52 protein-coding genes (2 of these 52 cut by a window edge) are annotated in these 56,275 nt (G+C 70.8%); 18 read left to right on the top strand and 34 right to left on the bottom strand.

Annotation, left to right across the window (positions count from 1 at the left end):
* From AC5677_RS36340 to AC5677_RS36320, 5 genes are all read right to left on the bottom strand, one after another.
* Nucleotides 1-432 carry the 5' portion of a response regulator gene (locus tag AC5677_RS36340; protein ID WP_497196888.1) on the bottom strand. 240 nt of this gene lie to the left of the window's left edge, so only the first 432 of its 672 coding nucleotides appear in the window; the start codon lies at nt 430-432; the stop codon falls past the left edge of the window.
* Nucleotides 432-1,862: a sensor histidine kinase gene (locus AC5677_RS36335; RefSeq protein ID WP_497192147.1), complete on the bottom strand. Its 1,431-nt coding sequence runs from the start codon at nt 1,860-1,862 to the stop codon at nt 432-434. The genes AC5677_RS36340 and AC5677_RS36335 overlap by 1 nt, the downstream gene beginning before the upstream one ends.
* A gap of 56 nt (nt 1,863-1,918) precedes the next feature.
* On the bottom strand, nt 1,919-3,910 hold the full coding sequence (locus tag AC5677_RS36330) for a protein-arginine deiminase family protein (RefSeq protein WP_497192146.1): 1,992 nt from the start codon (nt 3,908-3,910) through the stop codon (nt 1,919-1,921).
* A gap of 313 nt (nt 3,911-4,223) precedes the next feature.
* Nucleotides 4,224-5,090: a GNAT family N-acetyltransferase gene (locus AC5677_RS36325; RefSeq protein WP_497192145.1), complete on the bottom strand. Its 867-nt coding sequence runs from the start codon at nt 5,088-5,090 to the stop codon at nt 4,224-4,226.
* A 102-nt stretch (nt 5,091-5,192) separates the two neighbouring features.
* Complete coding sequence (locus AC5677_RS36320) at nt 5,193-6,098, bottom strand: LysR family transcriptional regulator (RefSeq protein ID WP_497192144.1); 906 nt, start codon at nt 6,096-6,098, stop codon at nt 5,193-5,195.
* A gap of 103 nt (nt 6,099-6,201) precedes the next feature.
* Between AC5677_RS36320 and AC5677_RS36315 the strand changes: the two genes are divergently transcribed.
* Entirely contained in the window at nt 6,202-7,035 is an 834-nt protein-coding gene (locus AC5677_RS36315; RefSeq protein ID WP_497192143.1) for an oxidoreductase, read from the top strand.
* Nucleotides 7,036-7,264: 229 nt separating this feature from the next.
* Here the strand turns inward: AC5677_RS36315 and AC5677_RS36310 are convergent, their stop codons facing one another.
* The 3 genes from AC5677_RS36310 to AC5677_RS36300 all read right to left on the bottom strand — a co-directional run bounded on the left by AC5677_RS36310 (nt 7,265) and on the right by AC5677_RS36300 (nt 8,556).
* A complete protein-coding gene (locus tag AC5677_RS36310) occupies nt 7,265-7,738 on the bottom strand; it encodes an NUDIX hydrolase (protein WP_497192142.1) in 474 nt (157 codons plus the stop codon).
* Nucleotides 7,739-7,972: 234 nt separating this feature from the next.
* Nucleotides 7,973-8,131, bottom strand: a complete 159-nt coding sequence (locus AC5677_RS36305; RefSeq protein WP_497192141.1) for a hypothetical protein — start codon at nt 8,129-8,131, stop codon at nt 7,973-7,975.
* 203 nt (nt 8,132-8,334) lie between these two features.
* Nucleotides 8,335-8,556: a DUF7489 domain-containing protein gene (locus tag AC5677_RS36300; protein WP_497192140.1), complete on the bottom strand. Its 222-nt coding sequence runs from the start codon at nt 8,554-8,556 to the stop codon at nt 8,335-8,337.
* 327 nt (nt 8,557-8,883) lie between these two features.
* On the opposite strand from AC5677_RS36300, the gene AC5677_RS36295 reads away from it, so the two are divergent.
* The gene (locus AC5677_RS36295) at nt 8,884-9,807 is read left to right on the top strand and encodes an STM4015 family protein (protein WP_497192139.1); all 924 of its coding nucleotides are present in this window, start codon (nt 8,884-8,886) and stop codon (nt 9,805-9,807) included.
* A gap of 239 nt (nt 9,808-10,046) precedes the next feature.
* Here the strand turns inward: AC5677_RS36295 and AC5677_RS36290 are convergent, their stop codons facing one another.
* Both AC5677_RS36290 and AC5677_RS36285 read right to left on the bottom strand, forming a co-directional pair.
* The gene (locus tag AC5677_RS36290) at nt 10,047-10,895 is read right to left on the bottom strand and encodes an NmrA family NAD(P)-binding protein (protein ID WP_497192138.1); all 849 of its coding nucleotides are present in this window, start codon (nt 10,893-10,895) and stop codon (nt 10,047-10,049) included.
* Nucleotides 10,892-11,317, bottom strand: a complete 426-nt coding sequence (locus AC5677_RS36285; protein WP_497192137.1) for a nuclear transport factor 2 family protein — start codon at nt 11,315-11,317, stop codon at nt 10,892-10,894. The genes AC5677_RS36290 and AC5677_RS36285 overlap by 4 nt, the downstream gene beginning before the upstream one ends.
* Before the next feature lie 85 nt (nt 11,318-11,402).
* Between AC5677_RS36285 and AC5677_RS36280 the strand changes: the two genes are divergently transcribed.
* Together AC5677_RS36280 and AC5677_RS36275 are read left to right on the top strand one after the other, a co-directional pair.
* Nucleotides 11,403-12,008 (top strand): TetR/AcrR family transcriptional regulator, encoded by a 606-nt coding sequence (locus tag AC5677_RS36280; protein ID WP_497192136.1) that lies wholly within the window; start codon nt 11,403-11,405, stop codon nt 12,006-12,008.
* 457 nt (nt 12,009-12,465) lie between these two features.
* Complete coding sequence (locus AC5677_RS36275; RefSeq protein ID WP_497192135.1) at nt 12,466-12,750, top strand: hypothetical protein; 285 nt, start codon at nt 12,466-12,468, stop codon at nt 12,748-12,750.
* A 179-nt stretch (nt 12,751-12,929) separates the two neighbouring features.
* On the opposite strand, the gene AC5677_RS36270 is transcribed toward AC5677_RS36275, so the two are convergent.
* From AC5677_RS36270 to AC5677_RS36250, 5 genes are all read right to left on the bottom strand, one after another.
* Nucleotides 12,930-13,421 (bottom strand): nuclear transport factor 2 family protein, encoded by a 492-nt coding sequence (locus AC5677_RS36270; RefSeq protein ID WP_497192134.1) that lies wholly within the window; start codon nt 13,419-13,421, stop codon nt 12,930-12,932.
* A 277-nt stretch (nt 13,422-13,698) separates the two neighbouring features.
* Nucleotides 13,699-14,208, bottom strand: coding sequence for a DinB family protein (locus AC5677_RS36265; RefSeq protein WP_497192133.1), 510 nt, complete (start codon nt 14,206-14,208; stop codon nt 13,699-13,701).
* 301 nt (nt 14,209-14,509) lie between these two features.
* Entirely contained in the window at nt 14,510-15,079 is a 570-nt protein-coding gene (locus AC5677_RS36260; protein WP_497192132.1) for a carbonic anhydrase, read from the bottom strand.
* A 455-nt stretch (nt 15,080-15,534) separates the two neighbouring features.
* Nucleotides 15,535-16,113, bottom strand: coding sequence for a SigE family RNA polymerase sigma factor (locus tag AC5677_RS36255; RefSeq protein WP_497192131.1), 579 nt, complete (start codon nt 16,111-16,113; stop codon nt 15,535-15,537).
* Nucleotides 16,114-16,184: 71 nt separating this feature from the next.
* Entirely contained in the window at nt 16,185-17,270 is a 1,086-nt protein-coding gene (locus AC5677_RS36250; protein ID WP_497192130.1) for a helix-turn-helix domain-containing protein, read from the bottom strand.
* A gap of 922 nt (nt 17,271-18,192) precedes the next feature.
* Here AC5677_RS36250 and AC5677_RS36245 point away from each other — a divergent pair.
* On the top strand, nt 18,193-19,263 hold the full coding sequence (locus AC5677_RS36245; protein ID WP_497192129.1) for a phosphotransferase family protein: 1,071 nt from the start codon (nt 18,193-18,195) through the stop codon (nt 19,261-19,263).
* Nucleotides 19,264-19,425: 162 nt separating this feature from the next.
* On the opposite strand, the gene AC5677_RS36240 is transcribed toward AC5677_RS36245, so the two are convergent.
* The 4 genes from AC5677_RS36240 to AC5677_RS36225 form a co-directional block, all read right to left on the bottom strand.
* Complete coding sequence (locus AC5677_RS36240; protein WP_497192128.1) at nt 19,426-20,190, bottom strand: SDR family NAD(P)-dependent oxidoreductase; 765 nt, start codon at nt 20,188-20,190, stop codon at nt 19,426-19,428.
* 284 nt (nt 20,191-20,474) lie between these two features.
* Nucleotides 20,475-21,542: an alkene reductase gene (locus AC5677_RS36235; RefSeq protein ID WP_497192127.1), complete on the bottom strand. Its 1,068-nt coding sequence runs from the start codon at nt 21,540-21,542 to the stop codon at nt 20,475-20,477.
* 295 nt (nt 21,543-21,837) lie between these two features.
* Entirely contained in the window at nt 21,838-22,311 is a 474-nt protein-coding gene (locus tag AC5677_RS36230; protein ID WP_497192126.1) for a MarR family winged helix-turn-helix transcriptional regulator, read from the bottom strand.
* 721 nt (nt 22,312-23,032) lie between these two features.
* On the bottom strand, nt 23,033-23,407 hold the full coding sequence (locus tag AC5677_RS36225; protein ID WP_497192125.1) for a cupin domain-containing protein: 375 nt from the start codon (nt 23,405-23,407) through the stop codon (nt 23,033-23,035).
* A gap of 72 nt (nt 23,408-23,479) precedes the next feature.
* On the opposite strand from AC5677_RS36225, the gene AC5677_RS36220 reads away from it, so the two are divergent.
* Nucleotides 23,480-23,962 carry a MarR family winged helix-turn-helix transcriptional regulator gene (locus AC5677_RS36220; protein WP_497192124.1) on the top strand — a complete coding sequence of 161 codons (483 nt, stop codon included), beginning with the start codon at nt 23,480-23,482 and terminating at the stop codon, nt 23,960-23,962.
* Between the two features lie 114 nt (nt 23,963-24,076).
* Nucleotides 24,077-25,303, top strand: coding sequence for a cytochrome P450 (locus AC5677_RS36215; RefSeq protein ID WP_497192123.1), 1,227 nt, complete (start codon nt 24,077-24,079; stop codon nt 25,301-25,303).
* A gap of 208 nt (nt 25,304-25,511) precedes the next feature.
* Here AC5677_RS36215 and AC5677_RS36210 read toward each other — a convergent pair whose 3' ends face one another.
* The 6 genes from AC5677_RS36210 to AC5677_RS36185 all read right to left on the bottom strand — a co-directional run bounded on the left by AC5677_RS36210 (nt 25,512) and on the right by AC5677_RS36185 (nt 31,127).
* Nucleotides 25,512-26,432 carry an RNA polymerase sigma-70 factor gene (locus tag AC5677_RS36210; protein WP_497192122.1) on the bottom strand — a complete coding sequence of 307 codons (921 nt, stop codon included), beginning with the start codon at nt 26,430-26,432 and terminating at the stop codon, nt 25,512-25,514.
* Nucleotides 26,429-27,628 carry an NAD(P)/FAD-dependent oxidoreductase gene (locus tag AC5677_RS36205; RefSeq protein WP_497192121.1) on the bottom strand — a complete coding sequence of 400 codons (1,200 nt, stop codon included), beginning with the start codon at nt 27,626-27,628 and terminating at the stop codon, nt 26,429-26,431. The genes AC5677_RS36210 and AC5677_RS36205 overlap by 4 nt, the downstream gene beginning before the upstream one ends.
* A 192-nt stretch (nt 27,629-27,820) precedes the next feature.
* On the bottom strand, nt 27,821-28,699 hold the full coding sequence (locus AC5677_RS36200; RefSeq protein ID WP_497192120.1) for an alpha/beta fold hydrolase: 879 nt from the start codon (nt 28,697-28,699) through the stop codon (nt 27,821-27,823).
* 149 nt (nt 28,700-28,848) lie between these two features.
* The gene (locus AC5677_RS36195; protein ID WP_497192119.1) at nt 28,849-29,133 is read right to left on the bottom strand and encodes a DUF6333 family protein; all 285 of its coding nucleotides are present in this window, start codon (nt 29,131-29,133) and stop codon (nt 28,849-28,851) included.
* Between the two features lie 72 nt (nt 29,134-29,205).
* Entirely contained in the window at nt 29,206-29,604 is a 399-nt protein-coding gene (locus AC5677_RS36190; protein WP_497192118.1) for a DUF6234 family protein, read from the bottom strand.
* Nucleotides 29,605-30,128: 524 nt separating this feature from the next.
* Entirely contained in the window at nt 30,129-31,127 is a 999-nt protein-coding gene (locus AC5677_RS36185; RefSeq protein ID WP_497192117.1) for an NAD(P)H-dependent flavin oxidoreductase, read from the bottom strand.
* Between the two features lie 110 nt (nt 31,128-31,237).
* Between AC5677_RS36185 and AC5677_RS36180 the strand changes: the two genes are divergently transcribed.
* Nucleotides 31,238-31,618: a winged helix-turn-helix transcriptional regulator gene (locus tag AC5677_RS36180; RefSeq protein ID WP_497192116.1), complete on the top strand. Its 381-nt coding sequence runs from the start codon at nt 31,238-31,240 to the stop codon at nt 31,616-31,618.
* Between the two features lie 80 nt (nt 31,619-31,698).
* On the opposite strand, the gene tpg is transcribed toward AC5677_RS36180, so the two are convergent.
* From tpg to AC5677_RS36160, 4 genes are all read right to left on the bottom strand, one after another.
* The gene (tpg, locus tag AC5677_RS36175; RefSeq protein ID WP_497192115.1) at nt 31,699-32,256 is read right to left on the bottom strand and encodes a telomere-protecting terminal protein Tpg; all 558 of its coding nucleotides are present in this window, start codon (nt 32,254-32,256) and stop codon (nt 31,699-31,701) included.
* Nucleotides 32,257-32,259: 3 nt separating this feature from the next.
* Entirely contained in the window at nt 32,260-34,392 is a 2,133-nt protein-coding gene (gene tap / locus AC5677_RS36170) for a telomere-associated protein Tap (protein WP_497192114.1), read from the bottom strand.
* Between the two features lie 229 nt (nt 34,393-34,621).
* Complete coding sequence (locus AC5677_RS36165; RefSeq protein ID WP_497192113.1) at nt 34,622-36,094, bottom strand: MDR family MFS transporter; 1,473 nt, start codon at nt 36,092-36,094, stop codon at nt 34,622-34,624.
* Between the two features lie 279 nt (nt 36,095-36,373).
* Entirely contained in the window at nt 36,374-37,303 is a 930-nt protein-coding gene (locus AC5677_RS36160; RefSeq protein ID WP_497192112.1) for a LysR family transcriptional regulator, read from the bottom strand.
* Nucleotides 37,304-37,402: 99 nt separating this feature from the next.
* On the opposite strand from AC5677_RS36160, the gene AC5677_RS36155 reads away from it, so the two are divergent.
* From AC5677_RS36155 to AC5677_RS36135, 5 genes are all read left to right on the top strand, one after another.
* Nucleotides 37,403-38,677, top strand: coding sequence for an MFS transporter (locus AC5677_RS36155; protein ID WP_497192111.1), 1,275 nt, complete (start codon nt 37,403-37,405; stop codon nt 38,675-38,677).
* A 194-nt stretch (nt 38,678-38,871) separates the two neighbouring features.
* Nucleotides 38,872-40,386, top strand: coding sequence for a transferase (locus AC5677_RS36150; RefSeq protein ID WP_497192110.1), 1,515 nt, complete (start codon nt 38,872-38,874; stop codon nt 40,384-40,386).
* A gap of 226 nt (nt 40,387-40,612) precedes the next feature.
* Nucleotides 40,613-41,338 (top strand): DUF4328 domain-containing protein, encoded by a 726-nt coding sequence (locus AC5677_RS36145; RefSeq protein WP_497192109.1) that lies wholly within the window; start codon nt 40,613-40,615, stop codon nt 41,336-41,338.
* Nucleotides 41,339-41,651: 313 nt separating this feature from the next.
* Nucleotides 41,652-42,758 carry an epoxide hydrolase family protein gene (locus AC5677_RS36140; RefSeq protein WP_497196887.1) on the top strand — a complete coding sequence of 369 codons (1,107 nt, stop codon included), beginning with the start codon at nt 41,652-41,654 and terminating at the stop codon, nt 42,756-42,758.
* A gap of 131 nt (nt 42,759-42,889) precedes the next feature.
* Nucleotides 42,890-43,465: a hypothetical protein gene (locus tag AC5677_RS36135; protein WP_497192108.1), complete on the top strand. Its 576-nt coding sequence runs from the start codon at nt 42,890-42,892 to the stop codon at nt 43,463-43,465.
* A gap of 132 nt (nt 43,466-43,597) precedes the next feature.
* Here AC5677_RS36135 and AC5677_RS36130 read toward each other — a convergent pair whose 3' ends face one another.
* Nucleotides 43,598-43,972 carry a VOC family protein gene (locus tag AC5677_RS36130; RefSeq protein ID WP_497192107.1) on the bottom strand — a complete coding sequence of 125 codons (375 nt, stop codon included), beginning with the start codon at nt 43,970-43,972 and terminating at the stop codon, nt 43,598-43,600.
* On the opposite strand from AC5677_RS36130, the gene AC5677_RS36125 reads away from it, so the two are divergent.
* The gene (locus AC5677_RS36125) at nt 43,962-44,132 is read left to right on the top strand and encodes a hypothetical protein (protein WP_497192106.1); all 171 of its coding nucleotides are present in this window, start codon (nt 43,962-43,964) and stop codon (nt 44,130-44,132) included. The two genes, AC5677_RS36130 and AC5677_RS36125, sit on opposite strands and share 11 nt — an antisense overlap.
* A 144-nt stretch (nt 44,133-44,276) precedes the next feature.
* Here AC5677_RS36125 and AC5677_RS36120 read toward each other — a convergent pair whose 3' ends face one another.
* Nucleotides 44,277-45,848, bottom strand: coding sequence for an amino acid adenylation domain-containing protein (locus tag AC5677_RS36120; protein ID WP_497192105.1), 1,572 nt, complete (start codon nt 45,846-45,848; stop codon nt 44,277-44,279).
* Nucleotides 45,849-46,767: 919 nt separating this feature from the next.
* Between AC5677_RS36120 and AC5677_RS36115 the strand changes: the two genes are divergently transcribed.
* Entirely contained in the window at nt 46,768-49,089 is a 2,322-nt protein-coding gene (locus tag AC5677_RS36115; RefSeq protein ID WP_497192104.1) for a tetratricopeptide repeat protein, read from the top strand.
* Nucleotides 49,090-49,136: 47 nt separating this feature from the next.
* On the opposite strand, the gene AC5677_RS36110 is transcribed toward AC5677_RS36115, so the two are convergent.
* The gene (locus tag AC5677_RS36110; protein WP_497192103.1) at nt 49,137-49,808 is read right to left on the bottom strand and encodes a hypothetical protein; all 672 of its coding nucleotides are present in this window, start codon (nt 49,806-49,808) and stop codon (nt 49,137-49,139) included.
* 39 nt (nt 49,809-49,847) lie between these two features.
* Nucleotides 49,848-50,651 (bottom strand): class I SAM-dependent methyltransferase, encoded by an 804-nt coding sequence (locus tag AC5677_RS36105; RefSeq protein WP_497192102.1) that lies wholly within the window; start codon nt 50,649-50,651, stop codon nt 49,848-49,850.
* Between the two features lie 187 nt (nt 50,652-50,838).
* On the opposite strand from AC5677_RS36105, the gene AC5677_RS36100 reads away from it, so the two are divergent.
* Together AC5677_RS36100 and AC5677_RS36095 are read left to right on the top strand one after the other, a co-directional pair.
* Complete coding sequence (locus tag AC5677_RS36100; RefSeq protein ID WP_497192101.1) at nt 50,839-52,209, top strand: tetratricopeptide repeat protein; 1,371 nt, start codon at nt 50,839-50,841, stop codon at nt 52,207-52,209.
* Nucleotides 52,210-52,317: 108 nt separating this feature from the next.
* The gene (locus AC5677_RS36095; protein ID WP_497192100.1) at nt 52,318-54,153 is read left to right on the top strand and encodes a glycoside hydrolase family 15 protein; all 1,836 of its coding nucleotides are present in this window, start codon (nt 52,318-52,320) and stop codon (nt 54,151-54,153) included.
* Nucleotides 54,154-54,600: 447 nt separating this feature from the next.
* Here AC5677_RS36095 and AC5677_RS36090 read toward each other — a convergent pair whose 3' ends face one another.
* A complete protein-coding gene (locus AC5677_RS36090) occupies nt 54,601-55,332 on the bottom strand; it encodes a DUF7873 family protein (RefSeq protein ID WP_497192099.1) in 732 nt (243 codons plus the stop codon).
* A gap of 420 nt (nt 55,333-55,752) precedes the next feature.
* Between AC5677_RS36090 and AC5677_RS36085 the strand changes: the two genes are divergently transcribed.
* On the top strand, nt 55,753-56,275 hold the 5' end (the start) of the coding sequence (locus AC5677_RS36085; protein WP_497192098.1) for a cytochrome P450. The gene runs 734 nt beyond the window's last position; only the first 523 of its 1,257 coding nucleotides appear in the window; the start codon lies at nt 55,753-55,755; its stop codon lies off the right edge, out of view.

Raw genomic sequence — 56,275 nt, 5'->3', positions numbered from 1 at the left:
GGCGAGCCGGTGCAGCATGCGCGCGGTGATCTGCGGGCTGATGAGCGCGTCACCGGACATCGCCGCGCGCACCGCCTCGACCAGGAGCGTGGGACCGGAGCGTTTGAGCAGGAAGCCCGAGGCTCCATCGCGGAGGGCGGCGTGTACGTACGCGTCGAGGTCGAAGGTGGTGACCACGATGACCCGCAGGGGTGGGTCCGCATCGGCCCCGGCCAGCCTCCGGGTCAGCTCCAGGCCGTCGAGGTGCGGCATCCGGATGTCCGCGAGCACCACGTCGGGGCGCAGGCGCCGGGCGGTGTCGAGGGCGTTGACGCCGTCGGCCGCCTCGGCGATCACAGTCATGTCGGGCTGGGCGTCCAGGATGAGACGGAATCCGCTGCGGATGCTCGCCTGGTCGTCCGCCAGCAGGATCCGGATGGTGCCAGGAGTCATCATGCCGGCGTCCCCTCGGGTGCCGCGTACCGCGCGGGGCCCGTTCGCTCGTGCGGGTCCGTCGTCGGTGGCGCGCTGTCAGGCAGCGGAAGCGTGGCCGTGACCTGCCAGCCGGCGGTCCCGTGCGGCCCCGCGGCCAGCGAGCCGCCGAGGGCTTCGGCCCGTTCCGTGAGACCGGCCAGGCCCTCGCCCCCGCCCACGCGCCCCGGAAACGGTGAGGTTCGGGCGGCAGACGCGGCCCCGGTCGTGTCGGTGACGGTGAGGCGGAGCGCGGCACCGCCCCGGTACAGCACGCGGCCGGCGGCGATGTCGACGTCGGTGGCGGCGGGTGCGTGGCGACGCACATTGGTGAGCGATTCCACCACCATGCGGTAGCCGATGGCACTGACCTCCCGGGGCAGCTCGTCCAGCGCGCCGACGGCCACGTCGAGACGGGCAGGGACGGTCCCGGTTCGGGTGAACCGTGCGACCAGCTCGGGGAGTTCGGACAGATCCCGCCGCCGGTGGCGAGGGCGCTCAGGGAGATCGGGACGGGGTGGCCCCCCAGGGGGCGGGGCGGGCAGCCCGCCCGCCGGTGCCGCTTCGTCTGCCCGGCCCCGGTCCCCGACTCCGACTCCGCGTCCCGCCCCGCTCCCCTCTCCGTCGCCGTCGCCCTCTCCGTCGCCGCAACCGCCACCGCCACCGCCACCGTTGAGCGTCCGCACCGTGCGGTCCATCGCGGCCAGTGCCTGCATGCCCGCCTCCTCGATCCGCGGCAGCAACTCGACCGCCCGCGCGGGGTCTTCCCGGGCCAGAAGCTGTGCCGCCTGCACGAGGACCACCACCCCCATGACGTCGTGCGATGCGAAGTCGTGCAGATCGCGGGCGACTTCGAGACGTTGTTCACGGCGGTGTGCGGCGATGGCCCGGCGCCTTCTGGAGTCCACACCGCGCAGATAGCAGCCGGACGCGGCGGCGCCTGCCGCCAGCAAGGAGCAGAGCAGGCACAGCACCGTGGTCTCCGCCGGGTCCGCGGGCGGCGTCAGATGCGGGCCGATCCGCACCGGCAGTACCGCGATCGCGGCAACCTGCACGAAGGCGGACACCGCCGTCCTGCCCCTCCCCCTCGTTCGGCGGACCGTCGGCACCAGGAGCGCGAGCAGCGCGAGCGTCTCCAGCACCCACCACCAACCCGTGGCGTTGACGGCCGGGCCCCGATAGCAGGCCGTCACCGCCACGGAGGCCGTGGCGGCGGCGAGCCCCGTCCATCGGCGGGCCGACCGGCGCCGTGGCAGGCGGACCGCTGCCGCCAGTGCCGCACCGGTCGTCAGCAGTCCCACAGCGACGATGGCGATGCCCGCGGCGGGCGCGGTCACCCAGGCGGCGGCAGCCACGCCCAGGAGCAGTAATCCACCAAGGATGCGCATGCCGGACATGGATCGGTCGCTCATGAATGCCGACCCTATGAGACCCGGCAGCCAGGACCAGCGGCGGCCCGGGGCCGGGCTCAGTCCCGCTCCGTCCACCACGGCCTGGTTCCGGAGAGGCTGCGCAACGCGTTGGTCGCGCAGTGCACTTCTCCGCCGACCGTGCCGCGGTGGTGCGCGTAGTCCCAGTCCTCCACCCACGCGATCCGGGTGCCGCGCCGGCTCAGGGCCTTCTCGGCAGCCCGCTCGAAGACGTCGCGGCCGCCCGCTTGCGGGGCGTGCTGGCGCGGCGCCATATAGACCCCGGTGCCGGTACCGACGCCGTTGGCCACGCCGGGCAGGTAGTTGGCGACCACGTCATGCCGCGGATATCCGGCAGGCACATCGATCACGTTGAACAGGGCGGGGACGCGCACGATGTCGTGCTCCGTCAGTCCGGCGCGCGTGCGCAGAGTGCGCAGCGCGGCGTCGATGCCGTGCCGGGCGATCTCGGTGCCACGGGTCAGGGAGGGCTTGCGCAGCGCGCCGGCGATCGTCAGTCCCGGGTCCTCGGTGTCCTTGGGGGCGATACCGCGGACCAGCGGTCGGCCGCCCTGACCTTGTTTCGCGAGGTCGCTCAGCAGTTTCCGGCCGAGGCCGGGGTCGGCGACGACGGCCACCCAGCCACGGGCGTTCCGCGCCGGGACGAAGGACAGGAACTCGTCGATGTGGCCAACCCCCAGCCAACTGGTGTCCAGCGCTATCGGCCGCTGGTATCCCTGCGCGGCGAGCATCCGGAGGAAGGAGGGGTCGGGGGACTCCATGCCTCCGTTCCCGCCGTAGACGATCCGCCCGACCGGGTAGCGATGGCCACGCCAGGTGTAGGGCGGGAGGGTGCCGAAGTTCCCGGTGGAGCTGAAGGAGCCGTAGTACTGGCTGTCGTCGCTGCCGACGCGTCGGGGGTCGTACTGCTGGAGCACTCCCGTACCGGGGCCGCGGAGCAGTGGGAACGCGCTGCGCGAGGCGTCCCTGAGGGGGAAGGCACGGGTCGCCGTGCCCGGCATCACGTCCGCGGACCGCACGACGACGGTGACGCGGTGCTCCCGGCCTCCGGGGGCGGGAAGGGAAGCGTAGGCGGTCTTGAACAGGTCCTGCATCCAGACGTCGCCGCCCGTGGGGTAGTTGTACAGGGGGGCGGGCAGTCCGGCCCGGTCGAGGCCGCGTCGCAGGTCGCGGCGGAACGCGGCTTCCCCGGGCTGCGCGGGCGGTGGCTGTACGGAGGGGTCGTAGCGCTTGCCGCGCTCCACATCGACCGGCTTGGTGGTGTGATCGGCCATCATCATGCGCCGCAGCGGCATCAAGTCGTTCGCGAACACCAGCGGCGCGACCCGGAGCCGCACCCGGTCCTCGGTGGTCGCACCGCCGCGGTCGACCCTCAGGACAAGGTCGGCGAAGCCGTTCCACCGCTTCGGGTCGCGCACGAAGTCCCGTGCCTCGACACCCAGCCGGACACCGAGGCGCAGTTCACGGGTGGTCAGCCGGTCGCCGGGCTCCAGCCGGACCATCCGGCCGTGACGCTCGGCGAAGATCCCGACATGGTCCCGGGAGCCGGGGTCCGCGGCGACGGTGGCAGTGGTTCCGGTCTCGGCACCGGGGTCGGCGGTGATCCGCGCGGGGGCGAGGTCGGCCAGATCGGCTTTCCCGTTGACGACGGTGTCCGCGGCATCGCGGCAGGCGGCGAGGCGGTCGTCGGGCAGCCGCGCGCCCGCGCGGCCCACGGTGGGACAGCGCTGCTGGTCGTCGTCCACATTGGGCAGCATCAGCGCACCGCGGCCTCGGGTCCACGCGTACTTGCCGGGGTCGTCGGCCGGGGTGAGCCGACCGTCCCGGTCCGTGTCGACCCGGAGCGCCGGCCCGTCGGGCGCCGCGTGCGCCGCACGGGCCAGGAACGCCCCCGTCGCGGCCACGAGCAGGGCCGCCCCGAAAGCACCCGCTCTCGCCGCACGGGGACGGCGGCGCGCATGGCACGGGCTCTGTTCGGGGTGGGGGTCGGGGCGGGCGGGCGAGGTGGGCGGGGAGGCGTCGTGGTCCATGCCCCCACCCTCCGCGCCAGGAAGAGCGCCGGGCATCCACCGGACGGCGGGGTGCCGTCCGAAAGACGGCGGCCGCCTCATCCTTTCGGCGGTCGGTGAGCCCTCGCCCCGGCCGCGGGCAGCCACGGTTGACACAGTGGCTTGAGCCTGGGTGCGGTCGTTGGGGGTCCAAGCCGCGACCAGAAGGCCAGATGCTCAGCACGCTCCCGAGACGTGTCTCGGCCACTCCTCACGGCCCTGGACGGCGCGCCATGACACGGTCGCCGCGCACGCCCGACGCCGGCGTCCATCGAGGGCTGCCGAGGCAACGTCGCTAGGCGTCCCGGAATCGATCCCGGACCTCGGGGCGTTGCTGGAAGCCGGCCGACTTGTAGGTGGCGACGGCGCCGACATTGGCGCTCGGGGTGCAGACGATCGCGCTCGACGAGCCCAGCTCCTGGAGTGCGGCCGCCGCCGCGACGGTGATCGCCTCGCCGTAGCCGCGGCGGCGATGCGCCCGGTGTACGCCCATCGGTTCGAGCAACCCGGGCCTCCCCGGACCGGCCGACCACACCGTCACCGCCGCCACCGCGTTGCCCTGGTCGTCGTACGCGACCAGACACCGGGCGTCTGCGTACGGCAACCCGGCCGCCATCGCGTGCCAGCGCACGTCCGTGAACCTCGACCCGTCGAACGCCGCCCGTTGTACGGCGGTCCGCACGTGCGCCCGCTCCGGCCCGACCACCTCGATCCGCACGCCTGGATCCCGCACCGGCTCCGTGAGGTCGCGACGCAGCGGCGTCCACGGCTCGTCAACGTCCCAGCCGTCCTCGGACAGCAGATCGTGGACCAGTACACCCACCGGCGCATCGATGCTCGCCTTCCCCTCGGGCAGCACACCGCGGTCCCGTTCGGTCACGTCCTCAACCACCTGCCGCGCCAGCGCCTCGTCCCGCTGAGCGTCCGGCGCGATCGTCAGCCGCAACAGCTCGGGACTGTCCAGCAGTCCGACGGCGAGAATCCGTCCGCCCCGGCTCCACGTCCTGACCGCCGCGGCGGTCGCTTCCGCACCGAACCGCCAGAACCAGCCCAGGTCCCCCGGATGCAGTTGCATCGGCGCCCCGTCGTGCTGCCATTCCCGCAGCACGTCCACAACCTCGCTCAGCCCGTCGACGTCCGGCTCGCCCAACGCAATCGCCATACCCCCGATCACACACCACCGCACCGACGGTCCGCACCTGGTTTCCGACCGGCCGGTGTGGTGCCGGTTTGCGGACTCGGGAGGGCAGGCCGCCACGCCCCCTCAGTCCGTTGGCTCGGTCGCCAGCTCGCACGCGCGCACGTATGCGTGCACCAGCGGGCTGCGGTCGTCGGCGCGCCAGGCCAGCGCGAAGCGGCTGGGCGAAATGCCCCTCACCGCACGGGTGACGACTCCGCCGAGGGTGATCAGCGGGGCGTTCCCGGCCGCCAGCAGGACCACGCCGAGACCCGCGGCGAGCGCCTCGTACGTCTCCTCGGTGCTTGCCACCTCCGCGCCGATGAGTGCCGGCTTCCCGCCGCGGGCATCGGTGGCGAGCCAGTAGTCCCGCAGCGGCCCGGCGCTGTCGGGCAGCGCGAGGAACGGCTCGCCCAGCAGGTCGGTGAAGTCGATGATCTCCCGGTCGGCGAGCGGGTGCGTATCGGCCATCGCGACCAGACGGGGCTCCTCGGCGACCACCACCCACCGGTAGCGGCCCTGATCGGGCAGCGGCAGCCAGACGAACGCCGCGTCGCACGTGCCGTCGGCGAGCCCGGCGGTCGCGTCGCGCCAGGGGACCTGGTGAAGTCTGATGCGGGCATCGGGGCGCGCGGCGGTGAAGCGGGAGCGGATCGCCGGCAGTACGCCCCCGCGCCCCGGGCTGGTGCTCATCCCCACGACGAGGACGGTCGCCTGATCGGCCACGACCCGGGCGACTGCCTCCTGGGCCGCCTCCCACTCGGCGAGAATGCGCTGAGCATGTGGCAGCAGCGCTGCACCGACCGCGCTCAGCCGCACTTCGCGCCGATCGCGCGCGAACAACGTGGCCCCCACCTGCTTCTCCAGCATCCGGATCTGCTTGCTCAGCGCGGGCTGCGAGACGTACAGCCGCTCGGCTGCGCGCGTGAAGTGCAGCTCCTCGGCCACCGCGGCGAAGTACCTCAGGTCCCGTCCGTGAACATCCATAACCATCGGCTATCACAGCGGATCTTGGACGGGCAACCGGTCTGCCCCGCAAGGTAGTTCACACACGGACGGCCGAGAACGGCGGACCGCCTGGCAGAGGGAGAAGAGCATGAACAAGGTATGGCTGGTCACCGGGGCGAGCAGCGGGTTCGGCCGGGCGATCACCGAAGCGGCCGTGGCCGCGGGCGACATCGTGGTCGCCGCTGCCCGCCGCACTGCGCTGCTCGACGACCTGGTCGCCGCGCACCCGGACCAGGTCGAGGCGCTGCCGCTGGACGTCACCGACACCGCGGGCGTTCAAGCCGCGGTCGACGGCGTGGCGGCCCGGCACGGCCGGATCGACGTCCTGGTCAACAATGCCGGACGGGGCATGGTCGGTGCGGTGGAGGAGACCACCGACGCGGAACTGCGGGACCTGATGGACGTGCACTTCTTCGGCCCGGCCGCGCTCATCCGGGCTGCGCTGCCGCATATGCGCCGCCGGGGCTCGGGGGCCATCGTGCAGCTGACCAGCATGGGCGGCCGGTTCGCCTTCGCCGGAGTCGGCGCCTACTGCGCCACCAAGTTCGCCCTGGAGGGGCTCTCCGAGGCATTGGCCGCCGAGGTCGCCCCGCACGGGATCCGGGTGCTGATCGTCGAGCCCGGTGCGTTCCGTACCGGCTTTGCGGGTGCCGGAACCCTGCAGCAGTCCGCGGCCCTGGACGCCTACCAGGACACCGTGGGGCTGGTTCGCTCCGGGCTGCCGGACGGCAGTGGCCAGGAAGTCGGAGACCCGGCCAAGGCCGCAGCCGCCATTCTCACTGCTCTGGACTCCGACGAGCCCCCGCTGCGCCTGCCGCTCGGCAACGACGCCGCCGACGCGATCATCGACCACCTCGACCGCGCCCGCACCGAACTCCGCTCGTGGGAAAAGCTCACCCGCTCCACCGACTTCGACGACTGACACCTCCAGCCGCCTCCGCCCCTGCTACCGCCCACCGTCTCCACGCAGGCGCGGCGCGAGCCTCAGGCGGCGGGAGCGGCGGGCGACGCGGGCCACGCGGGCGACGCACCGGCCGTACAGGACATCGCGGTCGGGGACACGCAGCATCCGGCGGCGAAGGTCACGCACGCATGGGCGTGGTTGGTTGGTTGGTTGGTTGGTTGGTTGGTTGCTTGGTTGCTTGGTTGCCTCAGTGCTGGATCAGACCGCCGACCGCAACGGGCGCGACATGGCCGGTTGCTGGAAGGGTGCACGCCAAGGCAAGGCCGATGTCGACAAGCGATGACCGGCGCAGCCCGGCGATGTCGGGAATCGGAGTCCACACCGACTCGGCGATGTCGCCGTTCGGCTCCGGCCTGAGTTGGCCGCCGGTGATGCGTACCCGGTAGAAGATGCCGACATTCTGGTGCTCCGATCCGCCGGGAACGGCTCGTTCGGCTGCGGGGATGACTCTTGAGTCCACACCCAGCAGTCGTTCGACCACCGCCTCGCAGCCGGTTTCCTCGGCCACTTCCCGGATCACCGCATCAAACGGATCCTCCGCGTGCTCGACCCGGCCGCCCGGAAGTGTCCAATTGGCCTCACCGCTCGCAGGTACATGACGGGCGAGCAGCACCCGCCCGTTCACGATGCACACGGCGTACGCCGCCAGCCGAAAGCTCATAACCTGTCTCCCTCCCCTTCGGACGCTCTCCAACGTCCACGTTCCGCGCGTCGCTGACCTTGCTGCCCCGTCGGCTGGGACACGTCTCAGCAAGAGCGCACGTGGTGTCAGCGGTTCGTTGCGGGACGGGGCTGCCCGGTCTCGGGGGGGGCTTGTCCTCGACGGTCACTTGTCCAACGGCTGTCACCGTTCGCAGGCCAGTCTCTTCAAGGACTTCGCGGAGAACCCCCTCTGTCACCTCTTCCAGCTCTTCCAGCTCTTCGCCGGGGCCGACACCCCCGCAGGGATCTGGGTGCCGGCCCCGGAATCATCGACGTGGTCGAAGATCAGCAACTCGGACACATCGCGGTGTCGGATGACGTAGGCGGCGACGCGGACTCGTGGACGGATCATCCCGGCATTCTCCGATGGCTGCGGCCGGTCACGACGAAGCCGTCGTTCGGTCGCTCAGGCGAACGGGGCCGTGGCCACGAGACACGACAAACTCGCGGTCCGCTACGAGGCCACGGTCCTCGTAGCGGCGATCAACGAGTAGCCGTGATCCGCACCTTCGAAAGCCGCGGCAGGCCGCCCCGATGGAGATGCCTCGCGGGAGGCTACTCCTTGGCCGGGTCGGCGCCCGGCCGCTTGACGATCCGATCGCCGACCTCGATCGACTTCCATAGCCGGCGGTTGATCCGGACCTTCATGGATTCGTCGTCGGCAAGGCGGATCTCGACGAAGTGGTACATGTTCGAGCCGTCGAGCATGCCCCGCGACTTCTTGATGACGATGCCTTCCCAGGCGTCGTCTCGTCCGATTTTGTGAGATTTGAACATGCTGTGAGTCTAGGAGGATCGGCAGCCGACCCTGCAGAGCCGTGGGTCACCATCCTGGCGATGACATATGTCATGCCGGGCCGCTGGAACAGCTTCGAACAGCCTCGTTGCGCGACAGGCGGACAGACGGACAGACAGCCGCACTAGGAAATGAGCCCGTGAGCCCGTGGGCCCGTGAGCGGGCGAGCCGGTCGGAACATCACCATCCGCCGCATGGTCGGCAGACCCGTTCTCTCACCGCTGATGACGACAACAGCCGCACTCTCCCGGTCCTCACCTGTCCGAACACGACGTTACGGTGAACCTCACGACGAAGGGGGAGCATCGATGCACGGGAACCAGCGCACCACGGAGTTCCACGGCCTGCCGGTGGTGGCGTTCGATCCGGACAACGCCGCCGGTACCGATCCGCACGGACCGGCCTGGCATCTCAGCGCAGCGGTCTCCGGCCCGCCCGAATTCCCCGAGCTCTTCGAATGCTTCGCGCGGACCGTCGACACCACCCAGGTGACCACCCTGGTCCTGGGCTTCACGGGCTTCGACGGCCCGGCCGCCGCAGCGCATCTGATCGAGGCCGCCGAGCGGTTCCCTCGGCTGCAGGCGCTGTTCCTCGGCGACGAACAGGACTTCTCCTGCATCCACCAGACCGACCTCACTCCCGTCTTCGCACGCTTCCCGCTGCTGGAGCGACTGGACGTGCGAGGGAAGCAGGGCTGGGAGCTGAACCCCTTCCACCATGCCGAGCTGAAGATCCTCCGCTTCGAGTCCTGCTGTCTGCCGTCCGATGTCGCGCGGGCGGTGGCAGCCGGCGGCCTGCCCGCGCTGGAACGCCTGGACCTCTGGCTCGGCGTCGACGACGGCGAGGGAGAGGTTGCCGACGCGTTCGACCTGGCGCCGATCCTCAGCGGTGAACGGCTGCCCGCCCTGCGGTCCCTGGGCCTGGAGAACAGCGCGGTCCAGGACGAGATCGCCGAGGAGGTGGCGAAGGCCCCCGTGGTGGCGCGCCTGCAGTCGCTGAGCCTGGCCATGGGAACGCTCACCGACCGAGGCGCGGAATGCCTGCTCACCGGCCAGCCGCTGACCCACCTCAAACGACTCGACCTGCACCACCACTACCTGTCCGAGCCCATGATGGAACGGCTGCGTACCGCCCACCCCGATACCGAGGTCAACCTCGGCCAGGCCCAGGGCGCATACGACGGTCCCTTCGACGAGGCTCACAACATGGTCGCGGACGGGCGGGACTTCTGAGCGGAGCGGCCGACGTCGCCATGAAAGGCGGCGGGAAAACCTGGTGCGGGCACAGGCTTGACCTCACCAGTGCCACCTTCGACGACCGAGACTGCAATGGCGCGCGGTTCAACGGCGCCCCTGTCTCCTTCAAATTCAAAGACGCGGAGTTCGTCGTCGGCACGGTCTCGAGACTCGAGACTCGACCATGATGCCGACATCACCTGGGGCAACCCCAAACGGCTGATCGTCCCGAACCTTCAGCCACTACCCCGCACCTCCCTTTCCAGGAGGGCGCGGAAGGTGCCCGGGGGCCGACCGGTGAGGCGCTGGACGGTGTCGGTGATGCGGTCCTCCGACCCGTCGGCGATGGCGCGGTCCATGCCGGCCAGCAGGGCGGCGAACTCCGCCGGCATCAGCTCCGTGAGGCGATCGAGCAGCTGCTCGTAAGACAGACGGTGGTGGACCACGGGCCGACCGGTGACCTCGGTGACGATCGTGGCGATGTCGTCGTAGCCGAGTGCCTGTGCCCCGGTGAGGACGAGATCGGTGTTGGGCGCTTGCTCGTCGGTCAGAGCGTGGACGGCGACGGCGGCGATGTCCTCGGCGTCGACGAAGCCGACCCGGCCGTTCCCGGTGGCGGTCCAGATGGTGCCGTTCTCGCGGATGCTGCGGGCGTGCGCGTGCGTGCCGGTGAAGTTCTGCATGAACCACGAGGGCCGCAGCACGGCCCACTGTTCGAACAGGTCGGGCAGGACCTGGTGCACCGTTCCCACCGCCGGGCCGCCCATGGAGATGGCCGAGGAGCTCAGCAGCACCACGCGGTGGACGCCGCTGGTACGGGCCTGATGGAGGAACGGCAGCATGATCGCCGCCGGGTCGGAGTCTCCCAGGGGCGGTATGAGGTAGACGCGGTCGACTCCCGCGAGGGCGGCGGCATGGGTGGCGGGGTCGTACCAGTCGAAGCGGACCGGCTCGGCGCCGGGGAGCGGGGTGGCGTGACGGCTGCCGGCCTTGACGCGGTGACCGGCGGCCGTCAGCCGCGCGGTGATGCGGCTGCCGGTGGTACCGGTGGCGCCGATGACCAGAGTGGTGCCGATGGCGGTCATCGACGGCTCCCGGTGAAGTCGGCCCCGGGTTGGAGAACGGCGAGCGGGTTCCAGTAGTCGCGGTAGGAGGTGATGTGCCCGTTCTGGACGGTCACGACGGCGATGTAGGTCGCGTCGAAGGCAGCGCCGGTCTCCACCAGGCGGCCGACGCCGCGCATCTCCACCACGACGGTCTCCGGATCGGTGGTCTGGTGGATCCGCAGGTCGGGGACGTCGCGCAGATCGATGTGGTCGGGGTAGTGGCGCATATAGGCGGCGATGGCCTGCTTGCCCTCCAAACGCCGAGGCCAGCCCTCGGGCGCAAAGGGAAACTCCATCACGCCGTCCTCGGCCCACAGGCCGACCCAGCCGGCGATGTTCTTGTCCAGCAGCAACCGCAGACCGTGGCGGAAGAGATCCGCCGGAGAAGTCGGTTCGGACATGGGTATCCTCTCTCTTGCAGATGCGGACCTTGGGTCCGCTTTAAAGATACGGACCACGGGTCCGCTTTGTAAAGGGAGGAGCGGCATGCCCGAGCGCAAGTCCCGCAAGGACGCCGTCCGAAACCGGGAGGCCGTACTCGCGGCCGCCGACACCCTCTTCGCCCGCTGCGAGCGTCCCGAGGACGTCACCATGGCCGATATCGCAGCCGCGGCCGGCGTCGGCAAGGGCACGCTGTTCCGCGCCTTCAGCGATCGCACCGGACTGCTCCGCGCGCTGTACGAAGCGCGGCTCGAACCGATCCGTGAGGCCGTTGATGCCGGCCCGCCACCTCTGGGGCCTGACACCCCACCGCAGGAGCGCGTGCCCGCCCTGCTGGACGCCGTCCTGTGCTTCAAACTCGACAACCGGCGCCTTGCTCTGGCCCTGGAGGAAAGCGGGAGCGGCAGCCCGTACCAGGCCGAGCATTACGGGCGGTGGCACGGCCTGCTCCAAGCGTTGCTGGAGCAGATCCCCGCCCTGACCGACAGCGACTGCGCCTTCACCGCCCACGCCCTGCTCGCCGCCACCCGCGCCGACCTTGTCGAGCACCTGGCCGGGCAGGAGTGCGTACCGCGGGAAAGAATGCGGGCGCAGTTGGCGAACTTCGCCGCCAGGGTCCTGGCAACGCCCCCTGGCCCGCGGCAGGGCTGACCGCCGAGGACTGATCGAGGTCTTTTCGACGTCTTTTCGAGGACTGCGATCGAAGACTGTGCTCGAGGAAGTTTCGAGGACTGATCGTGGATCGGGCGAGTCCTCGATGGTCGGGGACTCTCACAACCGGGGGCGGTTCTGCGAGTGCCAGGGCCTTTGCCGGGGCTGCAAGAGCCGGATCGTGACGGGCCCCTCACACCCACGCCCACCGCACCCGCATCCAATTCGGACGGCCTCGAACGCTGCCCTTCCCCGCGTTGGTGAGCTGAGTACCCACGGCGACAGGCTCCTCGGGTCCGAACCGGACCCTCACCCTGGCAGTGCACCGACCGCGCCCGTTCGGATCGCCGAACACGGCCCTTCAGGTGATTGGCGGCCTCCTCACAAGCCAGGCAGCCGTCCGAGGGGTACGACGTCCCAGCAAAGCCCTACCCGGAACACCACGAGGAGATCGGCCATGTACGCAGCAGTTCGGCGGTATGAAGGGGTGACCGATCCGGTCGAGACGGGACGCCTCGTCAACGAGGGTTTCGTACCGCTCATGCGCCAGGTCCCCGGATTCGTGGCCTACTACTGGCTCGACGCCGGCGACGGAGTGATGATCTCGACCAGCGTCTTCCAGGACCGGGCCGGCGCCGAAGAATCAGTCTTGAGGGCCGCGGATTTCGTTCGGGACCGCCTCGCCTCACTGCTCCCCAACCCTCCCCAGGTCACGACCGGGGAGGTTGTGGCGTCCGCGTGACAGCGGAGCCCACCATGCGCAGAAGGCGCGAGGATTTTGCGAGGCGCGCAATGTGAAGCTCTGTCAGAACGGGCGGATGGCCGCCCTGATCCCGCTTCGCCACCACCCCGGCGGCACGTTCACGCGCGCCGCCGGACGCCCAACCGCGCCCAGCCCCACCGCTGTCCGGGCCGCGGGGGTTACGTGCATGCGCGGGGGGCGTTGGTGTCCGGGAGCCGCTCCGTGCCGGCGCCGCGGCCGAAGGGCAGGAAGACGGTGCGGGTGGCGAGATGCCAGATGCCGTCGATGTTGCGGAACGTGTCTTCGTAGTGGCCCACTTGGGTCGGGAGGCGGGGCTCGATCATCCCGCCGGTGTAGCCGTCGACCCGGTACGTCGTCAGATACGAAATGGCGCGGGCCATCGTGGGGGACTCCACCGTGACCAGGACGTTCGTCATGAGACGGCGCGAGAGTCTGTCCGCCGGGCGGGAGGCGAAGTAGGCGCGCAGGGCCTCACGGCCCTCGATTTGGCGGTCGCCGTCAGGCCAGTGCCAGACGCCATCAGGCGCGAACAGCTCGGCCACCGAACTCGGTTCGCCGAGGTCGAGGCGGTGGATGAAGTCCACGATGATCCGCTCGCAGGCGCGTTCCGCAAGCATCCGATCGACCGGGGCGATGATCTCGTCGTCCATGCCTCTGTCTATCAGCCGCACCACGTTGCCGGGTAACGCTTTGTGTCGGGCGACGGAAAGGCAGGAGGAGACGACGTTCTCCTCCGCCGGCCGTCTCCATCAAGCCTGTTCATCAACCCTCTCCATCGAGGACCGCACCGCCCAGGGGTTAATCGCTTCACGACTCGACCGGATCGTCGTTCGTGCCGAGCCGGCCCGTTTCGCCCCCGGCGGTAGCGGGCCCAACCGGTTCTGCGGCGGGGCCGGCCGCCGCGTGTATCCGTCGCAGGCGCTCCGGTCAGGCGCCGACCGTGCCGTCCGTCCCCTCGCGGAGGAAGTCCGCGTGGCCGTTGTGGCGGCCGTACTCCAGGATCATGTGGAGCATCACCATCCGCAGGGACACGTCCTCGCCCCAGCGCGGCTGGTGTCCGGCGAGGTCCAGGGACGGGGCCTCGCGCTCGATGCGGCGCGAGTGCTCGACCTCGGCCTCCCACTCCGCGAACGCCTCCTCGGCGCTCGCGCCCGTGGTGTCGTACGCGGCCTGGAAGTCGAACTCCTTCTCCGACCAGACCATCGGGGCGGCGTGGTCATCGAACACCCGGCGAAACCAGGCGCGTTCGACCTCGGCCATGTGGCGGACCAGGGCGAGCAGGGAGAGCGTCGACGGCGGGCTCGACCGCTGCTTGAGCTGATCCTCCGTCAGACCCTCGCACTTCATCGCCAGGGTCGCCCGGTGGAACTCCAGGAACGCCCGCAGCGTTTCGCGCTCCGTGCCGAAGAGGGGTGGGCCAATGCGTTCGACCGTCACGGTGGGTCCTCTCGGGGCGAGCTGGAGCGAGCCGGGGCGTCGAACGTATCCCGTTCCTCCGGCTGCCGGGGGCGAGGAAGGTATCCCGGATGGCTTTGTCCGCGGGAACGGACAGCATGTCGGTCGTGGTCCGGGCGGCGCTCGGCTGCCGCAGCCGGGCGGTAACGTTCACGGGTTTCGACAGCATCGCCGTGATTGCCCCGTCCCGTGATGCCGACGGCCAGGTCCCTGGGGCCTCGGGAAGGCGGTGCGGACGCCCGTCACCGACCCGACAAAGCCGTTCGGCTCTCGTCCGACCGGATCAGGACGGCGCGCCGGACAGGACTTGCACCTTGCCGGTGTCGAGCGAGTAGTAGGCGCCGACCACGGCCAGGGCTCCCTTGTGCACGAGTGGGGCGAGGTCCTGGTTGGAGCGCAGGTCGGTCGCGGTCAGCTTGACCTGGGCGCGGGTCATGGTCTCGACAGGGTCGGTGCCGCCTTCCCGCACTGCCTGCTCGTATGCCGGACGCAGAGCCCTGACGATCGCCTGCAGGTTGCCGGGCAGCGGTTTGCCGTCACGAAGGGACGTGTACGCCGCCTTGACCGCGCCGCACCGCTGGTGCCCGAGGACGACGATGAGCGGGGTGCCGCTGGTCATGGGCCCGTACTCGACGGACCCGGTGACCACCGGGCCGACCGCCTCCCCGCCCGTGCGCATCACGTACAGATCACCCAGCCCGGTGTCGAAGAGGAGTTCAGGCGGCACCCGGGAATCGATGCACGCGAGGATCGCCCCGAAAGGTTCCTGGTTCTGGGCCACGAGCTGACGCCGGTTCGGATCGCGGTCGGGGTGCTGCAGGTCTCCGCTCACCCAGCGCTTGTTGCCTTCCATCAGTCTCTCGAACGCCGCGGCAGGCGTGCTGGGGCGCGGGCTCGGCGAGGCACCGGCCGCCGCCGGGGCGGCCCTCATCGATGAGCACCCGGCGAGCGCGACGGTGACGCCCGCAACTCCGCCGACGAGCACCGCCCTACGGTCCAGACGCCCTCGACTGTCCACCGGTCGCACCCCTCAATGCCGCTCGGACCCATCCCTGCCTCGTGACCCGGGCAATTGTTCAGCGCGGGGTGGGCGACCTGGCCGCAGGCGCACGCGAGCACGGGGGACGTTGCCCTGGACGGCCCACAGATCGGCTCGCGCGGCGGCGGCGTGCGCCTCTGGCCGAGGCCCTGGCCTGGCCTGGCCTGGCCTGGCAGGCAAGCAGGCTGGCTGCAGCGCCTCAGCGTCACAGTGCCTCAACGCCACAGCGCCTCCAGGCGTCGCGGGAGGTCACCCCTTCAACACCCCATCTATCGGGAGGGCCGTCTCCCACCCGATCCCGATAAGGCCTGCGACATCCGGGGTCGCGCCAACGCCGTCCAGCAGGCCCGCAGCCTGGTGCCGGACGCGTCGTTGAGGCGGCGGTCGAAACAGTGCAGGAGCGAGGTGACCGCAGCGGGCTGGATGCCGAGCGTGTCGGCCGTGGATGCCACGCTGAGGCCCATGCAGTGGTGCAGGAGTACGACGTCGGCCTGGGCGGAGGGCACCAGGTGGAGGAGGACGCTCGCTGGAGTGCGGGGTGCTTTGTGGGCTGCGCGGTGAACGCGGCGGGTGAGCGCCGTCCAGGCTATGGCCGCGGTGTGGTGGCCGGCGAGCGCCTGTGTCCAGGACGTGGCGAGGTCTCCGAGGGCGTACTGGACGGCCCGGACCGCTGCCTCATGGTCGGCGACCAGGTGCCTGGCGTAGTGCTGATAGACGTGGTGGTGGAGCTGGCAGAACGCGGAGAAGTCGGCGGGCAGGACCACGGTGATGGCCGCCCCGCCGAGTTCCGGACGCACGGGAGTGGTGTGCGGCGTGGTGCCGACGGCGGCGGGTGGTGCAGACGGCATGTTTCCCCCGGGGAGGGTCGTCGGATGCGGGAGCGCGGTGGGCGGTCGCCCGAGCGGGGCGGCCGCGGACGTCAGCCGAAGGCGGCCGCGGGCGGACCGTGTCCCTCGTCGGGTGCGCCTGTGGCGGTGAGTTCTTCGATGCGGGCCCACAGCGGCCGGATGGCGTCAGCGTCGCCCTGCAGCGCGGTGGTGAGGGCCTCGACCACCGGCCACCGCAGGAAACCGGCAGGCGGAGCCTCGGCCGCCAGGAGGCTGGCGGCCGCACTGCCGGTCAGCGGCATCGGGCCACGGCGCACCAGGGCGGGTATCCCGGGCTGGGCGGCGGCCAGCCGCAGCCCGCGGAGGGCGGCCTGGAGTGCACGAACCGCTTGCGCACGGGTCTGACCGTCGGCCGGCGGCAGCGTGGACAGGCCCTGAGCGGCATTCCACAGGAACATCACGTCCTCGGGATCGGCACCGCACGCGTGGGCGAAGGCACGGGTGACGTCCCAGACGGGAGTGCGTTCTCCCGACATGATCCGGTAGATGTACGACGTGGACACGCCCGTGCTGAGCGCGAGACTGCGGATGTCCAGGTCCCCGTTTCGGCCCAGGTACGACAGGGCGCACGAGAGGGCGTACCCGGGCTGGCCGGGCAGCAGGCGGTTGGGACGCCGGCCGGGCGGATTCCGCGCATTCTGGGCGGTGACCGGCCGTTGCTGCTTGCGGGCGGGGCGGCGGTCCGCGCGGTGCGCCAGGATCTTGTCGGTCTTCTCCGCGGAGTAGTTGGCCTTGAGGGTGCTCTCCGCGGTGGTCATCACCCTGGATATCTGCGTCCAAGTGGCTCCGCTGGTGCGGGCCTGACGGACCGCGACGGCGGTGACGTCCTCGAGGTCGCGGCGCAGGGCGACACACCACTCGACGACCTCGAGAGGCAGCGCCGGCACCCGGTGGCGGGCGCTGTGGTCCAGGCCCTGTGCCCTGGTCAGCAGGCTGTGGCTGATGCGCACGACGTCGTCGTCGTAGTCGCGCAGTTCGGCCGGGGCGCCGGTGCGGGTGCGGTAGGAGGCACTGCGGCACTTCGAGGTGCAGTAGCGCGGCAGACGGCCGGTCGGCTTGGGGCGTTCGAAGGTACGGCGGCAGTGGCCGCAGATGATGAGCGGCTGGGTCTTCGTCATTGAAGGTTCCATGTCGGGCAATCAAAGGTGCGTGAACACCGCCGGGGCATCACACGCAGGAAGCTTTCATCGCGTCCGAGCGAGCGCTTTGGGCGCTTCGCGCGACGAAACCGAGGGGCACCTGCCCTCGCCGGGGCTGTGCAAGGGAGGCGGGTCCCGGCCTGCACGACCGCCTTGCGCGGGCGGCAGGCCGGGCCCCAGCGCTCAACTACCGCAGGCGGACCGCGCGATGGGCGAGGTGGACGCACTTCTCCACCAACGCAGGCGTGGACGCCGACGCGGCGGCGGGCACGGGCGCGGGACTGCAGACCAGGACGATGCCCGCAAAGGCCACGGCGAGGAATGCTCCGATGCCGGTGTTGACAGGCGTGTCGACAGCGCCGCATGTTTGCCAAACGACAACACAGGTCATGCTAACTTCGAGCCCGCCGGCCATCCGATGAGGACGGCTCGCAGGACGCGGACGAAAAGGCATCTGCACTCTCCTTTTTGTGCGTGATCACAGATGAACGGAAGGGCCCTGCGGGAAGGTTGGACGCCACCTCAGGGCCCTTTCGCATGCCCGACCCTAGCCCCTCGCTTACACAGAGAGCGACTGGATCGTCACGAAAGCGGAAAGACGGTTCAACGGCTGCACGAAAGCAACACCCGCACCACCGCGGCCCGCAGTCGGAATGCGGAGTATCCCGCACACAGCCTTCCATGCAAGGCGTTTTGCAATATGCATTCGCAAATATCTGAATGCTTGCAGGCTCCCCGCCGCCGACGGGACCGGCGGGACCGGCGCCTGCGCGGGAGCTGCACCTGTGCAACGTGGGGAGAGGGGTCGGGTCGGGATACAGGGGTACGCCTTGAGGGCCGCTCCGTCCGCCAACTGGCTTTGTCGGCGCAAGCCTTCACGTGCGTGGAAGGATGTGAGCCTATGTGGCCACGACTGGTGTTCGGGGAGAAGCTCAGGGCCGAACTGGGTTCGCCCCGGCGGGCCCGCAGGCTGGGCAGCAGTCCGCGGTCACGCGTATGGCGGGCCGAGCTGTCCGGCACACCTGTGGTGGTCAAGCAGCTGATCAGCGGGCCAGAAGCAGACGAGCGGTATGCCCGCGAGGTGGCTGCGTTGCGGCTCGCGGGCAGGGCCGACCCGCCCGTCGTACCGATGCTTCTCGGCACCGATCCGGGCGAACGGGTGCTGGTCCTGGAGCACTTGGAGCACCGAGCGCCGCGCGAGGACTGGATGGTCGACTACGCGGCGGCGCTGGCCCGGCTCCATGCGGCCTCCGGCGCCGGCGACGGCCCCGATGCCGACGCCCACGCCGACGCCGACGCCGAAGCCGCGGGCAGTCTTCCGGCCTGGTCCGGCCCGGCCCAGGAGGACATCGACTCGTTCCTCAGGCTTGCCCGGACGCTCGACGTGGCGATGCCGTCCGGCGTGCGACGCGAGCTGGACGGCCTTGTGGACCGTCTGGCCCGGACTCCGGGCCGGGCCCTGCTGCACGGCGATCCCTGTCCCGGCAACGACATGCACACCAGCAGCGGCGTGAGGTTCATCGACTTCGAACAGGCCGCGCTGGGCAACGGGCTCATGGAGCTCGCCTACCTCCGCATCGGCTTCCCGACCTGCTGGTGTGCCACCGCTCCGGCTCCGGCGCTGCTGGACGCGGCAGAGCGCGCCTACCGCACGGCGTGGCGCAATGCGACGGGCACCGAGGTCCACGGCGATCTCACCGACGCGTGCGCCGGCTGGTTGCTACGGGGCGACGCATTGGTGCAGCGGGCCCAGCGAGGGGCCGTCGACCACCTGGACAGAATTCCGCACCGCGACTGGAAATGGGGCACCGCCACCGCCCGACAGCGGCTGGTACACCGTCTCCGGGTCGTCGACCAGATGACCGCCGGGAGCGGTGAGCTGACGGACCTCGGACGGCTGGCCGCGGCCATGCGCAAGAGCATGCTCGCCCGTTGGCCCACGCTTCAACCGCTGCCCTCGCAACGGCCGTAGAGGCCCCGCAGGCCGTTCCCGAGACTGGTCCCGAGGCCTTTCCGGAGGCCGCCCGTCCGGGGGCTTCGGCGTCGGTCGGTTCCGTAGCTGCGTCGTCTGCACGATGCCGTCCTGGACGACGTGGAGCCGGCCCGGTGCCGAGGCAGCGCGTGTGAGGGTGCGTCAGAAGAAGCCGCCGTCGGCCTCCAGCGTGCGGCCGGTGATGTAGGAGGCGTCGTCGGAGACGAGGAAGGCGGTGACGGCGGCGATCTCCTCGGGGCGGGCGAGGCGGCCGAGGGCGCCGTGCATCTTCAGCATGTCGTCCAGCGATGCGTCGAGCAGCGGGTGCTTGTAGCTGAGCCCGTGGGCCTCGGCCATGTCGGTGACGGTGCCGCCGGGGGCGATGGCGTTGATGGTGATGCCGCGTTGGCCGAGTTCCGCGGCGAGGTTCAGGACCATGCTGTTGACCGCGCCCTTGCTTCCCGCGTAGAGGGTGTGGTGGAAGATGGCGCGGGTGGCGCTGACCGACGACGTCAGTACGATCCGTCCGCCTTCGGTGAGATGGCGGGCGGCGTGCTGTACGGCGAAGAGCTGGCCGCGGGTGTTGACGGCGAAGACCCGGTCGAAGTCCTCCGGTGTGATCGCGTCGAGGCGGCCGAAGTGCTCGATGCCGGCGTTGCTCACCAGGATGTCGAGCTTGCCGTAGTTCTCGACGACCCGGTCAACCAGGCGCCCGGTCTGCTCCGGGTCCGAGACGTCCGCCTGGAGGGCGATCGCGTCGGCGCCGGCCTCCTTGAGCCGGGCTACCAGCCGCTCGGCGGGGGCAGCGCTGCTGCGGTAGTTGACCGCGACGGTGGCTCCGTCCTGCGCGAGCCGTTCGGCGACCGCCTTGCCGATGCCGCGGCCGGCGCCCGTTACCAGGGCGACTTTGCCGTGAAGGTTTCCCATGATCGTTCCACTCCGTTCGACGTTCCGTCTGTCGGTCGTCGGTCATTCGGCGGCCGTTCGTCGGTCATTGGTGGGTCATTGGTGGGTGATTGGTCGGTCGTTCGTCCGTCATCCGTCGGAAATCCCTCCGCACGAGGGCGGGCGGGCGTTGTCACGGCCGCTCCGTCCGGGGCCCCGAGGCGAGCCGGCCATGTGTCCGGTCGTCCGCCTCGCCTCGGGGCCGGCTGTTTGCGTTCACCGCGCGTGCGGGTTCAGAAGCTGACTCTTCGAGCCCGGTACGAGGGCTAGGGCAGGGACGGGTAGTCGGTGTAGCCGCGCTCGTCGCCGCCGTAGAACGTGGCGGGGTCGGGGGTGTTGAACGGGCCGTCCTGCCGGAGCCGCGACGGCAGATCCGGGTTGGCGAGGAAGAGCGCACCGAAGGCCACCGCGTCGGCGGTGCCGTCCTCGACGAGCTTCAGTGACTCCGGGCCGGTGCTGGCGGGGTGGGTGAAGGGGTTGAGGAGGAAGGCCCCCGGCCACTGCTTGCGCAGCTGCAGCGTCAGGTCACGGTCCGGGCCTTCCAAGAGGTGCAGGTAGGCGAGGCCGAGCGGTGCGAGCGCCGTCAGCAGCTCTCCGTAGACGACGGCGAGGTCGGTCTCGACGATGTCGTTGTAGGGGTTGCCGGGCGATACGCGGAAGCCGACGCGTTCCGCACCGACGGCTTCGGCCACCGCCGTGGCCACCTCCACGCCGAAGCGGATGCGCCCCTGAGCCGTCCGGCCCCAGGCGTCGGCACGGCGGTTGGCGTTCTCCGAGAGGAACTGGTGGATCAGGTAGCCGTTGGCTCCGTGGATCTCCACCCCGTCGAAGCCCGCAGCCACGGCGTTGCGGGCGGCGGTGGCGAAGTCGGCGACGGTCTGCTCGATCTCGGCGGGCGTCAGCTCCTTCGGGGTGACGAAGTCCTGCGGACCCTGGTGGGTGAAGACCTGGCCCTTGGCCGCCACCGCCGACGGGCCCACCGGCACGAGACCGTCGGGCAGCAGGCTGGGGTGGCCGACCCGGCCGGTGTGCATCAGCTGGGCGAAGATCACGCCGCCGCGCTCGTGTACGGCCTCGGTCACCGGCCGCCAGGCGTCGACCTGGGCGGCGCTGTGCAGTCCGGGGGTGTCGGGGTAGCCCTGGCCTACGGCACTGGGCTGCACGCCTTCGGTGATGATCAGACCCGCCGCGGCCCGCTGGGCGTAGTAGGTGGCCATCGCTTCGGTCGGCGTACGGCCGGGACCGTAGGCGCGGCTGCGCGTCATCGGCGCCATCGCGATGCGGTTGTTCAGCGTCAGACCGGCGAGGGCGAGCGGATCGAATGCCGTGGCCACAGGGAGCTCCAAAGATTGGTCGGCCAAGTAATTGTCGCCAGCATAACTTGGTCGACCAAGTGAATATTCCCAGGGGTGGCGATCCAGTGGATACAGCAGAGGGAAATGCGGGGGTGGGCGTGCGCTCAGCGCGACGGGGAACGGCCGGGCGGCGGCTCGGCGGGGCCGCGGCGGGAAGCGGTGCCTGGGTCGCGAAGCGGTGCCTGAGTCGTGGGCGCGGTTCGATTCCCGACCGCCGGCACGGGCACCGGGGCGGGCGACGGCGCGGAGCCCCCCTCCCCCCGCACCGGTCCGCTTACGCCGTCAGATTCTCCGTGATCCGGCCGAGCAGACGCATGGCGAGCTCGCGCTCCTCGGGCGTCAGCCCCGCGGTGGTCACCTCCTCCAGCTCCCGCCACGCCTGCTCCACCCGCTCGCGCAGCGCCTGCCCCGCGCGGGTCGGGCGCACCACCACGGCCCGGCGGTCGGTCTCGGAAGGTGCCCGGGTGACGAATCCGGACTGCTCCAGGCGCTTGAGCATCTTCGTCACGGTCGACGGATCGAGGCCGAGGGTCTTGATCAGGTCCGCCTGGCGCTGCTCGCCCTTCTGCCACAGGCGCATCATCAGCAGTTCCTGACCCGGGTAGAGGCCGGTGTCACGGAGCAGATTGCCGGCGGTGATGCGGTGCACCCTGGCCGCGGAGAAGAGCGCCGCACTCATCGGAGCGCCCGCCGGTTCAAGCACCGGATCGTCGCTCGCTCCCGTCACGTCGGGCGTCGGCGTGCTCATCAGGTCTCCTCCAGGTGAAAGACGGGCCGCGATTCCACAGGGGCCGTGACATCCAGCCGACCAGTGTATTTGCCGGCCCCTAAAGCTGGATGAACTTCCCGACGCCGCGGGGCAGCATTCGCGCGGTCCGCCGCATCGGGAACGGCGACGCCTCCACCTCCGACCCGTGCGTGAAATCCGCGCGGGCGCCCGTGCGCCCGCCGCTCACAGATCCCCTCTCCTCCCCAGCTCGGACCAGGTGTGATGCATTGATGCAGCGATCGGGCGGGCCGGGTGCCCGGCACTGCGTCGCCCCCCTCCCCCGGTCATCCGCCAGCGGCAGGCAGGCCGCAGCGACTCCCGTCCCACGGTGCAGGCCCGCCCCGCGGAGCGTCGGGAATGCTCGCGGCATGACGTACGCTGAAGAAATTACCGGGTCGACCAAATAGTGGTGTGTGGCACACGAGCTCTCGCAAGGCCGGCCCGGGGCGCGACTCGGTGAGCCGATACGAGCCCGCCACCGCATCCCGCCGGAGACCCGCCGCCGGCCCCGAGGCAGACTCCCCGCCCTCGGCGCCGGCTGGCGGCGGCAGTACCGCCGCGCCCCTCTCCCCCCCCGTGCACCACATCCACCCCGCCCGCGCCATTCATCCCGTCAGACCGTCGCGGACCGGCCCATGACGCGCCACAGCGGTGATCCAGATGGCCGCGTCCTTGCGCTGGAGCCGTCGATAAGAGGTGGTCACTCCGCCCAGGGAAGCGCCCGCGGCTCGGGGCTTCCCGGCACGGAGGCCCGACCGCCGGCCGGCATCGCGACCAGCGCCTCGGCGGGCTCTGCGGCGGTGCGGAACTGGCGCATGGCGCCTGCCGGGAGGACAACGGCGTGACCCGAGGTCAACGTCTCGGTCCGGCCGGCGGATGTGACCTCGATCGATCCGCTGAGCAGCATCCACACCTGCTCCCGGTCGATTGCATGCTCCGGCCCGGTGGCGGCGGGCTCCATGCGGACCCGCCAGGTGCTGATCTCTGCGCTGCCCCTGCTCGGCGCCGCGAGGCCGGTCATGACAGCGGCGGGCGTGGCGGTGACGAGTTCGGGCGATGGCGCGATGACGTGCATGGTTCTGGCTCCCCTTTGAGTCAACCTGCTTTACTTGCATTGAGTAAAGCAGGTTGACTCGCTTGTGTCACCATGGATCCCGTGCGCAACGACGACCCGCTCCCCCGTGCCGAGTTGACCTACCTGCTCGGCATGGCCTTCCAGCTCCTCCTCACCGAGTTCAACGAGCGCGTGGCCGCAGCTGGTTATGCGGACCTGCGTCCCGTCCACGGCATGACGTTCCAGATCCTTCGCGGCCGGGGAGCCACCAGCACCGAGCTGGCCGAGCACCTCGGAGTCACGAAGCAAGCCGCGGGGCAGATCGTCGACGACCTGGAGAAACGCGGCTACGTACGACGGCAGCCGCACCCCGCGGGCGGACGCCGCAAGCTCGTTGTCCTCACCGACGCGGCGCGCGAACATCTGGCCGTGGCCGGCCGCATCCTGCACAGCCTGGAAGCGGAGATCTCCGAAGGGAGCGGCGGAGCCGACATCGATGTTCTGCGGAGCGAACTGGCCCGCCTCATCCGCGCGCTGAGCGGTGACCAACTGCCGCCCCTGCGTCCCGTGTGGTGAGAACCAGGCGGCGATCACGCCACCGACCACCTACCTCGGTGTCAGGGCCGTGTCAGTCATATGTCAGGCACGTTGGCGATCGTGGCCGTATCAGCCGCCACGAAAGGCATTCCGATGACGCAAACGGCTCCCATCCCGAACGGCCTCCCCATGGAGCGCGATGCGGGCCCCTTCGACCCGCCCAGCGAGATCACCCGGCTGCGCGAGGCTCGCCCGGTCAGCCCCATGGCCTTTCCCGACGGCCATGAGGGCTGGCTCGTCACCGGCTACGAGGCGGTCCGCCAGCTCCTGGCCGACACCCGGTTCAGCTCCCGCCAGGACATCGGTGTCCTGCACCTGCCGTACGAGGTCCCCGGCATGCCCGTCGTGACCGAGCCGTCCCCGCAAGTACCCGGCCTGTTCGTCGCCATGGACGCGCCGGACCACACCCGGCTGCGACGCAGACTCACCGGCGCCTTCACCGTCAAGCGCATGAAGCAGCTCGAGGAGCACATCAGCGACATCGTCGAACGGCAGCTGGACGAGATGGCGCGCCTCGCCGCGCCGGTCGACCTGGTCAAGGAGTTCGCGCTGCCGGTGCCCTCGTTGGTGATCTGCGAACTGCTCGGAGTCCCCTACGAGGACCGGGACACCTTCCAGGTCAACTCCGCCAAGTTCATGGTCAAGGACCTGCCGCTCGACGAGAAGATGGCCGCCTACGGGGCGATGACCACGTACCTCGCCGAACTGGTCACCCGCAAACGCGCCGCCCCCGGCGAGGACATACTCTCCGACCTGGCCCGCCATGACGACCTCACCATCGAGGAGCTGACCGGCGTCGCGTTCCTGCTGCTGCTCGCGGGCCACGAGACCACCGCCAACATGCTGGCACTGGGCACCTTCGCGCTCCTGGAGCACCCCGAGCAGCTGGCCGAACTGCGGGACAATCCGGATCTGCTGCCCGACGCCGTCGAAGAGCTCATGCGCTATCTGTCCGTCGCCGACATCTTCTACCGCTACGCCACGGAGGACCTCGAACTCGGCGGTGAAACCATCGGCAAGGGGTCGACCGTCGTCGTCTCACTGCTGGCCGCCAACCGCGACCCCCAGCGCTTCGACGACCCCGACGCCCTGGACATCCACCGCAAGGCCCGCGGCCACACGTCCTTCGGTCACGGCATCCACCAGTGCCTCGGCCAGCAGCTGTCCCGCATCGAGATGCGGGCCGGTTTCGCCGGTCTGCTGCGTCGCTTCCCGACCCTCGCGCTCGCCGTCCCCGCCGATGAAGTGAAACTCAGGACCGACATGAACATCTACGGCGTCCACGAACTGCCGGTCACCTGGACGGAGACGGACCGGTAGGACGGACCGGTAGGACGGCCCGGTCGGACGGCCGAGTCGGGCGGCCCGGTGAACGGCCTGGCGAAGCCGTCGGCGGGTGAAGTACGGGGGAAGTCAGGCGGTATCGCCCGCCGTACGGGCCCTCGAACCAAGGCCCCCGCCGGAGCCGGCTCCTGCCCCGGGCCCTGACCCGGCTCCGACACCGGCTCCGGCTCCGGCTCCGGCGCGCTTACCGCGTCCCGATGTCGTAGGTGGTGCCGTCGCCGATGGCCTGGAGTTTGTCCGGGTTGGCCACGTTGTAGATCGCGCTGATCCGACCGTCGGCGTCGAAGTCGAAGGCGACGGTGGCGATCACGCGTCCCGGCCCGCTGAACATGATGCCCGGCCCGCCGTTGATCTCGACGAGTTCGGCTTTCATGTCGGTGGGCTCGACGCCCTGGTAGGTGACGGTGCCGATGGCCGCGAACCAGGTGGCCACCGTGGCCGTGCCCACCACTGGGCGCAGGGCCTGGCGGACCTTGCCGCCGCCGTCGGTCCACAGGGTGACGTCCGGGGAGAGCAGCTCCATCAGGGCGTTGACGTCCCCGCCGGTGGCGGCGGCGAAGAACCGCTCGGTGGCTTCGCGCTGCCGCGACCGGTCGGCGGCGAAGCGCGGCCGACGGGCCCGCACATGCTCGCGGGCCCGGTGTGCGGCCTGCCGCACCGCGGCTTCGGACCGCTCCACCGACTCGGCGATCTCGGCGTGGCTGAAGTCGAAGACCTCCCTCAGCACGAACACCGCGCGTTCCAGCGGGCTGAGCGTCTCCAGCACCACCAGCATGGCCATCGACACCGACTCGGCGTCCGTGACGATCTCCGCGGCGTCCCCGCCGGTGAGGATGGGCTCCGGAAGCCACGGGCCCACATAGGTCTCACGCTTGTGCCGGGTGGAGCGCAGCCGTTCCAGCGCCAGGTTCGACACGATCCGCGTCAGGTACGCCTTGGGATCGGCCACCTGCGAGCGGTCCGCGGCGGACCACTTGATCCAGGCGTCCTGGACCGCGTCCTCGGCGTCGGCCGCGCTGCCTAGGACGCGATAGGCCACGGAGAACAGCAGGTTGCGGTGCTCGTGGAAGACGTGATGCTCGGGGTGGGCGGTCAGGTCGGTCACCGGGCCTCCCCGGCACGGGTGAAGCGGCCCCCGCGGGGCCAGAACGCGCCCGATGCGGGCATCTTCTTCATACGGCCGTAGGTCGGCCAGGGCGAGGCGGTCACGGTCTCCTTGTAGCGGACCGCCGTGCGGCCTGTCAGGCAGATCCGGCGCGGGCTGTCATCGGGGCGGGTGAACTGCACCACCGCGTCACCTCGGCCCAAGCTCACCGGCGTGTGGTAGTAGCCGAAGCGGAACGGCTTGGGCCGCTTGCCCCTGAGCACCCGGTCGATCGACAGCGCGGCGTGCACCCCGGTCGGCATGCCGCCCTGGCAGGTCCCGTGCATGACGCCGTAGCCCTGGCGGATCGCGGCCGCGTCGCCGATCGCGTACACGTCGGGGTGGGACACCGAGCGCAGCGCGGCGTCGGTGACGATGCGTCCGCGCTCGTCGACGGCCAGCCCGGCGGCGGCAGCGAGCGGCGACACCCGCGTACCGCTCGTCCACAGGACCGCGTCGGCGTCGATGCGCTCCCCGCCTGCCAGCTCGACCGCGTCGGGTTGCACCTTCACCACCTCGGCCCCGGTGCGCACCTGGACGCCCAGCCGGTCGAGCGCGGCGTGCACGTACGCCCTGGCCTTCGGGTTCATGGCCGCGCCGGGCTCGGTCCGGCCCAGCAGCACAACGTTCAACTCCGGGTGCCGCTCGGCGATCTCCGCGGCCGACTCGATGCCGGTCAGCCCGCTGCCGCCGACCACCACCGTGCCGAGCCGCCCCAGTCGGTCGGCCAGCAGCTCCGCGTCCTGGGCACTGCTCAGGGTGTACATGTGGTCCTCGGCGCCCGGCACCGCCGATGTGTCCGCCACGCTGCCCAAGCCGTACACCAGCGTGTCGTAGTGCAGGACCCTGTCGTCGTCGATCCGCACGGTCTTGGCGTCCGCGTCCACCGCCGTCACCCAACCGCACACGAACTGCGCCCCGGTGCCCTCCAGCATCTCGGGGATGCTCAGTTCGGCGAGCCGCTGGCCGGTCGCCGTCATGTGCAGCCGCATGCGCTCGGTGAACCGCTCCTGCGCATTGACCACGGTCACCTGCACGCCCCCGCGCCGCTTGGTTCGGGCCGCGAGCTGGATGGCGGCGCTCATGCCCGCGTACCCCGCCCCCAGAATCACCACACGGTGCGTGGCCGTCATGCCGGTCTCCTGCTGTGCGCTCATCGTTCCGTCCTCCTCCACTCGCTGACGACCACCAGATGGAAGCAGGCCTCCCATCCGTGACATGGGGTCGATGTGACGCGCGACACAGCCCGAATCGGGGTCCGTCGGCAGGCGGTGGGAAGGGCGGGCGACGTCCTCGCCGCGGACGTCGTCCGCTTCGCGCGGAGGGTCGGGATCGGCTCCTGGACTGCCTCAGGGGCGCGACAGGAAGCGGGCGATGTCCGCCGCCACGGCCTCGGGGATCACTGACGGTGCGAAGTGCATCTGGCCGGGGTACGTCGTGAGCGTGACCTGAGGCAGTGCGGCCGCGAGCCGGTCGAGGGTGTGCGGCATCGGCTGCCAGGTGTCGGCCCCCCGCATCAGCAGCGTCGGGACGGTGACGGCGGACCAGCGCGCCACGTCCGCCGTGTCGGCGGCCATCGATTCCAGGTCACGGCACCAGCCGGGCGCATCGGAGGGCTCGTCGTCGGCCGGCTCCCCCGCGTCCATGAGGTCCAGCAGGGCGGCCGGGACGCGGGCCACCTCCTCCCCCAGGAGCCGGTCGGCGCGCCTCCTGTCACCGTTCGCCGTCAGCTCCTCGTATCGGGCCAGGACGGGCGTCAGCTCCTGACCGGCCGCGTACAGCGGCGGCTCCCACAGCACGAGGGAGCGGACCGGGAGCCCGGCCGCCGCGGCGTGCAGGGCGACGGTGGCGCCGTAGGACATGCCGACCAGGTGCACAGGACCGTCGATCCTGTCGATCAGTGCCCTGAGATCCCCCACCTCGTCGGAGAAGCGCTTCGGCGATCGGCCCGGCCCGCTCGGGGCGTATCCGCGCCGAGCCGGTATCCACAGCTCGAACCGGTCGGCGAGTCGTTCGGCCACCGGCTGCCAGGAGTGCAGCCCGCCGCCGGAGCCGTGAACCATGACGACCGGCGGTCCGGAACCGATCCGTCGACAACCGATGGCGGTCCCATCGAAGGACTCGAAGGACTCGAAGGACTCGAAGGACTCGAAGGACTCGGAGGACTCGGAGGACTCGGAGGACTCGGAGGACTCGGAGGACTCGGAGGACTCGATCATGCTGGACATGCTGGGACCGTTCCATGATCCACCCGGGCCGGTCCACTGAATTTCCGCAGCCGACGCAGCCGCCCTCGGCCGGCCCCGGGCTGCCTCGCAGACGGCGCCGCCCTTGCCAGACTCGCGGTCCGCTCCCCCGCCCTGGCACACCGAGCCGCTCAGCCCGTATTGAGCCAGACCTCTTCCATCAAAGCGACGTGCTCCTCGGTGCGTTGGACCCAGAACACCGACAGCCGCTCCGCGGCCTCGACCTGCGGCGTCTCTTCCAAGGCCTGCTCGATCGTCACGAACTCTTCCGCGAACCGGCGGGCCCGCACTGCGACATGCGCCGGCCAGCCACCGGAGTGGTCAGGGAACCGCGGGAGGAACACGGTGACGGTGTACTCGCCGTGACCCATCACGTCCTGGTCAGCAGGCACATCCCAGTAACGGGTGTCATCCATCTCATGAACCCACCTCCGGTCCCGGAAGCGGCGTAGCGCTCGGCCCCGAAGCGCAGGACAGCCGACGCGGTCTCAGCAGTTCGCGCTGTAGCGGATGCATCCGGGTGGCGGGGTGTGGCTGTGGTCCCACTCGTGCTGCGCGGCCGTCAGCGATCCGCCTGCCAGGAGGGCCACCAACAGGTGTGCGATCACCGTCCAGCGGGCACGGAAGACTGCCGCGAGAACCGCCAGGACGAGTAGGGCGATCAGCAGCATCCGTATCCGCCCGATGTGCGCGAGGCCGGCCGCGTCGATCTGTGCTCGGTCGCCTTGCGCTGCCCATACCTCCAGGCCGTAGCCGTATATCCAGTCCAGCACGAGCCATCCGGTCTCCAACAGGAACAGCGGGATCGCGAGGGCGAGGTCCACGCCCAGGCGTGTCCGGCGCGACCAGGGACGTCGGCGTTCCGGGGCCGGAAGGGTGTCGGTCATGGGAGCAGGGTGCCGCGGCTGGTGGTGATGCGCATGAGTACCGGTACTCAGGTTTGGTCCGGTGGAGCGGCAGGTGATGGGGGTTTGCGATGGGGGCTCGTGATGGGGGCTTCGTCAACTGATCGTCTCGGAACGAGCTCCGTTATCAGGCTGGGCAGTTGGGCCGCATGGCGGCACAGTCTCGCGGGTGTCAGATGGTGATCGTCCACGTGCTGCGCAACGGCACCCGGTCTCCTCGACGGGGCACCGGCCAGGAAGCTCAGGGCGGTTGGGGGAACCGTCTGTGGAATGTCGGCGTGATCTGTCGCGCTGCATTCTTCGGCGTGGACAGGTCACTGAGGGCGGCGGGTGGAGCGGGTGCCCTGATCGCGGGCAGGTACGAACCGACCGAACTGCTCGGCCGCGGAGGCATGGGCGAGGTCTGGGCCGTCCGTGATCGCGAACTTCATCGCAACGTCGCAGGTCGGCGAACTCGCAGTGTGGCGCGCTGCGGTGGCGGCGTGGTGGGCACGGAGCCGAGAGTGTCAGGTGGTCCGTGTCCCCCGCATGAGGGCTGCGGCATCCGCGGCGATGTCGGCCACGATGCGGCCCGCCGGGGCGACGTCGTGGACGAGCCCGGCGCTCTGTCCCGCGTAGAGGGCGAGAGCCTCCAGGTCGCCCGACATACCGGGTACGGGGACCATGTCGTCGTAACGCAACCAGACCCGTCCGTCGGCGCTCCGGGCCACCACGGCGCCTTCCCCGGGGCGGTTCGGCACGGCGGGGCGGTCCGCGGCCTCCCAGGCGCGGAGCGTGGAGTTGCGCAGCGCACGGTGCGGGGCGTTGGACCAGCCGCCGTCGAAGCACCGCGTGTGCACCGCGTCCTGCGGCGCCGCCCGGATCACGGCCTGACGGTAGACCTCGTGCGTGGCCGCCTCGGATGCCGTCAGGAAACGGGTGCCGAGCCATCCGGCCTGGGCCCCGAGTGCCAGTGCGGCGGCGAGCCCGCGTCCGTCGGCGATGCCGCCGGCCGCGATGACGGGCACCGGGTGCACCGCGTCCACGACCGCGGGCACCAGCGCCATCGTGGTGACCTCCCCGCGGACGTGGCCGCCCGCTTCGCACCCTTGGGCCACGATCACGTCGACGCCCGCGGCAGCGGCGCGTTCGGCCTCGGCGACGGAACCGACCGTGTGGAGGTGCAGGGCATCGGCCGAGTGTGCACGTTCGGCGACGACCGAGGGATCGCCCCAGAACGTCGAGATGACCGGCACGCGTTCCGCCAGGCAGGCGTCGAGAAGCTCGTCGACCGGGAAGTCCAGCACCAGGTTCGCGGCGAAGGGCCTCGGCGTCGTCCGCCGAACCTGCCGGATCCGGCGCACCGCCTCCTCGGGTGTCACCCAGGTCAGCGCAAGGGTGCCGAGTCCGCCCGCGTTGGCCACCGCGGCCACCAGCTCCGTGGTGACCGCGGACCCGATGGGTGCCTGCACCACGGGTACGTCGATGCCCAGTTGCCGGCACAGAGGTGTGGTCAACGTCGTCATGCCGTGCTCCTCATGCCGGGTGTTTCGGTTTCCGAAACGCGCGGCGATGTTAGTGTTTCGAAATCCGAAACGCCAGGGGCGTGGGTCCGCAGGAGCGCAGGAGGAGCGCGATGGTCACACCGAAACCAGGACGGCCGGTGCGTGGCTCGACCACCGGAAGCCCCCTCATGGCCGCGCTCGATCTGTTCGGCCGGCGATGGAGCCTGCGCGTGGTGTGGGAACTGAACGATGGCGCCCTGGGCTTCCGTGAACTGCGCCGACGCTGCGGCGACATGTCCTCCAGCGTGCTGCGTCAACGCCTCGTCGAACTGATCGAGGCGCGCCTGGTGCACCAGACCCCCGACGGCCACTACGCCCTCACCGCGCTGGGGCGACAGGCCCACACAGCGCTCAGCCCCCTCATCGACTGGTCCGCCACCTGGGCCACCGAACTGGCCGAGCACTCCTCCGACGACGACACCGCTACCGTCGACGCGTCGGACATCCCCTGATCCTCTCGTCGGAGCGGCCTGCTGAGGCGCCGCCCGGCCAACCGGCGTGGCCCGTCAGAGGAATCAGTTCCCGGATCTTCTCAGAAGTCCAGGTCCAGGTAGTCGATGTCGTTGAGGGCGACATCCGAGAGTCCCATCGCGCGGGTTCCGCCGTCCTGGAAGTAGACCTCCTTGAATCCGTCGGCGACGATCTGACGCATCTGCTGGTCGCCGGCGCCTTGGTCGCGGGCGTCGAACAGGCGCTGCGCGTAGGCCGGCGGAAGGTGGACGGTCAGGCGGCGGAAGCGGCCGTCGTCGGTGGTGCCGATGGGAGCGGTGTAGCCGAACCGGGCGCGGGTTTCGACGGTGATGCCGGTGGTCGTGGCGGCCTGTTTGCGGCGGCGTTTGCGGACCTGGGGCTGCCAGCGGGAGCGGACCGCCGCGTCGATCCGGTCGGCGATGGGCTTGGGCGGGTGTTTGCGCTGACCGGTGCGGTAGCGCTCGACCGAGCGCTGGGTGACCCCGATTTCCTGGGCGACTGCCCTGGTCGTCTTGAGCTGCTTGAGCAGGAAATTGATACGGGCCTGGGTGGACTTGGGCGGCTCGCGGGTGAAACCCTCGCGGTCGGCGCGCTCGATCGCGTCGTCGATCTCTCGCACGGGCTACTCCCCCTCGTCCAGGACGGCGTCGCCGCCCTTGATGTGGCGGGCCGGGTTGAAGCCCCGCTCCATCAGGTCGACCGCCCAGGACATCTCCTGGACGCCCTCCAGCTTCGCCAGTCCCGGCGTGGACCCGAGGCGGAACGCTCCGGGCAGGGGCTTGCCGGAGGTGGTGTACGGCAGGAAGTCCAGCGGGCCGGGGCCCGGCGAGGGGTAGACCACGCAGTCCGACAGCACGGCGAGCGGGTAGAGCCCCGTCGCCTCGGCGGTCTTGAGGAGCTTGCGGTGCATGTTGACCCGCGCCTTGGAGATGACCGCGGCGCGGATGTCCGGCCGCCAGGTCGGGCGCTCCAGGGCCGGCCACCTGTCGCCTTCCTTGTAGCGCCGGCCTTGCGGGCGCTCGCGGAGCTTGCCGATACCGCCCTTGACGGTGGCCTTGATCGCGGCAAGGACGGCTGCCAGGCCCGGGTCGGCGTCCTTGTGACGCTCCATCGCCGCGAGGAACTCGGTGTCGGTGAGGTCCTTGGTGACGCCGAGGTCGGCGAGGGTGTCGCCGTAGGCGGTCTTGAGGCGGTCGTGCCAGGGGTCGAGGTAGGCGCCGGTCTCGCGGCGCAGGAAGGCCTCGATCGGGGCGACGTTGTAGCCGAGCTCCTGGGCGTAGGCGACGGTCTGCGTCTGATACCAGGCCGGGCCGTCCGGCCGTCGGCCGGACGGCGTGAACGGCGAGGGGAGGCGCGGGTCGAGTTCCACATGGGAGAGGTCCACCAGCCAGGAACCGGGGATCTTGGGGTTGAAGGCCGGGTGGTGGAAGTGGTCGGGGCCGGACAGGCCGACCATGAGCCGGGCGGCCGCGGCGAGGAACGCGGTGTTCAGGTCCAGGCCGACCGCGAACGGCAGCAGGCACTCCTCATCGCTCAGCAGGTCGACGTCGCGCACCCACTGGTAGGCCTCCTCGTCCAGGAAGCCGCCCGTCCAGCCGGAGCCCACCACGACGGGGTGCTCGGCGGTGGCTTCCGGTGGTGCCGGATCGACCGCCTCCGTACCGAGGGAGCCGGGGTTGTGGCCGGGTACCCACTGGCCGGTGGCCTTGTCCTGCACGGCGCGGGTCGGCGGGCGCAGTGCGGTCATCAGCTCCAGCCCCGAGACGGCGGTCGAGCCGCGGGGGGTGGTGACGCGCTGGGCGTAGACGCCCAGGACGCGGGCGATGTCGGCCGGTGCCATCTCCGCCACCCCCGGCCAGGAGCGGGGGTCAAGGGCGTCCCAGGACAGGACGGCGAGCTGTACGCACTGGCGCCGGCCGTCCTGCGCCGGGCGGTAGATCCGCGCCCACGGGCCGAACCCCCGCTGCGTCAGCTGCCACTTCGCCTTCTTCACCTGCTTGACCACCGGGTGGTCCTCGGGCAGGCGCAGCGAGCGGCGCTGCTCGGGCCCCTCCAGGCGCTCGGGCAGCCCGAGTTGCACGGCTGCGGATGCGGTGAGGACGATCAACGGGTCGGCGTCCTTGCCGTTGCGGTGCAGCTTCGGCGCCCCGAGACCGGACTCCGTCAGCGTCCACTCCACCAGCTCCGGGACGGAGGTCGCCGGGCAGTCCAGCACGATCCCGTCCACGCCGTAGGCGGAGCCGTCACCGTCCAGCACGGCGAGCGGACCGTGGGGGAAGCGCGGGTCGAGCGCGGGCCCGGCGGGCTTCTTGGCGCTCGGGCGGCGCGACGGCGTTGCCGGGCGGGCGCGGACGACGGGAGGCCGCGGTGCGCTCCGGACGGCCGCAGCCTGCGGCGGTCCCGGGGTTTCCGGCTCGGCGGCCGGGGCGGTGAACGCCTCCGGGGCCGGTTGAGCCGCGGCGGCAGGAGCGGGGGCAGAGGCGGACGCGGCGGCGGGGGTGTCGTGGGCGGGGTATTTCGCCGCCCAGCCGGTCAGCAGTCGCTGATAGGCCTCCAGGCGCGGCGACTTCGGCTCGGAGCGGCCGTTCTCCCAGTTCTTCACCGTCTGGGTCGTCGACTTCAGTGCCTGCGCCAGGCGAGCCTGGGTGATGCCGGCCGCGGCACGCAGTCGGGCACGCTCCGCAGGAGGCGGGAGCTGCGGCTCCTCCTCCAGCAACGCATCCACCGATGCGAACAGCTCTTCCTCGCTCGCCATAGCTACCTCCGCCCCGAACCCTAACAGCCATTACCCCGGCATTTAGCCCAGTTATTTAACCTTTTCGGCTTACCGGCTGGCCTGAGTCGGGGCGAAGTGAGGTGAGGCGAAGTCCGATGAAGTGAAGTGCGGTGAAGTGAAGTGCGGTGAAGTGAAGTGCGGTGAGAGCGGTCGGTCGGTTGATCCGGCCCCGGTCCGAATACGAACCGGGGCCGGATCGACCGCGACCTCAGGATGCGGCGGGCTGCTCCGCGGCGGTGCCGTGCTCCTGGGCGTCGGCGGCAGCCATCCGGCGGGGCAGTTTCGCGGCGACGACGACCGTCACCACGGTGAGCGCGGCGGCGATGGCGAAGGCCAGCTTCATCCCGCTCAGCGCTGCGGGCACGGCCGCGACGCCGTCGGCGACCAGATGGCTGCTGCGCGCGGACATCACCGTCACCACAAGCGCGGTCCCGAACGCCGCGGCGACCTGCTGCAACGTCCCGAGCATCGAGCTGCCGTGGGAGTACAGATGCGGCGGCAGCGCGCCCATGCCCAGCGTGAAGACGGGGGTGAACGTCGCGGCCAGGCTGACCATCAGCAGCGCGTGCAGTCCCAGCACCTGCCAGTACGGCATCGTCATCGAGACCTGGGTGAAACCGCCGAGGGCGAGGACCATGCCGATCGAGCCGGGCAGCACCAGCGGCCGGCTGCCGAACCGGTCGAACAACTTACCCACGGTCGGCCCCAGCAGCCCCATGGCCAGTCCGCCCGGCATGACCAGCAGGCCGGTCTCCAGCGGGGTGAGCCCGCGCATGTTCTGCAGATACAGCGGCAGCAGGATCATCGACCCGAGCATCGCCAGGAATCCGATGGAGATGAGGGCCAGGGAAAGGCCGTAGGTGCGGTGTCGGAGAGTGCGCAGATCCATCAGCGGCACACCGGTGCGTTGCAGCTTGAGCTGGCGGATGACGAAGACCGCGATTGCCGCGATCCCGGCGACGACGATGCCGATACCGAGCCCGACCTTGCCGCCGGTCTCACCCAGGAGGCTCAGGCCGTACACCAGGCCGCCGAAGCCGAGCGCCGCCATGGAGACGCTGAGCCAGTCGATGGAACTCACCTGCGGCTCGCCGATATTGTCCATCTTGCGCAGCCCGAACACGGTCACCAGACCCGCGATCGGCAGGACGACCACGAACAGCAGTCGCCAGGTGCCGGCCTGCAGGATCAGCCCGGACACCGCAGGTCCGAGCGCGGGGGCCACCGAGATCGCCAGGGTGACGTTCCCCATCACCCGGCCGCGGTCGTGCTCGGGCACCACGATCATCAACGTGGTCATCAGCAGGGGCATCATCACGGCCGTGCCCGCGGCCTGCACGATCCGGCCCAGCAGCAGCACCTCGAAGGACGGCGCGACGGCCGACAGGGCGGTCCCCGCGAGGAACACGCCCATCGCGATGGCGTACGCCTGACGGGTGGTGACCCGCTGCAGGAACCAGCCGGTGATCGGAATCACGGCGGCCATGGTCAGCATGAACGCGGTGGACACCCACTGCGCCGACTGCTCGGTGATGCGCAACGAGTCCATCAGCCGCGGGATGGCGTTGATCAAGATCGTCTCGTTCAGGATCACCACGAACGTGGCCAGCACCAGCAGGCGCACCACGGTCGGTATTCGGGCCGGCTGCACGGCCGGTCGTTCTTGGATCGCAGCTGTCATGGCAGCACCTCACTGGGGTTCCTGGTCACAGTCGCCTCGCAGCCAGGGGCTGTCGGCACGGACGTGGGCGGGGATACGGGATGGAGACCGGCACGCCTGGCAGAATTCATCGGTCGGCTCGAGTCTTTCGCATCGTCGCACCGATCTCACCCGAATTCTCACCTGTTCACGAAGGCGTCCGCCGGCGACGCCGCGGCCGACGGCCCGCGCCGCATCGACGCCCGCCAGGTCGCCGGGCACCTCCGCCAGGGAACCTCCCGCTTCCTGGACGACCGGGCTTCACGCCCGCCCCACCGGGCGCCATCCCTCCCCGCCCCGGGTCCCCATCTCGCGTGCCAGGGCCACGGTCAGCGCGCGGAAGAGGCGTACCTCGGGCGTGGTGTCGGTGGTGCGGGTGGCCAGGACGCTGTGGGCGCAGGGGGCGTCGAGCACCGGGACGTAGCAGGCCCCCGGCCAGGGGTAGTAGCGGGCGAAGGACATGAGTCCGGAGCCGGCGCCGCGGCCCGCCGCCACGCTGGTGAGGACGTCGTGCGGGGTGAGGGCGTAGTCGGGGGCGCGGTGTTCGCCGGTCTCGAAGTACAGGTAGTCGGCAAAGGTGCGGGGCGTGTGCGGGGGCAGCTGCAGATAGGGCAGGTCGATGACGTCCTTGACGTGGACGCCGGTCGCGGCGGCATCTGCCAGGGGGGAGCGGGCCGGGACCGCGACTATGCGCTGTTCCGCGGTGAGGATGTCCACGTCGATCCCCTCGGCCTCGAAGGCCGGCCGGACGAAGGCCACGTCCACACGGTCCTCGCGCAGCGCGCTGAGGTGTTCGGTGAAGGTCAGCTGGACCAGCTCCAGCGGCACGTCGGGCCGGGCCCGCCGGAAGGCGTTGACGGCTGCCGGGGTGACCTCGGCGGAGCCGTGCCCCATGATGCCCACCCGCAGGGGACGGGCGGCGGGCGGGGCGAGTGCGGCCTCCGTCACGTCCTCGACGGCCGCGTTCGCGGCGGCGAGCAGGGCGCGGGCGTGGGAGACGAGCCGCTGTCCGGCGACGGTCGGCGACACGGGGCCGTTGCCGCGGTCCAGGAGCCGGGTGCCGAGTTCTCGTTCCAGTTGCTGGACGTGCTGGGTGACGGCGGCCGGTGAGAGGAAGAGCCGGGAGGCGGCCCGTCCGTAGTGCTCCTCCTCGACCACCGCCAGGAACGAAGACAGCTTCCGCAGATCCATACCGGCCACGATACGGCTGCGATGCGGCCGGCCCCGACGGCGTTCAGGATTCCTGAACGGAGGCAGCGCAGGGCGCTGACCTGCCCGTACAACGTCGGTATGAGCAAGCACGCCGTACCTCTCGCTCCCCCCGTCACTCCCCTCCCCTGCCCGCCGCCGGACGAGACCGCGCTCGGGCCCCGGCACTGGCTCAGGGCGGGCTGGGTGATGACGGCCTCCGGATGGAGCGCCAACCAGTTCTCGGCCCTGCTGGGTGCCTACCGCAGCGATCTGGGCCTGACCACGGCCGGTACGAACGCGTTGTTCGGCGTCTATGTGCTCGGGCTCATTCCCGGTCTGCTGCTCGGCGGACCGCTTGCCGACCGGCGGGGCCGCCGCCCCGTCGTCTTCCTGGCGCTGGGCACCTCGGCGCTGGCCACCTGCCTGCTGATGACCGGCCCCGCCGCCCCCGCCTTCCTGTGGCCCGGCCGCTTCCTGACCGGGATCGGCGCGGGCGCCCTGCTGGCGGCGGGCGGCGCGTGGATCAAGGAGCTTTCCTCGCCTCCGCACGGCACCGCCCCCCATCCGGGGGTGGCGGCCCGTCGTTCGGGGCTGTTTCTGTCCGCAGGCTTCGCGACCGGCGGCCTGGTCGCCTCCCTCATCGCCCAGTGGGCCCCGCACCCGATGGTCATCGCCTACGTCCCGCACCTCGTCCTCTCCGCCGTTGCCGCGCTGAGCGCCGCACGGGTCCCCGAGTCCTCGCCGGCCCGCTCCCGCGCGGCGTCGTCGGGACCCGACCCTGTGGCACGGGAGGAGCTGCGCGCCTCGGCGGCCGATTTCCGCCGGTTGGTCGTGCCCGTGGCGCCGTGGGTGTTCCTCGCGCCGGCGGTGGCCTTCGCCACGCTGCCCGGCCTGGTCGACGGCGGCCTGAAGGGCTGGGAGACGGTGTACGCGGGTGTGATCACCGCCGTCACGCCCGGTGCCGGCATCATCGTGGCGCCGTTCGCACGGTCGCTCGCCGCCCGGCACCGCATCGCCACAGGTGTGAGCGGGCTGGCCGCGATCGCCCTCGGGTTGCTGATCTCCGCGCTGGCCGCGGCGCTGGCCCAGCCCGTGATCGCCCTGGTCGCTTCGGTGGTGCTCGGTGCCGGCTACGGCCTGTGCGTCGCCTACGGTCTGACCGAGGTCGCCGCCGTCGCGCCGGCACCTCAACTGGCCCGTCTGACCTCGTACTTCTGGACGGTGGCCTACCTGGGCTTCCTCGCCCCCTATGTGATCACCCTGTGCACCGGCGTCCTCTCGCCGCCCGCGATCCTCACCGCCGCCGCCGTACTGGCCGTGATCACGCTGGCGACCGTCGCCTATCGCGGCACGCGCCGGCCGCGCAGCGACTGATCCGCCCCGGTCGGCCGCTCGTTGTCCGGGGCCTCCCGGCCGAGCAGCGGGTGCCCGCGAGCACGCGCGGTGCCGCCCGGCCGGGGACCGCGGCCTGAACTGGCCGCGGCCGATGGACCGAGGCGGCGGTACAAATGTACGGACGCGTTCCTCGCTGGACGGCGGTGGCGGGGCGAAGTGAGGGGTGGGCCGAAATGTCCTCGCGGTTACGGGCGTTCGCCCGGTTGGTCACGGCGGTCGCGCTGGTCACTGCCTACGTCGCGCTGCACTTGGCGATCACCGCGGGCATGGACCTGCGGGCCCACGACCGCTTCCGCGGCGCGCCGGCGCGGGCCGCCGCGTTCACCGCCGCGCTGGACCGCTACGCCGACGGCGACGTGTCCGCCCGCGCGCAGATCCGTCAGGAAGACACGTGGTTCAAGGAGAACGCTTCGCCAGGGGGAAGCCGGTCCGCGGTCTCGGCCGCCGCCGGGGACGCCGAGAAGGGCAGGATCTCCCGGGCCCGCGAGCGTGCCGCCGGTCTGGCGGCGGAGGTCGGGCGGGAGCGGGCGCGGCTCGACGCGGAGTTCAGCGCGTCGAGGACGGCCGCGCTGTGCTGTGTGGCGCCTGCCGTGGCGCTGCTCGTACCGGTGCGGTGGCTGCGGCGGCGTCGCCGGTCGGGCGCGGCGGAGGTCGTCGACGTGGTCAGCCGGTTCGTGCCGCGTCAGCCGTGGTGGCAGCGGCCGGTGTTCCTGGTGGGCAGCGGCGTCGGGTACGCGCTGTTCGCGGTGGGTGCCTTCGCCGCCCAGGGCTCGCAGCAACAGGGCTACAAAATGTCGCTGGAGGACCAGGCGCTGTTGCTGGCCGGTGGCCTGGCCGCGCTGGGGGCCGGGGTCCTGATCCTGCGCCACACCCGCCCGCGCTCGGCGCGCGGCGCGGCCCAGGCCCTGCTGGCCGACGGCCGCAGGCCCGTGCTCTACCTGCGCAGCTTCGCCGACGACGACACCGCTGCCCAGGTCGACGACGGGGCGTTCGCCAATATCCACTCGCGGGAGGAACAGCTCGCCGGGGCGCTGGGCACCATCGGCCCGGTGATCGCGGTGGGCAGGCCCGGGGAGCCGCTGCCGCGGCTGGGGGCGGCGCGGTTCTACCTGCCGCGCGACGACTGGCAGCCCGCGGTGCTGCGACTGATGGAGCTGTCCCAACTCATCGTGCTACGCCTGGGATTGGGCGACGGGCTGTGGTGGGAGGTCGAGCGGGCCCGCGCCACCCAGCCCGCGCGCAAGCTGGTCCTGTTGGTGCCGGCCGGGCTGCCGGGCGTGGCCGAACGGTTGGACGAGCACCTGCCGGCGCCGTCCCGGCTGGGCGAGTTGGCCGGAAGCGATGCCTGGACCTCCGCCGTCATCGTCTTCGACCGCGAGGGAACGCCCCAAGTGCACCCGGTGGGGCCGGTGCCAGGTGCCACGGTCTCGCGGGCCGCACTCGTGCGCCGCTGGATCCGTGCCGTGAACGGCAGCCCGATCATGGCGGCCCCGCTCACGCCCATGCTCCACCTGGCCCGCGCCATGAAGGCCGCCCTGGCGTCCGTGGGGGTCCGCAAACGGACGATGGCCTGGCGGGCCGGCCTCGCCGCCCAGAAGTCGCTGGGGAAAGGCTCCCTGGTGGTCGGGGCCCTGGCCCTGCTGTCCTGGCTCGGGTTCCGGGCGCTGCAGCTGTTCGGCCTCCGGTAGCGCCGTTCGGTGGGGCGGTCCCGCACGCTGCCCGAAGAGCCGTGACTCGGCAGGAACTTGGCAGGCCATGGCAAAGAACAGGCCTGGCAGAGGCCGGAGTTGGCGGAGATGGCACCTGCCAGCGAACGGACTTGGCACTGACCGGCGACACAACAGGGCGGCGCCCATTACCATCCTCCCGACCCGAAGAATGTCCGGTGGTCGCACGAACTTCCCAGGGGGGATCGTGGACGGTCCACAGCAGGGCACGCCGATGGGTGCGGGCCCGGCCGGCGCGCAGCAACAGCAACAGCCCAGGAAGCTGACCGGCATCGCCGGCGCCGCCACGACACTGGTCTCGCTGGCGGTCGTGGGCGGCGCGCTGAGCACGGCGTCCGACTGGCGCAACTACATCGTCGTCCGCGACTTCGTAGCCGGGAAGGCGACGGTCGCGGACCTCGAGGCGGCCGACACCTTCTCGTCGTACGTGTCGATACCGGGGTTCGTGGTGTACCTCGCGAGCGGCGTGGTGTTCCTGGTCTGGTTGTGGCGGGCGCGGATCAACGCCGAGCTGTCGGGCGGCCCCGCCACGCAGCGCCGGTCCCGAGCCTGGGTGATCGCCGGCTGGATCACCCCGCCGGCCAGTCTGTGGTTCCCGTACCAGGTCGTGTCGGACATCTGGCGGGTCAGTGCGCCCCGGCAGTCGGCCCTTCGCGGTCTGGTCACCGTCTGGTGGCTGCTGTTCGTCGCCGACACGATGACCAGCCGGGCCCTCGTGAAGTTCTACCTGGCGAAGGAGATCACCCTGGAGGGGCTGCGCAGCACCGCGAACATGGCCACCCTGGGCACGGCGCTCGACGCGGCCGCCGGCGTGCTGATCATCGTCATCATCAACCGGATCACCACCTGGCAGACCTGGAGGCTCGCCCTGAACGCCCCCGGAGTCCTGGGCCGGACACCGGGCAACAAGTAACCCGCCGGGAGCCTTGAGGACTTCGCGGCTGCGGCCTCCTCGGGACGACGCGGGCAGATGAGCTATCGAGCCCCGTGCGGTCGGCGGGGGTGAGGGTGATGACGTTGCGGCGTCGGTCGGCGGGGTCGAGTTCGCCGCGGATGCATGCGGCGTCGGCGGGCTCTTTGAGGTCGGCAGCCGGGACGGGGCGGATTCAGGAGTCGGGCTCACGGGGGGGTCCTCCACCTCTTGCGTTAGTGGCACTAACAGCCTAATTTCATTAGCACCACTAACGTTAGTGTCACGAACGATGGATCCCTCTGGAGTGCAGACCATGATCAAGCCGTTCCGCATCGACATCCCCCAGGCCGACCTCGACGACCTGACCGACCGCCTCTCCCGCACCCGTTGGCCCAACGAGGTCGCCGATGCCGGGTGGGACTACGGCTTCCCGCTGGCGCGGCTGAGAGAGCTGGCCGAGTACTGGCGCACCGACTACGACTGGCGGGCACAGGAGACCAAGCTCAACGAGCTTCCGCACTTCACCACCGAGATCGACGGCCAGAACATCCACTTCGTCCACGTCCGGTCCGCGAAGCCGGACGCGCTCGCGCTGATCCTCACCCACGGCTGGCCCGGTTCGTTCCTGGAATTCCTCGACGTGATCGAGCCGCTGTCGCGCGACTTCCACCTGGTGATTCCGTCCATCCCGGGCTACGGCTTCTCAGGGCCGACCCACCAGCGCGGCTGGGACATCGTCCACATCGCGCGGGCCTGGGCCGAGCTGATGCACCGTCTCGGCTACGAGCGCTACGGCGCGCAGGGCGGCGACTTCGGCTCGGGCATCTCCACGGCGCTCGGCGCGGTGGCACCCGAGCAGGTCGTCGGAGTCCACGTCAACTACCTGCCGACCCGGCCGGACCCGGATGCGAACATCGAACTGTCCGCGACGGATGAAGCCCGGCTGGACAAGGTCCGGCAGCTGATGGCGAATCGCCCGCCGTACCAGGCCCTGCAGGCCACCACCCCGCAGACCATCGGCTACGCGCTGACCGACTCGCCGGTCGGCCAGCTGGCCTGGATCGCCGAGCGCTTCGCGCACTGGACCGACCCGCGCTCGGAGATCAGCGACGAGCGGATGCTCACCGACATCTCGCTGTACTGGCTGACCGCCACCGCGGCCTCCTCGGCGCGGCTGCACCGCGAGGCGCCGCGGCGGATCGAGCCGTGCCCGGTGCCGATGGGGGTGGCGGTGTTCGCGCACGACATCACGCAGTCGGTGCGACCGCTGGCCGAGCGACTGTACGACATCCGGCACTGGTCGGAGTTCGAGCGCGGCGGCCACTTCGCCGCGATGGAGGTGCCGGAGCTGTTCGCCCAGGACGTCCGGGACTTCTTCCTCACCCGCATCGAGCACGACCAGCAGGTCGCCATCGGCTGAGCGGCACGCATCGCGGGCCGCCCGACCGCGCCCGGGTCAGAGCGTAGCGAGTGCGCAGCGGCGTCGGCCGGACGCACCTGCTCCGCCGGAAACGCTGCGCGGGCTTCCGCGGCGGCTGACAGGATGCCCGCATGCCGAACGTTCAGCCGATTACCTATGTGCGGATAGCCGAAGTCCTCATCGAGCTCGGAATGATCACCCGGGAGAAGGCCCACAACGTCCTGGAGGAAGCCGCCAGTTACGCAACCGAGCCGATCAATCGGCGCCACGTGATTGCCGGCGCCCTCCCCGACTTCGGCCTGGCCGTGTCCCTCCACACCGATGATGTCGACTTCGCCGACGCGCACTACGAATGGCTCCTGAACGAGGCAGCCGCCCTCACCGGCGGCAAGGTCACCATCTCCCACTACCGCTTCGAGAAGGACAACCCGGACGACGAGGACTGCGGCCTGGGGACGATGCACTTCGAATGCAACGGCACGCCCCTCTCCTTCGGCATCCAGCAGGAGTCGAACGACTACCTGGACATGGGAGCAGCGCAGGACGCCATCGAAGCGCTCAGCCCTCCTGATGACCCCCGGGACTTCCGCTGCGTCGAGCGGGATGGCGCGTACCTCCACGACGACATCATGGTCCTGGCCACGGCCGAGCAGCGTGAAGGTCTTCTCCAGCACCTGGGCATCACCTTTCAACGCCCTTGGCGCTGAAGCCCCGACATCGGCGACAGGTGCCCGTGACCCCGGCCGGGCAGGCGAGCGGGCGAGCCACCGTGCGTTCCCGTCGACCGGTGGCCCGGCCGGGCACCGCGTTTCGGGTGCCCGGCCAGGCGCTGTCAACGGTTACAGGTACGGGCGGGTGATCAGCTCAATCGCATGACCGGCGGGGTCCTTGAAATACACCCCGCGGCCGCCGTGCTCGTTGTTGATCTCGCCGGGGCGTCGCATCTGCGGATCGGCCCAGTGCTCTATGTCGCCGTCGCAGAGTCGCTGGTACGCCCGGTCGAACAGCTCGTCGTCGATGAGGAACGCATAGTGCTGCATCTGGATGTCCACCGGCGGCTCGGCGAACTGCAGCAGCACGCCATCGGTGAGCTGGATGTTGATGAACGGGCCCCAGGACGGTGCTTCCGCAATTTCCAGCAGGTCTCGGAAGAACCGAGCCGACTCGTTGCGGTCCTTGGCGGCGATGATGGTGTGGTTGAACGTGACTGTCATATGGCTGGCCTCGCTGGTGTTCGACGCGGAAAAGGGATTCACCGTGCACAAGCACTGGGAGGTCCGCGTGCCGAACTGCGAGGGCGCCTACTGGGGTGCCTACTGCGCACCCGCGATGCGATCAGCCCTCCACCGGGAGGCCAATCCGTGTGTGGCGTAGCGCCGGTCCGGTGTTCACGTCGGGTGATGTTAGTGGATTGTTCTGTCCGCGGCCAGTGGTAAACGATCATCTGCCGACCGGATGTGGCGCAGCGTCATGTGCAGAGGGCCACGGCAGCGCGCCCGCCCCCAGCGGGTTCCGGTGTCACCCACGGGCCGCCCCCTCGTCCAGCCAGCGTCGCAGCGCGGTGCGGTCCACCTTGCCGTTCGCGTTCAGCGGCATGGCCCCGATGGCGCGTACCGACCTGGGCACCATGTAGGGCGGCAGGCTGTCCGCGGACGCCGCGGCCACGGCGGCCGGATCCGTCGCTCCGCACATCACGGCGGTGATCGTGGCCGGGTCCGGCCACATCAGGCACACGGCGTCCACCGCTCCGTGCCGGCGCAGCGCCGCTTCGATCTCGCCCAGTTCGATCCGGTAGCCGTCGACCTTGACCTGCTGGTCGTTGCGGCCGATGCAGACCAACTGGCCGTGATGCATCCGCACCAGATCGCCGGTGCGGAAGTACGTCCTGCCGTCGCGGACGAAGAAGCGCTCGGCGTTCGGCCCGGGCGCCTGCCAGTAGCCGGGCGTGGTCTGGGGGCCGGCCACGCACAGTTCGCCGGTGACGCCGTCCGCGACCGGCGTCAGGTCCTCGTCCACGATGAGCGTCTGCAGGCCGGGGTACGGCAGGCCGATCGGCAGGTTGTCGTGCACGCACAGCGCGGGGCTCTGCCGCGGGTCCCAGCGGTAGACCGTGCAGGCGATGGTCAGCTCGGTCGGACCGTAGAGGTTCTCCACGACCGACCCGGGCGCGGCGGCCTGCCAGGCCTCGGCGGTCGCCCTGGGCAGTGCCTCGCCGCAGAACAGGCTCCAGCGCAGGGTGGGCATCGATCCGGGCGTCAGAGCGCCCCGCTCGCGGAGTGCCGCGGCCACCGACGGCACCGAGAACCAAACGGTGATCCCGTTGCGCTCCAGGTAGGCGAAGGGTGCGGACAGCTCCCCGGGGTCCATCGCGCAGACCCGTGCGCCGTTCTCCCAGGCCATGAAGAGGTCGAAGACCGACAGGTCGAAGGTCTGATCACCGATCTGCGTGAGCCGGTCGTCGGGGGTGAGCCGGTAGCGGTCCTGGTTCGTGTCGAGGAAGGACCGGACGTTGGAGTGGGTGATGGGGACCTGTTTGGGCTCACCGGTGCTGCCCGAGGTGAAGAGCACATACGCCGGGTCGTCGGGGCCGGGGTCGGGCAGCTGCTCCAGCGGAGCGGCGGCCGCGAGATCGGCCGCGTCCAGGACCGGGCCGTCGCCGAGCGGCGGGATGTCCGTACGCAGGCTGTCGGGCAGCAGTACGGCGGGCTGCCGAGGCAGGCCGTGCAGCAGCTGTGGCAGTTGGGGCAGCGACGCCTCGTCGACGATCAGCGCGTCGAGGCCAGACCGCTCCAGCATGGTCCGGGTCCGCCGCGGGGGGAGCGCGCGGTTCAGCGGGACGAAGGCCGCTCCGGCGAACAGCGCGGCGGCCACCCCCAGGTAGGCGGCCTGGTTGCGGGAGGCCAGGACACCGACCCGCCGCGGCCGGGGTCCGGCCGCCTCGACGACCAGGGCCGCCCACTGCCGGGCGGTGTGGGCGACCTCCTGGTAGGTGTACTCGCGCCGGCCGATGGTCAGCGCGATGTGGTCGGGAAGGGTGTGGGCATGGTGCAGGAGTCCGACGCCCAGGCGTCGGTTCAGCGCCGTGACCATCTCAGTCCCGTGGAATCGAGGCGGCCCGGGACACGGTGGGGGCCTGGCGGCGGACGGGGACGGCGCAGCGGCGGGCACCTGGTGCCGGGGGCTGCGGCAGGACGCGGGGCGGGGGTGAGTCGCTCATGCCTCCACCCTGCCGACCAGCGGCGCTCCGCGCCTGTTGGCGGGCTGCGGTCAGGGGATGCCACCGGGTGCGCCATGGGGAGGAGCGCTGCGGGTGCGGGGGGTGCGCGTGCCTGCGTACGGCGGCGCTGCCGAGGGGGCCGGTCGGCGGAGGTGGGTGAACGGGTGGGTGAACGGGGCGACACGCCGCCGGGCCCGGCACCCTCCCGTCCGGCATCGGTGTCGGCGAACGGCCGGGGCGGACCGGTCGCGGCCGTCGGGCCTGACATGGCGGCAGGGGCAAGCCGTACGGGCGGGGACCGGCAGCGGCGTTCTGCGGTGCTGCCGGTCCCCCGGCATCACCACGCGGACGGGTCCGGTGAGAAGAAGGAAGACACGGAAGACTCCCGGTCGTTCGGACGACCGGGCCGCGGGCTGTCCGCACGGCCCGGACACGGGCAGGCTGATGAAGCGCCTGGCGGGCCATATTCATCAAGCTCCCTTCCGCAAAGGTCGCCACGCACCTCGCGTGTGGGAGGAACCCAAGAAAGGCGAGCCGGGCACTCCAGCGAATTCCCGTCGGCGGAGCGGCAGCCCACGCGGGGCGCCGCGCTCCCTCGGAGCGGGCTGGTCAGCCGGTGTTCTCAGGGGGGCGGTTGGCCTAGGGTGACGCTGTCGATGATGTGGGCTGGAGGGGGACGTCCGTGGGTGCACGGATCGCGGTGGCAGCGGATACGGCCGGGGCAACGGGGGCCGGCGGAAGCGGGGTTGGCCGAAGTGGCCGCGCGCTGCGTGTCGATGGGACGGCGGGGTCGTGAGCGAGGATCGTGCGCCGCATGCCGCGGCCTACGGACAGGGGCGGATCTTCCAGTCCGAGCGGGACATCCAGATCACCGAACACCACCACCACGGCGCGTCACAGGCCGCGCGGGCGGCAACCGGTCCCGCCTCGGTGCGGGTGCCGCTGTCGGCACCGCTGCGCACGGCGCTGCGCGACAGGGAGGAACTGCGCGAGGAGCTGGTGGCCGCGCTGAGCGCCGGCGGCGGAGTGCATGTGCTGCACGGTTTCGGCGGCTGCGGGAAGACCGCGGTGGCACGGTGGCTGTTCGACCAGGCGGCCCCGTCGGGGGTGGCGCTGTGGGTGGATGCCTCCACCGAGTCGCAGCTGCGCGCGGGCATGCTTGCCGTGGCGGCGGACCGGGGAGCGACGCCGGAGGAGGTCAGGGCCGCGCAGGAGGGGCGGCGGGCGGCGGCCGACCTGGTGTGGCAGCGGCTGGACGCGTCCGCGGAGCCGTGGCTCCTGGTGCTGGACAACGCCGACGACCCGCGGCCGCTGCGGGACGGCTGGCTGCGCGCCTCGCCGCGGGGGACGGTGCTGGTGACGTCCCGTCAGGCCATCGACCCGGCCTGGAGCGGGGTACGGGCGAGGATGCACCGGGTGGCCGAGCTGCCTGTGGTGGAGGCGGCGCAGCTGCTCCACGATCTGGCGCCCGGCGAGCACCAGCCGGAGGCGACGGTGCGGCTGGCGGAGCGGCTGGGGTGTCATCCGCTGGCGCTGACCCTGGCCGGAGGGTTTCTGTCGCAGCAGGTGCTGGAGAGCTGGACCGTCGAGGAGTACCTGGTACGGCTGGGCGAGGATCCCGTGGGCCTGCTCGATCGCGGGGCGGGCCTGGAGAGCGGGGCGCGGGAGCGGCTGAGCCGCACCTGGCAGCTGTCGCTGGATGCCCTGGCGCAGCGCGGTCTCCCCGAAGCCCTGGGCGTACTGCGGTTGTTGGCGTGCTGGGGGCACGCACCGGTGCCGGTGGGCCTGCTCGCCCCCTCCGCGGTGCTGGCGGTGGGCGTGCCCGGGGTCGCGGCGGAGCGGATCGAAGCCGGGCTGCAGGGTCTGTTGTCGGCATCGCTGGTGGATCTGATCGAGGTGCCCGGTGGAGCGGGCGGCCGGCCCGTACGGTGTCTGACGGCACATGGTCTGCTGCTGGAGACGGTCGCGGCGGGGGTGCCGCCCGAGCGGCGCGCGCCGTTGTACGAGGCGGCCGTCGCGCTCGTGGACAGGGCCGTGCCCGAGGGCGGTGACACGGGCATGGCGCGGCTGGTGGAGCCGCACGTCCTTGCGCTGCTGGAGAACGGCGCCACCGCCGACGCGGTGCTGGATGCGGCGCGCCGCCTGCGGGACGCACACGACGCGGCAGGCCGGTGGGCCGATGCGCTGGCCTTCGCCACGGGCATCGCGCGGGCCGGAAGGACGGCGGACGGCGCGTCGCAGGCGGCTTTCCGGGACGTCCGCGCGGTCGCCGACGCCATCGCCCTGGGGAAGGTCATCGACCTCGGCGGAGACCTGTCGGGCGCGGAGCCCGTGCTCAGGGAGGCGCTGGACGCCGCGAGGGCGTGGGCGGACGAGGAACCGCTGCTCCTCGCCGAAGCGTGCAAGCGTCTGTCGGGGCTCTACGGCAGGAGCCACCGGCTCGCCGAGGCCATCCAACTGGCCCGCGAATACGGTGAGATCACACAGCGCGTTCTGGGGCCGGCCCATGCCGAGACCGCCGAGGCGATCTATCTGGAGCTGGATCACCACTCCATGGGAGGTCGCTTCGGGATCGCGCTGCGGCTCGTCCGGCAGCTGGCGGATCTGCTGCCGGACCTTCACGGGGAGCGAAGCGAGGACATCGCCGTGCGTTCCGTCCTGATGGCGGCGGCCACGAGGCGGGTGGCGCTGGTGGCCGCGCAGAGCCCCGGAGCCACGGTGGTGGACGAGGTACACGAGCTCAGCTGGGACCGGATCGGGCGGGAGTCCCAGGAGGCCCTCCAGGCTCATATCGGCTACTACGGGCCCGATCACCCCCGTACGGCGGCAGCCCGGCACAACTTCGCGCTGACGTCCTGGGAATGCGGTGACCAGGAGACGGCGATCGCCTCGATCCGCCGGGCACTGGCCACGCGTCGGACGGAGCTGGGCGACGGCCATCCGTTCACCCTCGAGGCGATCGGTGACCTGGCCCGGATGCTGGCGCTCAAGGGCGACACCCAGGAGGCGGCCGGCCTCGCGGAGCGCGCCCATGCCGATGCGCTGCGCACGCTCGGTCCCGAACACCGGATCACGGTGATGTGTGCGGCGGCACGGGAGATCGCCGGGTCGTGAGCCGTGGCGGCAGGGGCAGACCTGCCGCCACGGCGCGTCAGGCCGTGTCAGCCCGTCAGATCGGCATCGGTGGGGTAGCCGATCCCGGTGGCCGCGGCTGCCACGGCCGTCAGGGACGCCGTGCCGTTCAGGGCGCGGACCGTCTGCCGGTTGAGCGGGCACAGGTCGTACACCCGGCGCAGTGGGTCGATGTCCACCGTCGTCTCGTAGTGGTCCTCGGCGAACTCCTTGAACGCTTCCGGGGTCGGGTGGGTCAGCAACCGGAACAACCGGTCGGCACCGTCCGGATCCTGATGGCCGCCGGGGAAGTCGATCTCTCCCGCCTGCCAGCGATCGCTGCCTGCCTCCCGCCACAGGCAGGCAGTCACCCTGGGGATGCCCTCGTCCGTGAATGCCGGCTCCACGACGTGTTCCTGGAATGCCCGGGGGACGGTGTCGACGACACCCGGCCACGGCGCGTCCTCGGCCCAGGGGCTCATCGGCGACTCGTGGTCGAACCCTCGGACATAGGCACCCGCCCCGGAGAAAATGACGTCGAACTCGTCGCCGGAACCGTTGCGCATCGACGCGATCTCCGCCGTCTCCGACCACGTCGGGCCGAACGAGTGGTACCGCTCACCATCCGGGTTCAGCACCGCTTCGGCCATGGCCATCGCCCGGCAGAGGTCCCGGAGGGCCGGAATGTCAGGAAGCGCTCGGGCCACATCATGAACAGTCATGACGGCATCCAAGCCGATGCCACTGACACTCTCCCGGGGCTACGGACGTCGTCCCCACGCCGAGATCATCGGGGCGGTGGCGAGGTCGAGCCGTCCGGTGGCGACGTTCGCCAGGTGCCGGTCGATCTCCTCGTCGGTGGCAAGCCCTTCCTTCACCAGACGGTCGCGGATCTGTCGCACCGTCGCGTCCTCGAGCACGGCACACGCCGGCGAGGTGATCGGGAAGTACGCGTCGGCCTGCACATCCTCCAGACCGGCGGCGCGCAGCACCCTGGGGAGGGTGCGCCCGTACGAGAGGTCCGCGCCGCGCGCCGCCATCAGAGCGCGGAAGCCGGAGCGCAACCGGTTGGCGAGCCGCTGTTCGGGGCCCGACTCGTCCGGGCACAGCAGCGGCTGCAGCATGGGGTCGGCGTCCTCCAGGAGCAGCCGGCCGCCGGGCCGCAGCGCCTGGACCATCGAGCGCAGTGCCTCGGCGCGGTCGGCGACGTGCACCAGGACCAGCCGGGCGTGCACGAGGTCGAAGCCGCCGGACGGTGGCGGCTCGGTCGCCACGTCGTGGCACAGCACCTCGATCGCGCCGCCGGTGATGTCCCGGGTCCAGGACACGTCGATGTCGGTGGCGATCACCGTGCCCGTCGGGCCGACCCGTTCGGCCAGCCCGAGGGGTACGGAGGGGCCGCCGGCGCCGACCTCCCAGCAGCGCATGCCGGTACCGATCCCGAGGCCGTCGACGTGCCGGAAGGTCACCGGGTCGAACAGCTCGGCGAGGGCGCCGAAGCGGATGCCCGCCTCCGACTGTTGGTTGTCCAGCAGATAGCCGCGGTCCGTGTCGTGCTCAGCCATGGGGCGATTGTGGCAGGCGGGGTCATCGGGGACCGGGCAACGGTGATCTGCGTCCGGCGACCGGAATTGCGCCGCGGCGTCCGAGTCGCTCTTTCCCCGGGCGCCGCCCACCGGCCACGATGGAGCGGCAGAAGGACGGCGACCACCCCGGGAGCAGCCAATGACAGCGGACCGTCACGGGCACCGCATGAGCGACACCGGCGCCGAGGCCGCCGCGCACTATGAACAGGCCCTCGATGACCTGCTGTTCTTCCGGCCCGAGGTCGTGGGGAGCGCGCAGGCGGCGCTCGCTTCCTCGCCGAGGTCGGTCATGGGACAGGCCCTGGGCGCGTACCTGGGAGTGCTGGCCACCGAGGAGAAGGACGCGGCCGTCGCACGGGAGGCGTTCACGCGCTTCCGCGCCGGCCTCGACGAGGATGCCGCCACGCGACGCGAGCGGATGCACCTGGCCGCCGTAACGGCCTGGCTGGACGGCGACATCCACGGCGCCGGCCGCCTCCTGGAAGACCTCACCGTCGCCTACCCCCGCGATGTGCTGGCGCTCTTCGTGGGGCATCAGATCGACTTCCTCACCGGCAATGCGCCGCGGCTGCGCGACCGCATCGGTGGCGCGCTGGGCGCCTGGAGCGACGACGACCGCCACCGCGGCCCGCTGCTGGGCATGTACGCGTTCGGCCTGGAGGAGACCGGGCACTACGAGCGCGCCGAGGATGCCGCTCTGGCGGCGCTCGCCCGGCATCCGCGCGACGTCTGGGGAATCCACGCCGCGGTGCACACCTACGAGATGCGGGACCGCTTCACGGACGGGATCCGCTTCCTCGACGCCCGGACCGACGACTGGGCGGCCGGCACCCTGCTCACCGTCCACAACTGGTGGCACTACGCCCTGTACGCCCTGGCGCAGGGCGACACCGCGCGGGTGCTGGAGATCTACGACCGCGCGATCCACCACGACGCCTCACCGGGTGCGGCGATGCAGCTGCTGGACGCCGCGGCCCTGCTGTGGCGGCTCCATCTGGCGGAGCACGATCAGAGCGCGCGGTGGGCACGGCTCGCCGACACCTGGGAGAGCCGCCAGGACGGCGCCCACTACGCCTTCAACGACGTGCACGCCGTGATGGCGTACGTGGGGGCGGGCCGTCTCGCCCAGGCCGAGCAGCTGGTGCGCGACCGTCAGCGGTGGGTGGCCGGTGCGGCACCCGGCGTGACCAATCTCGGTATGACCACCGACATCGGCCTGCCGGTCTGCCGCGCGCTGATCGCCTACGGCCGGCGGGACTGGGACCGGGCCGCCGATCTGCTGCTGCCGCTGCGGCACCGCCTGCACACCTTCGGCGGCAGTCACGCCCAGCGGGACGCTGTCCAGCGCACCCTCGTCGAGGCAACGCTCCGCGCCGGCCACGCCGACCTCGCGCGGACGCTGCTGAGCGAGCGCATCCAGCTTCGCCCGCTGTGCCCCTACAACTGGTCGGCCCAGGCCCGCCTCGAAGCGCACCTCGGCAACCACCCCGGTGCCGCGGACGCCCACGATCACGCCGGCGCGGGGACGGTCCGCTGACGCACGGCCCCTGAGGCCCCCCAGGGGCCCCGTTTCCGCTCGCCCCTCGCCGCCGCGCCCCCGGAGGTACCCTGAAGCCAGCGCTCCGCCCCCACGCCGGGAGGTCATATGACCGCCTGCGAAAGCCTCCGCCCCCGTAAGGCGGACGCTCTCCGCTACACCCCCATCGCCGAGCACGGCCTGATCGGGGACATGCGCACGGCCGCGCTGGTCGGCACGAACGGCACCATCGACTGGTACTGCTGCGCGCGCTTCGACGCGCCCAGTGTCTTCGCGGCCCTTCTCGACGCCGACCGCGGTGGCGCCTTCGCCCTGGCCCCGGACGTGCCCGCCCGCACCAAGCAGTTCTACTTCCCCGACACCAACATCCTGATCACCCGCTTCTTCGCCGACAACGGCGTGGGCGAGGTCCAGGACTTCATGCCGATCGTCGACGACTCGCGCGAGGCGGACCGGCACCGCCTGATCCGGCGGGTGCTGTGCGTCCGCGGATCGCTGCCGTTCACCGCGCACGTGGCGCCCCGCTTCGACTACGGCCGGCACGCCCACACGGTCAGCGTCGAGCAAGGGCAGACGCTCTTCCGCTCCCCCGATCTCTCCCTCGCGCTGACCTCCAGCGTCCCGGTCGACACCGACGGCACCGACGCTCGGGCCTCCTTCACGCTGGCGGAGGGCGAGTCGGCCGTCTTCGCGCTCGACCGGATCGGCGACGGCGTCCAGCCGCGTTCCTGCGCCGTGCTGGAGGCGGAAGAGCTGTTCGGCGCCACGGTGCGGTACTGGCGCACCTGGCTGTCGCAGTCGCGCTACCGGGGACGCTGGCGGGAGATGGTGCACCGCTCCGCGCTCACCCTCAAACTCCTCACCTACGCGCCGAGCGGCGCCATCGTGGCCGCTCCCACCACGAGCCTCCCCGAACAGATCGGCGGCGAACGCAACTGGGACTACCGCTACGTATGGGTGAGAGACGCCGCCTTCTGCATCTACGCGCTGCTCAGGCTCGGCTTCACCGACGAGGCAAAGGCGTTTGTGCATTTCCTGTCGGAGAAGATCTGCCTGAGTCACAGCAGCAGCGGCCCGCTACAGATCATGTACGGCATCGACGGCCGCAGCGAACTGCCCGAGGAAGAACTCCGCCACCTCGAAGGGCATCTCGGCTCCGCGCCCGTACGGATCGGCAACAACGCCGTCAATCAGCTGCAACTCGATATCTACGGCGCCCTGATCGACTCCCTCTATCTCTACGACAAATGGGGCGAGCCGCTCTCCAGCGATCACTGGGACACCATCGGAAGGCTCGTCGACTGGGTCTGCGCCAACTGGGACCAGCCCGACGAGGGAATCTGGGAAACCCGCGGCAAAATCCAGAACTTCCTGTACTCGCAGCTGATGTGCTGGGTGGCGATCGAGCGGGCGATCCGGATCGCCACGCACCGCGGTCTGCCGGCGGACATGCCCCGCTGGGCGGGGACCCGCGACGCGATCTACCGCCGGATCATGCAGCGCGGCTGGTCGCCCGAACGCCAGGCATTCGTCCAGCACGAAGGCGATAAAGTCCTGGACGCGTCCGTACTGATGATGCCGCTGGCCAAATTCATCTCCCCCACCGACCCGAAATGGCTCGCCACGCTGGAAGCGCTGGGCGAGGAGCTGGTCTCCGATTCGCTGGTCTACCGCTACGACCCCCGGAACAGCCCCGACGGACTGCGCGGCGAAGAAGGCACCTTCTCCATCTGCTCCTTCTGGTACGTGGAAGCCCTCTCCCGGGCCGGCCGCGTCGACGAAGCGCGGCTCGCCTTCGAGAAAATGCTCACCTACGCCAACCACCTCGGGCTCTTCGCCGAAGAAATCGGCCGCACCGGCGAGCAAATAGGCAACTTCCCGCAGGCGTTCACCCATCTCGCGCTCATCAGCGCCGCCTTCAATCTCGACCGCAAGCTGGGGTAGCGGCGGCAGCGGCCCGGGGCCGGAGGACCTGGAATGGAGCGGAAATGGAGCGGGCCCGGGGGCGTAGCCTGCCCCCGAGCCCTGTGATGCCACCGCATTGCGCACGCCGGAACGGTTGAGAGCGCGGGTCAGTCATCATGTCGTCGTGTTCTGCCTTTGAACTACCGCGCATCGAGGAAAGAGCTGCACGGGCCGGACTTGAACCGGCATCCGACGACCGGGCCCGGCCCGGTCGATCCGGCGATCGGTGGCGAATACTGAGACTGGAGCGAGAGTCTGAGATTGATTGCGGTCCGCCTCTGCCGAGTTGGGCTACCGCGGCCCGGAAAAGCCGCGGGGAGGGCTTGAACCTCCACTGGAAACCGCATTCGTCACGACAAACTTCAGTTTCAGTTTGCGCTCCTCGCGCACCCCGGCCGCAAGGAAGCGACCGGGGAGTTGTAGACGCTACCCGAACAGGTAGCCGAAGACGACCTCACCCACGCGTTCGTCGGTGACGTCGGCGCCATTCGCCTCTTCCCGGGCGAATTTCACCGCCTGCTGCAACTTCTCGACCCTGTCCAGCAGTTCGTTCACCCGCCGTGCGGGCAGTGCGCCGGAGAACTTCACGGTCGTCCAGTAACCGACCGGGACATCCTCGTAGTACACATCCACCTGCGCCGGATGCTTGTCGGTGGCCTCCGCCTTCACATGGTTACGGGGCACCTTCTTGGTCCGTACGGTCCTGACGGGCTCGGTCTTCCAGGCGTCCGTCGAGGGGTCCTGCACCCAGGATTCGGAAGCGTCCAGCACCGGCAGTTTCCGCAGAAATGCATTCACATCGGTGAGCTGCTTCTCGAGGAACAGCAGATACGACACCGGTACCTGACGCAGCAGCGTCCGCCCCTCCACCTGGACATCGGCGCGCGCCGCGCAGTTGGCCCAGTCCTTGGTGGCGGTCACATCAAACAGCCGGGTCAGCGTCGCGGCCGTATCGCGGAGCACGTCCTCGGCCTTCACCTGCACCCGCGTCGCCTCGGGCGGCAGTTGCTCGCCCTCTTCGTCCTTGGGCTGATAGGTGCGAGAGATGCCGGCCAGGAGCGCGGGCTTCTGCAAACCATGGTGAGCGGCCGTCAAATCCTGATGAGTCTTGGACTTGATGCCCTTCTCCACGGCAATGATCTGATTGAGTTTCGCCACTTCGGCAAGATATCAGCGCACGCCTCCGCGGACCGAATATTTCTTCGAGACGACGGGACCCTCTGAGGCGCGGCGCTTCCGGCGCCCCACAGATGACCGCGGCTGCGCGGGACGGGGACCTTCGACTCGTGTGACGCCCTCGATGACACCACGCGGCGCCGCCATGACGCCAACCTGGCCGCCCCGCGACGACCGCACGAAGTCGCAGTTCACAGCCGTGCCGTCAACTCTTTCCAGCACACCTGGCGTCACCACCGCACCATTAAGGCTTGCCATGGCGTCAAAGTGATGCCATCATTGCGCCATGGACCTCACGCAGCCGGGGCACCACGGCATCTGACTGCGGTCCGGCCGCACCTCCTGCTCACCACCCGCCCGACCAGCGGGAATTGACGCCTACATCAAGAGGACGAGACAGCCATGCCTGAATTCGACACACCCGATCCGATCGAGGCCCAGGAGGCGGCGGCACCGCTCGCCGAGCTGCCGACGGCCCGTCCGACGGGCTGTCCCTTCGACCCGCCCGCCGAGCTGGCACGGCTGCGCGAGGAGCGGCCGCTCCGCCGGATGCGCTTCCCCGACGGGCACTTGGGCTGGCTGGCCACCGGCCACTCCGCGGTCCGCACGATCCTGGGTGACTCCCGCTTCAGCTCCCGGTACGAGCTGATGCACCTCCCGATGGAGGGGGCGCCCGCACAGCTGCCCCCGGCCCCGGTCGGCGACATGACCGGGATCGACGCGCCCGAGCACACCCGCTACCGGCGGCTGCTCATGGGCAAGTTCACCGTCCGCCGGATGCGCGAACTGACCGCGCGCGTCGAGCAGATCAGCGCCGAGCACCTCGACGCCATGGAGCGCCGAGGAGGCCCGCTGGACCTGGTGGAGGCGTACGCACAGCCCGTTCCCGCGCTGATGATCTGCGAACTGCTGGGTGTGCCCGCCG

The organism is Streptomyces sp. JLSY215, from assembly GCF_059682825.1.
The sequence above is the reverse complement of the archived record's forward strand: the minus strand, read 5'-3'. Positions and strand labels throughout refer to the sequence as shown.

Bases quoted from the DNA above. Each gene is read 5' to 3' on its own strand.
- tap (WP_497192114.1), bottom strand. From the start codon at position 34,392: ATGGCGAGCGAGGAAGAGCTGTTCGCATCGGTGGATGCGTTGCTGGAG.
- AC5677_RS36215 (WP_497192123.1), top strand. From the start codon at position 24,077: ATGACGCAAACGGCTCCCATCCCGAACGGCCTCCCCATGGAGCGCGAT.
- AC5677_RS36285 (WP_497192137.1), bottom strand. From the start codon at position 11,317: ATGTCCGAACCGACTTCTCCGGCGGATCTCTTCCGCCACGGTCTGCGG.
- AC5677_RS36095 (WP_497192100.1), top strand. From the start codon at position 52,318: ATGACCGCCTGCGAAAGCCTCCGCCCCCGTAAGGCGGACGCTCTCCGC.
- AC5677_RS36160 (WP_497192112.1), bottom strand. From the start codon at position 37,303: ATGGATCTGCGGAAGCTGTCTTCGTTCCTGGCGGTGGTCGAGGAGGAG.
- AC5677_RS36250 (WP_497192130.1), bottom strand. From the start codon at position 17,270: ATGACGAAGACCCAGCCGCTCATCATCTGCGGCCACTGCCGCCGTACC.
- AC5677_RS36150 (WP_497192110.1), top strand. From the start codon at position 38,872: ATGTCCTCGCGGTTACGGGCGTTCGCCCGGTTGGTCACGGCGGTCGCG.
- AC5677_RS36110 (WP_497192103.1), bottom strand. From the start codon at position 49,808: ATGACTGTTCATGATGTGGCCCGAGCGCTTCCTGACATTCCGGCCCTC.
- AC5677_RS36200 (WP_497192120.1), bottom strand. From the start codon at position 28,699: ATGTCCAGCATGATCGAGTCCTCCGAGTCCTCCGAGTCCTCCGAGTCC.
- AC5677_RS36100 (WP_497192101.1), top strand. From the start codon at position 50,839: ATGAGCGACACCGGCGCCGAGGCCGCCGCGCACTATGAACAGGCCCTC.
- AC5677_RS36260 (WP_497192132.1), bottom strand. From the start codon at position 15,079: ATGGAAGGCAACAAGCGCTGGGTGAGCGGAGACCTGCAGCACCCCGAC.
- AC5677_RS36280 (WP_497192136.1), top strand. From the start codon at position 11,403: ATGCCCGAGCGCAAGTCCCGCAAGGACGCCGTCCGAAACCGGGAGGCC.
- AC5677_RS36105 (WP_497192102.1), bottom strand. From the start codon at position 50,651: ATGGCTGAGCACGACACGGACCGCGGCTATCTGCTGGACAACCAACAG.
- AC5677_RS36155 (WP_497192111.1), top strand. From the start codon at position 37,403: ATGAGCAAGCACGCCGTACCTCTCGCTCCCCCCGTCACTCCCCTCCCC.
- AC5677_RS36205 (WP_497192121.1), bottom strand. From the start codon at position 27,628: ATGAGCGCACAGCAGGAGACCGGCATGACGGCCACGCACCGTGTGGTG.
- AC5677_RS36140 (WP_497196887.1), top strand. From the start codon at position 41,652: ATGATCAAGCCGTTCCGCATCGACATCCCCCAGGCCGACCTCGACGAC.
- AC5677_RS36315 (WP_497192143.1), top strand. From the start codon at position 6,202: ATGAACAAGGTATGGCTGGTCACCGGGGCGAGCAGCGGGTTCGGCCGG.
- AC5677_RS36230 (WP_497192126.1), bottom strand. From the start codon at position 22,311: ATGAGCACGCCGACGCCCGACGTGACGGGAGCGAGCGACGATCCGGTG.
- AC5677_RS36220 (WP_497192124.1), top strand. From the start codon at position 23,480: ATGGATCCCGTGCGCAACGACGACCCGCTCCCCCGTGCCGAGTTGACC.
- AC5677_RS36195 (WP_497192119.1), bottom strand. From the start codon at position 29,133: ATGGATGACACCCGTTACTGGGATGTGCCTGCTGACCAGGACGTGATG.
- AC5677_RS36165 (WP_497192113.1), bottom strand. From the start codon at position 36,094: ATGACAGCTGCGATCCAAGAACGACCGGCCGTGCAGCCGGCCCGAATA.
- AC5677_RS36290 (WP_497192138.1), bottom strand. From the start codon at position 10,895: ATGACCGCCATCGGCACCACTCTGGTCATCGGCGCCACCGGTACCACC.
- AC5677_RS36240 (WP_497192128.1), bottom strand. From the start codon at position 20,190: ATGGGAAACCTTCACGGCAAAGTCGCCCTGGTAACGGGCGCCGGCCGC.
- AC5677_RS36330 (WP_497192146.1), bottom strand. From the start codon at position 3,910: ATGGACCACGACGCCTCCCCGCCCACCTCGCCCGCCCGCCCCGACCCC.
- AC5677_RS36130 (WP_497192107.1), bottom strand. From the start codon at position 43,972: ATGACAGTCACGTTCAACCACACCATCATCGCCGCCAAGGACCGCAAC.
- AC5677_RS36245 (WP_497192129.1), top strand. From the start codon at position 18,193: ATGTGGCCACGACTGGTGTTCGGGGAGAAGCTCAGGGCCGAACTGGGT.
- AC5677_RS36190 (WP_497192118.1), bottom strand. From the start codon at position 29,604: ATGACCGACACCCTTCCGGCCCCGGAACGCCGACGTCCCTGGTCGCGC.
- AC5677_RS36310 (WP_497192142.1), bottom strand. From the start codon at position 7,738: ATGAGCTTTCGGCTGGCGGCGTACGCCGTGTGCATCGTGAACGGGCGG.
- AC5677_RS36320 (WP_497192144.1), bottom strand. From the start codon at position 6,098: ATGGTTATGGATGTTCACGGACGGGACCTGAGGTACTTCGCCGCGGTG.
- AC5677_RS36335 (WP_497192147.1), bottom strand. From the start codon at position 1,862: ATGAGCGACCGATCCATGTCCGGCATGCGCATCCTTGGTGGATTACTG.
- AC5677_RS36180 (WP_497192116.1), top strand. From the start codon at position 31,238: ATGGTCACACCGAAACCAGGACGGCCGGTGCGTGGCTCGACCACCGGA.
- AC5677_RS36225 (WP_497192125.1), bottom strand. From the start codon at position 23,407: ATGCACGTCATCGCGCCATCGCCCGAACTCGTCACCGCCACGCCCGCC.
- AC5677_RS36295 (WP_497192139.1), top strand. From the start codon at position 8,884: ATGCACGGGAACCAGCGCACCACGGAGTTCCACGGCCTGCCGGTGGTG.
- AC5677_RS36135 (WP_497192108.1), top strand. From the start codon at position 42,890: ATGCCGAACGTTCAGCCGATTACCTATGTGCGGATAGCCGAAGTCCTC.
- AC5677_RS36275 (WP_497192135.1), top strand. From the start codon at position 12,466: ATGTACGCAGCAGTTCGGCGGTATGAAGGGGTGACCGATCCGGTCGAG.
- AC5677_RS36325 (WP_497192145.1), bottom strand. From the start codon at position 5,090: ATGGCGATTGCGTTGGGCGAGCCGGACGTCGACGGGCTGAGCGAGGTT.
- AC5677_RS36185 (WP_497192117.1), bottom strand. From the start codon at position 31,127: ATGACGACGTTGACCACACCTCTGTGCCGGCAACTGGGCATCGACGTA.
- AC5677_RS36255 (WP_497192131.1), bottom strand. From the start codon at position 16,113: ATGCCGTCTGCACCACCCGCCGCCGTCGGCACCACGCCGCACACCACT.
- AC5677_RS36270 (WP_497192134.1), bottom strand. From the start codon at position 13,421: ATGGACGACGAGATCATCGCCCCGGTCGATCGGATGCTTGCGGAACGC.
- AC5677_RS36300 (WP_497192140.1), bottom strand. From the start codon at position 8,556: ATGTTCAAATCTCACAAAATCGGACGAGACGACGCCTGGGAAGGCATC.
- AC5677_RS36120 (WP_497192105.1), bottom strand. From the start codon at position 45,848: ATGGTCACGGCGCTGAACCGACGCCTGGGCGTCGGACTCCTGCACCAT.
- AC5677_RS36305 (WP_497192141.1), bottom strand. From the start codon at position 8,131: ATGATCCGTCCACGAGTCCGCGTCGCCGCCTACGTCATCCGACACCGC.